Source organism: Leucobacter manosquensis, assembly GCF_018304845.1.
GTDB lineage: Bacteria > Actinomycetota > Actinomycetes > Actinomycetales > Microbacteriaceae > Leucobacter > Leucobacter alluvii.
The window spans coordinates 1,426,115-1,481,515 of record NZ_JAFEVO010000001.1 but is presented as its reverse complement, the minus strand read 5'-3'; the positions used below and the strand labels follow the sequence as shown (position 1 = coordinate 1,481,515).

The 55,401-nt window shown below is 69.0% G+C and carries 56 protein-coding genes (2 of these 56 only partly in view); 38 read left to right on the top strand and 18 right to left on the bottom strand.

Annotation, left to right across the window (positions count from 1 at the left end):
- Window positions 1–638 carry the 5' portion of a hypothetical protein gene (locus tag JSQ98_RS06850; RefSeq protein WP_211648937.1) on the bottom strand. Its footprint begins 184 nt before the window's first position, so 638 of the gene's 822 nt are visible here — the first part of the coding sequence; it begins with the start codon at window positions 636–638; its stop codon lies off the left edge, out of view.
- 185 nt (window positions 639–823) lie between these two features.
- On the opposite strand from JSQ98_RS06850, the gene JSQ98_RS06845 reads away from it, so the two are divergent.
- The 9 genes from JSQ98_RS06845 (at window position 824) to JSQ98_RS06805 (ending at window position 6,103) form a co-directional block, all read left to right on the top strand.
- Entirely contained in the window at window positions 824–1,504 is a 681-nt protein-coding gene (locus JSQ98_RS06845) for a hypothetical protein (protein ID WP_346728732.1), read from the top strand.
- Window positions 1,501–2,088 carry a hypothetical protein gene (locus tag JSQ98_RS06840; protein ID WP_211648935.1) on the top strand — a complete coding sequence of 196 codons (588 nt, stop codon included), beginning with the start codon at window positions 1,501–1,503 and terminating at the stop codon, window positions 2,086–2,088. The genes JSQ98_RS06845 and JSQ98_RS06840 overlap by 4 nt, the downstream gene beginning before the upstream one ends.
- Before the next feature lie 115 nt (window positions 2,089–2,203).
- Complete coding sequence (locus JSQ98_RS06835; RefSeq protein WP_211648933.1) at window positions 2,204–2,719, top strand: Asp23/Gls24 family envelope stress response protein; 516 nt, start codon at window positions 2,204–2,206, stop codon at window positions 2,717–2,719.
- Window positions 2,720–2,828: 109 nt separating this feature from the next.
- Window positions 2,829–3,215 (top strand): NTP pyrophosphohydrolase, encoded by a 387-nt coding sequence (locus JSQ98_RS06830; RefSeq protein ID WP_090151187.1) that lies wholly within the window; start codon window positions 2,829–2,831, stop codon window positions 3,213–3,215.
- Entirely contained in the window at window positions 3,216–3,803 is a 588-nt protein-coding gene (locus JSQ98_RS06825) for an Asp23/Gls24 family envelope stress response protein (protein ID WP_211648931.1), read from the top strand.
- Window positions 3,800–4,417 (top strand): hypothetical protein, encoded by a 618-nt coding sequence (locus JSQ98_RS06820; RefSeq protein WP_211648929.1) that lies wholly within the window; start codon window positions 3,800–3,802, stop codon window positions 4,415–4,417. Before JSQ98_RS06825 ends, JSQ98_RS06820 begins: the two co-directional genes overlap by 4 nt.
- A 146-nt stretch (window positions 4,418–4,563) precedes the next feature.
- Window positions 4,564–5,130 carry an RNA polymerase sigma factor gene (locus JSQ98_RS06815; RefSeq protein WP_346728731.1) on the top strand — a complete coding sequence of 189 codons (567 nt, stop codon included), beginning with the start codon at window positions 4,564–4,566 and terminating at the stop codon, window positions 5,128–5,130.
- A complete protein-coding gene (locus JSQ98_RS06810) occupies window positions 5,127–5,744 on the top strand; it encodes a hypothetical protein (RefSeq protein ID WP_211648928.1) in 618 nt (205 codons plus the stop codon). The genes JSQ98_RS06815 and JSQ98_RS06810 overlap by 4 nt, the downstream gene beginning before the upstream one ends.
- Window positions 5,744–6,103: a hypothetical protein gene (locus JSQ98_RS06805; protein WP_211648927.1), complete on the top strand. Its 360-nt coding sequence runs from the start codon at window positions 5,744–5,746 to the stop codon at window positions 6,101–6,103. The genes JSQ98_RS06810 and JSQ98_RS06805 overlap by 1 nt, the downstream gene beginning before the upstream one ends.
- 10 nt (window positions 6,104–6,113) lie before the next feature.
- Here the strand turns inward: JSQ98_RS06805 and JSQ98_RS06800 are convergent, their stop codons facing one another.
- Window positions 6,114–6,476: an iron chaperone gene (locus JSQ98_RS06800; protein WP_211648926.1), complete on the bottom strand. Its 363-nt coding sequence runs from the start codon at window positions 6,474–6,476 to the stop codon at window positions 6,114–6,116.
- A gap of 192 nt (window positions 6,477–6,668) precedes the next feature.
- On the opposite strand from JSQ98_RS06800, the gene JSQ98_RS06795 reads away from it, so the two are divergent.
- Window positions 6,669–9,668 (top strand): hypothetical protein, encoded by a 3,000-nt coding sequence (locus JSQ98_RS06795; protein ID WP_211648925.1) that lies wholly within the window; start codon window positions 6,669–6,671, stop codon window positions 9,666–9,668.
- Here JSQ98_RS06795 and JSQ98_RS06790 read toward each other — a convergent pair.
- Entirely contained in the window at window positions 9,665–10,828 is a 1,164-nt protein-coding gene (locus tag JSQ98_RS06790) for a heparan-alpha-glucosaminide N-acetyltransferase domain-containing protein (protein WP_211648924.1), read from the bottom strand. The genes JSQ98_RS06795 and JSQ98_RS06790 overlap by 4 nt on opposite strands.
- A 93-nt stretch (window positions 10,829–10,921) precedes the next feature.
- Here JSQ98_RS06790 and JSQ98_RS06785 point away from each other — a divergent pair, with 93 nt between their 5' ends.
- The 6 genes from JSQ98_RS06785 to JSQ98_RS15235 are packed head-to-tail and all read left to right on the top strand — an operon-like array spanning window position 10,922 to window position 14,937.
- A complete protein-coding gene (locus JSQ98_RS06785; protein ID WP_336662427.1) occupies window positions 10,922–12,538 on the top strand; it encodes a sodium-dependent transporter in 1,617 nt (538 codons plus the stop codon).
- The gene (locus JSQ98_RS06780) at window positions 12,535–12,657 is read left to right on the top strand and encodes a methionine/alanine import family NSS transporter small subunit (protein ID WP_090151163.1); all 123 of its coding nucleotides are present in this window, start codon (window positions 12,535–12,537) and stop codon (window positions 12,655–12,657) included. The genes JSQ98_RS06785 and JSQ98_RS06780 overlap by 4 nt, the downstream gene beginning before the upstream one ends.
- Before the next feature lie 45 nt (window positions 12,658–12,702).
- Complete coding sequence (locus tag JSQ98_RS06775) at window positions 12,703–13,071, top strand: hypothetical protein (RefSeq protein WP_090151161.1); 369 nt, start codon at window positions 12,703–12,705, stop codon at window positions 13,069–13,071.
- On the top strand, window positions 13,068–13,349 hold the full coding sequence (locus tag JSQ98_RS06770) for a hypothetical protein (RefSeq protein ID WP_090151158.1): 282 nt from the start codon (window positions 13,068–13,070) through the stop codon (window positions 13,347–13,349). The genes JSQ98_RS06775 and JSQ98_RS06770 overlap by 4 nt, the downstream gene beginning before the upstream one ends.
- Window positions 13,346–13,714 carry a hypothetical protein gene (locus tag JSQ98_RS06765; protein WP_211648923.1) on the top strand — a complete coding sequence of 123 codons (369 nt, stop codon included), beginning with the start codon at window positions 13,346–13,348 and terminating at the stop codon, window positions 13,712–13,714. The genes JSQ98_RS06770 and JSQ98_RS06765 overlap by 4 nt, the downstream gene beginning before the upstream one ends.
- On the top strand, window positions 13,708–14,937 hold the full coding sequence (locus JSQ98_RS15235; RefSeq protein ID WP_211648921.1) for a C2 family cysteine protease: 1,230 nt from the start codon (window positions 13,708–13,710) through the stop codon (window positions 14,935–14,937). Before JSQ98_RS06765 ends, JSQ98_RS15235 begins: the two co-directional genes overlap by 7 nt.
- 95 nt (window positions 14,938–15,032) lie before the next feature.
- On the opposite strand, the gene JSQ98_RS06755 is transcribed toward JSQ98_RS15235, so the two are convergent.
- Together JSQ98_RS06755 and JSQ98_RS06750 are read right to left on the bottom strand one after the other, a co-directional pair.
- Entirely contained in the window at window positions 15,033–18,422 is a 3,390-nt protein-coding gene (locus JSQ98_RS06755; protein ID WP_211648919.1) for a beta strand repeat-containing protein, read from the bottom strand.
- A gap of 196 nt (window positions 18,423–18,618) precedes the next feature.
- Window positions 18,619–19,077: a DUF1801 domain-containing protein gene (locus JSQ98_RS06750; protein ID WP_211648917.1), complete on the bottom strand. Its 459-nt coding sequence runs from the start codon at window positions 19,075–19,077 to the stop codon at window positions 18,619–18,621.
- Between the two features lie 161 nt (window positions 19,078–19,238).
- On the opposite strand from JSQ98_RS06750, the gene JSQ98_RS06745 reads away from it, so the two are divergent.
- The gene (locus JSQ98_RS06745) at window positions 19,239–20,456 is read left to right on the top strand and encodes an AI-2E family transporter (RefSeq protein ID WP_211648916.1); all 1,218 of its coding nucleotides are present in this window, start codon (window positions 19,239–19,241) and stop codon (window positions 20,454–20,456) included.
- 18 nt (window positions 20,457–20,474) lie between these two features.
- On the opposite strand, the gene JSQ98_RS06740 is transcribed toward JSQ98_RS06745, so the two are convergent.
- Window positions 20,475–21,950, bottom strand: coding sequence for a dihydrolipoyl dehydrogenase family protein (locus JSQ98_RS06740; RefSeq protein WP_211648915.1), 1,476 nt, complete (start codon window positions 21,948–21,950; stop codon window positions 20,475–20,477).
- A 289-nt stretch (window positions 21,951–22,239) separates the two neighbouring features.
- Here JSQ98_RS06740 and JSQ98_RS06735 point away from each other — a divergent pair, with 289 nt between their 5' ends.
- Genes JSQ98_RS06735 through JSQ98_RS06725 form a run of 3 tightly spaced genes read left to right on the top strand, consistent with a single transcriptional unit; the run spans window position 22,240 to window position 24,306 of the window.
- Window positions 22,240–22,734 carry an FBP domain-containing protein gene (locus JSQ98_RS06735; protein ID WP_200331277.1) on the top strand — a complete coding sequence of 165 codons (495 nt, stop codon included), beginning with the start codon at window positions 22,240–22,242 and terminating at the stop codon, window positions 22,732–22,734.
- Between the two features lie 32 nt (window positions 22,735–22,766).
- Window positions 22,767–23,741: a zinc-binding dehydrogenase gene (locus JSQ98_RS06730; RefSeq protein WP_200331279.1), complete on the top strand. Its 975-nt coding sequence runs from the start codon at window positions 22,767–22,769 to the stop codon at window positions 23,739–23,741.
- Window positions 23,728–24,306 (top strand): YdeI/OmpD-associated family protein, encoded by a 579-nt coding sequence (locus JSQ98_RS06725; protein ID WP_211648914.1) that lies wholly within the window; start codon window positions 23,728–23,730, stop codon window positions 24,304–24,306. The genes JSQ98_RS06730 and JSQ98_RS06725 overlap by 14 nt, the downstream gene beginning before the upstream one ends.
- 12 nt (window positions 24,307–24,318) lie before the next feature.
- Here the strand turns inward: JSQ98_RS06725 and JSQ98_RS06720 are convergent, their stop codons facing one another.
- Complete coding sequence (locus JSQ98_RS06720; RefSeq protein ID WP_211648913.1) at window positions 24,319–25,320, bottom strand: SDR family NAD(P)-dependent oxidoreductase; 1,002 nt, start codon at window positions 25,318–25,320, stop codon at window positions 24,319–24,321.
- Between the two features lie 104 nt (window positions 25,321–25,424).
- On the opposite strand from JSQ98_RS06720, the gene JSQ98_RS06715 reads away from it, so the two are divergent.
- From JSQ98_RS06715 to JSQ98_RS06660, 12 genes are all read left to right on the top strand, one after another.
- Window positions 25,425–26,021, top strand: coding sequence for a TetR/AcrR family transcriptional regulator (locus JSQ98_RS06715; RefSeq protein ID WP_346728730.1), 597 nt, complete (start codon window positions 25,425–25,427; stop codon window positions 26,019–26,021).
- An 80-nt stretch (window positions 26,022–26,101) separates the two neighbouring features.
- Window positions 26,102–26,335, top strand: coding sequence for a hypothetical protein (locus JSQ98_RS06710; RefSeq protein ID WP_211648912.1), 234 nt, complete (start codon window positions 26,102–26,104; stop codon window positions 26,333–26,335).
- Window positions 26,332–26,421 carry a potassium-transporting ATPase subunit F gene (locus JSQ98_RS06705; protein WP_090151121.1) on the top strand — a complete coding sequence of 30 codons (90 nt, stop codon included), beginning with the start codon at window positions 26,332–26,334 and terminating at the stop codon, window positions 26,419–26,421. Before JSQ98_RS06710 ends, JSQ98_RS06705 begins: the two co-directional genes overlap by 4 nt.
- Window positions 26,421–28,106, top strand: a complete 1,686-nt coding sequence (gene kdpA, locus JSQ98_RS06700) for a potassium-transporting ATPase subunit KdpA (RefSeq protein ID WP_211648911.1) — start codon at window positions 26,421–26,423, stop codon at window positions 28,104–28,106. Before JSQ98_RS06705 ends, kdpA begins: the two co-directional genes overlap by 1 nt.
- Complete coding sequence (gene kdpB, locus JSQ98_RS06695) at window positions 28,103–30,220, top strand: potassium-transporting ATPase subunit KdpB (RefSeq protein ID WP_211648910.1); 2,118 nt, start codon at window positions 28,103–28,105, stop codon at window positions 30,218–30,220. The genes kdpA and kdpB overlap by 4 nt, the downstream gene beginning before the upstream one ends.
- A 57-nt stretch (window positions 30,221–30,277) precedes the next feature.
- Complete coding sequence (kdpC, locus tag JSQ98_RS06690) at window positions 30,278–30,979, top strand: potassium-transporting ATPase subunit KdpC (RefSeq protein ID WP_211648909.1); 702 nt, start codon at window positions 30,278–30,280, stop codon at window positions 30,977–30,979.
- Window positions 30,980–30,981: 2 nt separating this feature from the next.
- Complete coding sequence (locus tag JSQ98_RS06685; RefSeq protein ID WP_211648908.1) at window positions 30,982–33,507, top strand: DUF4118 domain-containing protein; 2,526 nt, start codon at window positions 30,982–30,984, stop codon at window positions 33,505–33,507.
- Window positions 33,507–34,199 carry a response regulator gene (locus tag JSQ98_RS06680; RefSeq protein ID WP_090151107.1) on the top strand — a complete coding sequence of 231 codons (693 nt, stop codon included), beginning with the start codon at window positions 33,507–33,509 and terminating at the stop codon, window positions 34,197–34,199. The genes JSQ98_RS06685 and JSQ98_RS06680 overlap by 1 nt, the downstream gene beginning before the upstream one ends.
- A gap of 202 nt (window positions 34,200–34,401) precedes the next feature.
- The gene (locus tag JSQ98_RS06675) at window positions 34,402–34,815 is read left to right on the top strand and encodes a PadR family transcriptional regulator (RefSeq protein ID WP_249290767.1); all 414 of its coding nucleotides are present in this window, start codon (window positions 34,402–34,404) and stop codon (window positions 34,813–34,815) included.
- Entirely contained in the window at window positions 34,812–35,183 is a 372-nt protein-coding gene (locus JSQ98_RS06670) for a DUF1048 domain-containing protein (protein ID WP_211648907.1), read from the top strand. The genes JSQ98_RS06675 and JSQ98_RS06670 overlap by 4 nt, the downstream gene beginning before the upstream one ends.
- Window positions 35,184–35,188: 5 nt before the next feature.
- Window positions 35,189–35,989: an ABC transporter ATP-binding protein gene (locus JSQ98_RS06665; protein WP_211648906.1), complete on the top strand. Its 801-nt coding sequence runs from the start codon at window positions 35,189–35,191 to the stop codon at window positions 35,987–35,989.
- Window positions 35,986–36,747: an ABC transporter permease gene (locus JSQ98_RS06660; protein ID WP_200331297.1), complete on the top strand. Its 762-nt coding sequence runs from the start codon at window positions 35,986–35,988 to the stop codon at window positions 36,745–36,747. The genes JSQ98_RS06665 and JSQ98_RS06660 overlap by 4 nt, the downstream gene beginning before the upstream one ends.
- Before the next feature lie 40 nt (window positions 36,748–36,787).
- Here the strand turns inward: JSQ98_RS06660 and JSQ98_RS06655 are convergent, their stop codons facing one another.
- Window positions 36,788–38,185 carry an MFS transporter gene (locus JSQ98_RS06655; RefSeq protein WP_211648905.1) on the bottom strand — a complete coding sequence of 466 codons (1,398 nt, stop codon included), beginning with the start codon at window positions 38,183–38,185 and terminating at the stop codon, window positions 36,788–36,790.
- A gap of 206 nt (window positions 38,186–38,391) precedes the next feature.
- Between JSQ98_RS06655 and JSQ98_RS06650 the strand changes: the two genes are divergently transcribed.
- Complete coding sequence (locus tag JSQ98_RS06650; RefSeq protein ID WP_211648904.1) at window positions 38,392–39,858, top strand: amino acid permease; 1,467 nt, start codon at window positions 38,392–38,394, stop codon at window positions 39,856–39,858.
- Between the two features lie 48 nt (window positions 39,859–39,906).
- Window positions 39,907–40,938, top strand: coding sequence for an NYN domain-containing protein (locus JSQ98_RS06645; protein WP_211648902.1), 1,032 nt, complete (start codon window positions 39,907–39,909; stop codon window positions 40,936–40,938).
- A 33-nt stretch (window positions 40,939–40,971) separates the two neighbouring features.
- Here JSQ98_RS06645 and JSQ98_RS06640 read toward each other — a convergent pair whose 3' ends face one another.
- On the bottom strand, window positions 40,972–42,051 hold the full coding sequence (locus JSQ98_RS06640) for a flavin-containing monooxygenase (RefSeq protein ID WP_211648900.1): 1,080 nt from the start codon (window positions 42,049–42,051) through the stop codon (window positions 40,972–40,974).
- A gap of 43 nt (window positions 42,052–42,094) precedes the next feature.
- Window positions 42,095–42,751: an FMN-dependent NADH-azoreductase gene (locus JSQ98_RS06635; RefSeq protein ID WP_211648898.1), complete on the bottom strand. Its 657-nt coding sequence runs from the start codon at window positions 42,749–42,751 to the stop codon at window positions 42,095–42,097.
- A 79-nt stretch (window positions 42,752–42,830) separates the two neighbouring features.
- Here JSQ98_RS06635 and JSQ98_RS06630 point away from each other — a divergent pair, with 79 nt between their 5' ends.
- Window positions 42,831–43,175, top strand: coding sequence for a winged helix-turn-helix transcriptional regulator (locus tag JSQ98_RS06630; protein WP_090151080.1), 345 nt, complete (start codon window positions 42,831–42,833; stop codon window positions 43,173–43,175).
- A gap of 18 nt (window positions 43,176–43,193) precedes the next feature.
- On the opposite strand, the gene JSQ98_RS06625 is transcribed toward JSQ98_RS06630, so the two are convergent.
- From JSQ98_RS06625 to JSQ98_RS15500, 3 genes are all read right to left on the bottom strand, one after another.
- On the bottom strand, window positions 43,194–44,633 hold the full coding sequence (locus JSQ98_RS06625; RefSeq protein ID WP_090151448.1) for an MFS transporter: 1,440 nt from the start codon (window positions 44,631–44,633) through the stop codon (window positions 43,194–43,196).
- A gap of 199 nt (window positions 44,634–44,832) precedes the next feature.
- Complete coding sequence (locus tag JSQ98_RS06620) at window positions 44,833–46,272, bottom strand: type II toxin-antitoxin system HipA family toxin (RefSeq protein ID WP_211648896.1); 1,440 nt, start codon at window positions 46,270–46,272, stop codon at window positions 44,833–44,835.
- Window positions 46,269–46,646 carry a helix-turn-helix domain-containing protein gene (locus tag JSQ98_RS15500; protein WP_430413601.1) on the bottom strand — a complete coding sequence of 126 codons (378 nt, stop codon included), beginning with the start codon at window positions 46,644–46,646 and terminating at the stop codon, window positions 46,269–46,271. Before JSQ98_RS15500 ends, JSQ98_RS06620 begins: the two co-directional genes overlap by 4 nt.
- 37 nt (window positions 46,647–46,683) lie before the next feature.
- Between JSQ98_RS15500 and JSQ98_RS15010 the strand changes: the two genes are divergently transcribed.
- Window positions 46,684–46,824 carry a hypothetical protein gene (locus JSQ98_RS15010; RefSeq protein WP_249290766.1) on the top strand — a complete coding sequence of 47 codons (141 nt, stop codon included), beginning with the start codon at window positions 46,684–46,686 and terminating at the stop codon, window positions 46,822–46,824.
- A gap of 128 nt (window positions 46,825–46,952) precedes the next feature.
- Here JSQ98_RS15010 and JSQ98_RS06610 read toward each other — a convergent pair whose 3' ends face one another.
- A complete protein-coding gene (locus JSQ98_RS06610; protein ID WP_211648892.1) occupies window positions 46,953–48,089 on the bottom strand; it encodes a 3-isopropylmalate dehydrogenase in 1,137 nt (378 codons plus the stop codon).
- 147 nt (window positions 48,090–48,236) lie between these two features.
- Here JSQ98_RS06610 and JSQ98_RS06605 point away from each other — a divergent pair, with 147 nt between their 5' ends.
- Window positions 48,237–49,709: an aldehyde dehydrogenase family protein gene (locus JSQ98_RS06605; RefSeq protein WP_211648891.1), complete on the top strand. Its 1,473-nt coding sequence runs from the start codon at window positions 48,237–48,239 to the stop codon at window positions 49,707–49,709.
- A gap of 63 nt (window positions 49,710–49,772) precedes the next feature.
- Window positions 49,773–50,570 (top strand): SDR family NAD(P)-dependent oxidoreductase, encoded by a 798-nt coding sequence (locus JSQ98_RS06600; RefSeq protein ID WP_211648890.1) that lies wholly within the window; start codon window positions 49,773–49,775, stop codon window positions 50,568–50,570.
- Window positions 50,571–50,630: 60 nt separating this feature from the next.
- Here the strand turns inward: JSQ98_RS06600 and JSQ98_RS06595 are convergent, their stop codons facing one another.
- The 4 genes in view from JSQ98_RS06595 to JSQ98_RS06580 are tightly spaced (at most 45 nt apart) and all read right to left on the bottom strand, a layout consistent with a single transcriptional unit that may run on beyond the window.
- Window positions 50,631–52,031 carry an amidase gene (locus tag JSQ98_RS06595; RefSeq protein ID WP_211648889.1) on the bottom strand — a complete coding sequence of 467 codons (1,401 nt, stop codon included), beginning with the start codon at window positions 52,029–52,031 and terminating at the stop codon, window positions 50,631–50,633.
- A 45-nt stretch (window positions 52,032–52,076) separates the two neighbouring features.
- The gene (locus tag JSQ98_RS06590; RefSeq protein ID WP_211648888.1) at window positions 52,077–53,858 is read right to left on the bottom strand and encodes a dipeptide ABC transporter ATP-binding protein; all 1,782 of its coding nucleotides are present in this window, start codon (window positions 53,856–53,858) and stop codon (window positions 52,077–52,079) included.
- Complete coding sequence (locus tag JSQ98_RS06585) at window positions 53,858–54,781, bottom strand: ABC transporter permease (RefSeq protein WP_090151064.1); 924 nt, start codon at window positions 54,779–54,781, stop codon at window positions 53,858–53,860. Before JSQ98_RS06585 ends, JSQ98_RS06590 begins: the two co-directional genes overlap by 1 nt.
- A gap of 2 nt (window positions 54,782–54,783) precedes the next feature.
- Window positions 54,784–55,401 carry the 3' portion of an ABC transporter permease gene (locus tag JSQ98_RS06580; protein WP_090151061.1) on the bottom strand. It continues 330 nt past the right edge of the window, so the window shows 618 of its 948 coding nt (coding positions 331–948); its start codon lies off the right edge, out of view; it ends in the stop codon at window positions 54,784–54,786.

The following is a 55,401-nucleotide window of genomic DNA, read 5'->3' as shown; positions in this document are numbered from 1 at the left end:
GCCAGCTCCGAGATATCCCCGAGCGAGGTGAGATTCTTCAGCCGCAACGACTCCAATTGGGGGAGCACGCTGATCCCGGTGAGGCTCGGCAGCGTGCGTCCACCGATCAATCCGAGCCGGCGCAGCCCGACCGGTTCTACGAGGCGGAAGATCCCCTCGTCAGTGGGCACGTTCAAAAGGTTCAATTCCTCCAACGGAAGCTCGAGCGCCTGCCGCACGTTGTTCAGAGATCTCTGCGGGTAGAGGGAGAGAGCCTGGAGTTCGGGGAAGTGCTCGGTCGTGAAGCGGAAGGGTTCGCCGACGTAGAGGGTTTTCAAGTTCGGCAGCACGACGTCCGGACACACCAGGGTCCGCTCACTGATGTGTATGGAGAGCTCCTCGAGACCCTCGGGGAGGTCGCCTTGCCGCAGTTGGGTGACGACGGTGCGGAGGACGCGACCGGGCCCGATGCTGAGGGATTTCAGTCCGGTCATCGCTGTGATGATCTCGGGGAGGCGGTCGATGGGTCCCTCGAGTGGAGACCACAGGTGAACATCGGTGATGCGCGACAGCTGCTCGGTGTCGTAGGGCTGGTCGTAGAAGACGAAATCTCTGTCCGGCGCATCGAACCGATCCTGATGCGCGCTGTGCAACACCATGGTCCGTCTGCCTGCTGACACCTGCATCCGCCGCCCCCGACTCCGTCGACTGTCGTCCACACCAGAACCCAGAGTACTGGTGCGCGCTGTCGTCGTCCCTGCCCTGCGGGCCCGCCGTGCCCGCCCCGCCGCGCCCGCGCATGCTTCGCGTGCGTCGTCGTCATCGCGATAATGGAGGAGTGGTGGTGAATCGGGAGGTCGTGACCTACGACGGGCTGCCCGCCTCGGCGGGCGGTGCGCACTCGCTTCGCACCAAGAATCCTCGCAAGGCGTACGAGAGTGTGCAGTCGTTCCTCGATGCCGCCGTGCTGCCGCTCGGAGCGCCGGAGATGTCCTTCCGGCTCTGGGCCGGAGGCCCGCCTGACATCGCAGACCGGTTCAAAGCGTGCGCGACGGCGCAACTGGGCGGGCCGCACAGCGTACAGCGCACGTCCACTGAGTGGCGGGTTCGCTCGGAGAACATCGATGCCGCGCTCGACGCCCTGAGGAGCGCCGACTCGGGAGCGGTCACCGCGCACGGGCACCCACTGGCCGCACTGATCTGGAGCGCGCAGGCGGCTCTGACCGATCCCGTGACAGGAAGGCCGTACACCGGGATCGACGCCGACGCGTTCGGCCGGTTCGCGGTTGACGGGTACGGCCGCCTCCTCGGTGCATCCGGGGTGCGCGCTGCATTCGGTACGACCGCGTCCTCACTCTCGCTCTGGCTCGGGTTCCCCGCCGACGACCGACTGCACGATGCTGCCGCTCACGTGCAGAAGCACCTGCCCGTCCGCCTGTCAGCGAAGCACTGGCGCCGCTGGAGTGTCACGAACGATGGGCACTCCTACCGGGCGACCAAGATCACGTCACCGCTGGTGTCATGAGCGCACCGTCGAAGCTCCACCGGTTGTGCGTCTTCCTGACGGTGGAGGATGAGGAACAGCTCAGCGCTGCAATTCGGTCTGCGCTGCCGGCAGTGAGATTCGTCGACGCTGCTCAACAACCCGAGACGCCCGCCCCGACGTTTCGCTCGTCGCTGAGCGAGTGCGCAGGCCCGCACGTCACCCTCGTCGACACGAGCATCGTCTCCGAGAGCACGTTCCATCGCGATGACGTGGTGCAGCACCCGTCCGGTCGCGGGTGGGTCTATGCGATCGTGGGAACCGGCCTTGCGAGCCTGGTGCGATCACGGTCTGCAGATGACGGCTTGCACAACGGGGAACTCCGCGCATCCGTGCCGCTCGGGGATGCACGCACCGCCGAGTACATTCGCGGGCTGATGCTACTGGTGCGCAACGGGGGGACGAGCGTGTTCGCCGTCGATCCGTCGACGACCGCCATTGCGCGGCGCGCGGAGAGAAACTTCATCGCGTGGCCGGACGCCGCTGTGCGTTTCGGGACGCGGGAGGCACCGCTGCTCACCAACGGTCCAACGGCGTGGTTCACCGCCGAGCGCAAAAAAGTTTGACATTTTTTGTGACAGATCGTGCCCGGGTCGCGTCCAATGGGTAGAGCGATCAACTTCGCTCGCCAGAGACGGAGCGGCACATCTGCCGCCCGACGATTCCCAGGAGGCAATGCAGATGGCTACGAACGAGACGAACACGTCGGCGACGCTCGAGAATGCAGCAACCGCGCCCGTCGGTAAGAACCGTGGCCCGGCGGCACGCGTCGATCGAGTGTCGACGGCGACCGGCGCCGGATCGGTCGCCGAGACTTCGGCGGGCCGCACCACGATCGCGGAGGGCGTCGTCGCCAAGATCGCGGGCATCGCGGCACGAGAGGTCTCCGGCGTGCACGCCCTCGGCGGCGGCGGTGCTCGAGCACTCGGCGCTCTCCGCGACGCGGTGAACGCCACTGACCTCACGCAGGGCGTGAAAGTGGAGGTCGGCGAGACGCAGGTCGCCGCCGATCTCACGATCGTCGTCGACTACCCGATGCCGATCCAGGAGGTCGCCGAGAACGTTCGAAGCGCCGTCGGCGCGGCGATCACGCGCCTCGTCGGGCTGCAGGTCGTCGAAGTGAACGTCGCCGTGAACGACGTGCACCTGCCCGGTGACGATGCAGAAGACACCGATGTCGAGGCTCGCGTTTCATGAACGCGACACTGACCGGAGTGGCGATCGGCGCTCTCATCGGGGCCCTCGTGTCGGGTCGCATCGACACTCGCGCCCTCGTCGGGGCGTTCACCGGGCGGCGTACGTCGTCATGAGCGCAGCAACTGCCGCCGATCCGGATCCCACGACGCCGAAGACTGATGTACCCCTGCCCGGCGGGGTGCGCGTGCACGAGCGCGTGCTCGGCAAGATCGCGCGCCAGGCGTCGGCCGCAGCCGTCGGCGTGACCCGCGACGACGTGCACGCCGAGGTGGTCGAGTGGGGCGGGGGATTGGCGGTGCGGCTGTCGACCAAGCTGCCGATCCCCGACCTCGCCGATGCCGAGGCGATCCGATCGGGCCCCCCGATCATCGAGCGGGTGCGCGCGGTGCAAGTCGCCCTCGCCGATGATCTGGAGCGGATCACCGGTCGGAAGATTCGCCGAGTCTCCGTCACGGTCAACGGTGCCATTGTCGCCGAACGAAAGCGGGTGAGGTAGATGTCGAACACCGTGCTGCAGCGGGTAGTGCGTCGTGAGACGCACTCGCCGCGCACCGTCGCAGCGGTGCTCGTGCTCGTGACCGTCAGCGCTGCTGCGGTGCTGGCGGGCATCGAGATCGTCCGCGACGTCGCCGGCCGTGATCCGATGCTGCTCTCCCCGGGAGCTGGCCTGCAGTGGCTGGCGGATCTGCCCCAGGCGCAACCGGCCGGTGCCGTGATCGCGGGTGGAGTCATCGCGGTGGCCGTGGGCCTCATCTTGATCTGGCTCGCCCTCGCCCCCGGTCGTCGACCGAAGCAGGCGATGGCCGGCTGCTCGACTGCGGTCGTCTGCGACAACGGCGTGATCGCATCGTCGATCGCCGAACAGGTGCGGCGCACGTTCGATCTCGCGAGAGGCGCGGTCGTGGTCGGAGTGGGATCCCGCAGCATCGACGTCACGGCACGACCCGAGCCGGGCCAGAGCATCGAGAAAGCGCGGCTTCGCCGCACTGCCGAGGAGGAGCTCGCTCGCTACGACCTGTCGCGGACCCTCACGGTGCACGTCCGCATCGCGAAGCCCATCGACGAGGAAGGAGATGTTCGATGAATGCCACCAATCGGGGTCTGAACCGCAGCATTCTCTTCGGAGCCGGCATCGTACTCGTCGCCGTCGGCGCGGCCGCGGTCGCCCCGGCACTGTGGAGTCGCTTCGCAGACGCCTGGCTGCAGGGCGCCGACGCTGCGACCGCATGGATGCACGAGGCGGACGAAACGACCCGACTGAATGAATCGACGCCGGTGAGCTGGTTCGCGCTCGCGGTGCTCGCCGTGCTGCTCGCCGTCGTGGTGGTCGCTTGCGTGATCGTCGCCCGACTCGGCGGGGGCAAGAGCAGAACGGTGATTCGCCAAGAAGCCGGCGACGGAGCTCAGGGCGCCGTCACCGTCGGTCACGGGTTCGCCGTGGACGCCTTCACACACGCCCTGGCCGGGCGCCCCGAGATCCTCTCGTTCCGGGTCGCCGCACGAAAGGTGCGAGGCGCCGATGTGCTCCACGTGAGCGTCACGCCGCGCCAGCAGGCGTCGCCGCGCGAGGTCGCGGAGACGATCGGCCAGCTGACTGAGAACCTCTCGATGCTGCTGGGGCGCGAGACGCCGACGCTCGTGACGATCCGATCCGGAATGCGGTCGCGGCTCTCGGCAGACGGGGCGCGCGTGCAGTGAGCGATGCGGTGACGGCAGCGGGTGGACGATGGCAGCATCGAACTCCCTCGGGCCAGATCCTGGAACACGATAAGGTCAGCGCATGACAGCGTCTGCGCGCACGGGTCCTCCCGAGCGAGGGCCTGCGAAGGATGGGGCGATACAGGGTGAGTGGTGAAGATCGCGCGCTCGGCATAGCGGCAGCCGACGACCGGATCGTCGCAGGTCGAGCAGCAGACGGCGACCCGGAGGCCTTCGCGGTGCTGGTGCGCAGGTATACGCCGATGATGCGCGCCTACGCTCGTCGGCTGCTCAACGGAACAGCGGATGTCGACGACGTCGTGCAAGACGCATTCGTGACGGCCTGGGAACAGCTTCCCGGCCTCGAAGACCCGGGAAAGGTGAAGAGTTGGCTGATGCGCATCACCAGTCGCAAAGCAATCGACCGGCTCCGAGCCGCCAGACCGCACTCGGACGTGGACGCCGTCGAACTGCCGGCGTCACCGCGCTCAACTCCGTCACGGCAAGTCGAGGCTCGTGCCGGTATCGCGGCGCTGCACGCGGCGCTGAACGAGCTTCCGGAATCGCAACGAGAGTGCTGGGTCATGCGTGAGATCGGCGGCAGCTCCTACGACGAGATCGCCGAAGAGCTGCAGATCCCGCGTTCGACCGTGCGAGGGTTGCTTGCCCGCGCACGAAAAGACATCATCGTTCGGATGGAGCAGTGGCGATGAACGACATCAACATGCCGGATCCGAGCGGCCCAGGGATGGAACCGGACGATCTCGACGGTCACACGATCGAAGAGCTCTCCGACTACCTCGACGCCGGCCGCACGCCGGTGAACGCAGCCATCGAGGGCTCCGCGGGGTGCCGAATCGCGCTCGACGCGCTCCAACGGCTGAGACGACTCACGCCCGAGCTGCTCGCCGCGGATACGGCAGCCGAACCAGAGGCCGACGAGGGCTGGGTGCAGAAAGTGCTCAGCGGAATCACCCTCGACGCCAGAGCCGGGCGGCGAGTGCCCATACCGAGCCCGGATGCCGGCGCCGATCTCGGCATCACCGAGGGCGCGATTCGAGGTATCGTGCGCGCCGCGGAGCATGACGTTCCCGGTGTGCTCATCGGACGGGTGCGGCTCGACGGAGACGTGACCGAACCCGGTCTGCCGGTCACGGTGTGCGCAGAGGTGAGCATCGCGCACGGCCGATCGATCCCGGCCGAGGTGGAACGGCTGCGCGCCGCCATCGCCGATCGTCTCGCGAGTCACGCGGTCATGAATGTCGCAGCGATCGACATCGTCGTGCACGATCTGCACGGCGTGACGCAGCAAGGGGGAGCGCAGTGATGAGTGCGATGTCGAACGAGCTGCTCGCCTCGCGGATCGAGGCCGCGGCGCTCGCCGTACCCGGGATGGCTTCGATCCTCCGACGGGGCGCCGCTGTGCGGAGCGTCATCGACTCGGGCACCAGACTCCTCGGAATCGGTGACGGCCCGGCTTCCGCGGTACGGGTTGAGCAGAGGGACGCAGAGGTCGAGGTGGAGTGCACCGTCGGAGTCGTGCGATCCCGCGGCGCCGCCGAAACCGTGCGCGACCTCCACCGAGAGATCGCCGACGTGGTGCTGCAGCTCACGGGCCTGCCGGCGGAGATCCGCATCACCGTCGGGCACGTCGATGAGGTGGCGCCGCTCGATTCGATGGCCTAGTGCGCCGCCCCTACTGCCGCTTCGCCTCGATCTCGCGCACGTGCACGCGCACGAGATCCGCGATGAGCTCATCAGGGAGCGGCGCCTGCAGCGTGAACTGCACGGCATGCGCGGTGGTCTTGTACGGCGTGAGCTGATCCTGCAGCTCTTCGATCGCCCATGACGACGGGTAGAAGCTCAGGTGCTTCTTCGACGCCGTGAAGTAGACGAGCGCCCGCCCCTGATAGGAGAGGGTCGGCATCCCGTAGCTCATCGACTCGACAGCGTCGGGCACGAGCGATGTCACGAGCGCGCGAATCCGTTCGAGCTCGGCGCGAGGCTCGGGATCGAGCGCGGCCAGATACTCGTCGACCGTTGCCGCCTTCGAGACCATGAGGTGAGTGTAACCCGCCATGGTCGGCGCCGAGCGTCAGAGATTCGGCGTCGGTGAGGCGATCGCCGGGGGATGCGTCTCACCGACGCCGGATCTCTCATCGACGCCGACGCACGCGGCCCTGCCGCAATCGGCGCCCCTTTGCTAGCGTAAGCCGCGTACGGGGCCCGATTCGAGAACGGCGAGTGAGCGATGACCGAAGACACCGGAACCAACGGCGGCACGGGCGACACGAGCGCCGACGACGATGACGATGACGGACTGCCCATCTTCGAGCCGCCGTTCGGCCTCGACGACGTGCCCGGCTTCTGCGAACGGCTCGTCGACCACTTGATCTCGACCGAGACCGGTGAGGAGTTCACGTTCGAGGGCGTCGAGGGCGAGCAGGCGCAGGGCGTCTGGATCCTGCCGCTCGGCGGCTACGACCCGAAAGAGGACCGGACGCTCACCGAGGGCGCCCCAGCAGACCGCGAGCTGCCGCCGGGCGGCTACGCCGAGGTCGCCGACACGTGGGCGCAGGGTGTGCGCCGGGTGCTGCGCGAGTCGTGGGGCACGCCGCTCGTGCGCACCCCCAAGCTCGTGGGGGTCTCGATGGAGCCTGAGGGCATTCTCGACTACCTCATGGTCGCGGTGCGGATCGAAGAGGCCGAGATGTGGGATCGCGGTGCGCTCTGCTGCGTGCTCCTCACCAGCTGGGACGGCGAGCCGATGACGAGCATGCTGCGCCAGATCCTCGTCGTCATGCCCCGCGAGTACGCCTTCGGCGGCATGGCGGTGCTCGCCGACGATGAGATCACGGTGCACGACCTCCTGATGCACGGCGAGCACCTCGCCGAGCTGCGCCGTCGCGCCTGGCTCATGAGCGCACTCGCCGGCCAGGGAGAGGTGCGCGTGCGCGACACCGCGCTCGAGGCGTCCCGCTTCAGCCTGCGGGCGAGGAACGGCACGACAACGGTGTGGACGTTCACCGATGACGGCCGCGCGCTGGTGCTCATGCAGGATCCCCAGTCCGATTTCGTCTCCAGCGCCGCCGAGCAGCTCATCGCCGATCAGCTCGCGGAGGCGGAGCACGCGGACGAGCCCTCCGAGGAGCAGCTGGAGGAGGCGCAGCTGATCCTCATCGCCCGCATGCTCGACGGCGTGCCCGAGGAGCTGCGCGAGCTGATCGCCGCCCGCACCGAGAACGGCCGCGGCGAGCCGGCCGAGCACGAGCTCGAGTTCCGCATGCTGGGCGACCAGCCGCTGCCGCTCATCTCGGGCGCCGTGTGGTTCGACGGGGAGCATTGGCGGGTGACGCGCAGTCTGCTCGAGATCGGCAGCCTCAACGACTTCGGCATGGACGACTTCGGATTCGCCGAGGCCGTGCGCAAGCCCTACCGCCTCGGCGGATCGTTCACCCTCGAGGACTTCTCGGGGCGCACCAGTGAGGATCGCCGCGCGCAGATCGAGCAGGTCTTCGCGGCGTGCCCGTACCCCGAGCAGCCGCGCCCGTCCGACGCTGAGCGCCTCGGCTACGGGCTGCCGCGCGACACGACCCACGCCGAGATGGTGCTGGAGATCGAGCGGGCGACCGAGAAGTGGTGGGATTTCGACCCGGAGCAGGTCGATGTGCAGGATCGCACGTTCCGCGTCGGCGGCCGCGAGCTGCGCGCCATGGGCGGCCGCGTGCTGCGCTCGGTGATCGCCCTCGCCGAGCCCTGGTCGGTCGACGTGCTGCAGGCCTGGGTCACGGAGCTGAGCGACGCGATGGAGGATCGGTGGGGGCCCGCCTTCGAGATGCAGGCGCGCGAACCGAAGACCGGCATGGAGCGCAAGACGCCGGTGGCGCGGGTGATGCGCGCGGTCGGGCTGATGAACGCGCCGATGTGGTGGGTGAACGGCCACGCGGTGCTGCTGATCGCGGGTGCTCCCGACCCGAGTTACGCCGAGGAGCCGCAGGCGATCATCGTGATCGGCCGAGCCGACGCGGTCATCGACCTGATGCGCGGCACCCGCACGTGGGAGCTGCGCCAGCGCACGCGGGTCGTCGGCGCGCTCGCCGCACAGGTGGCAGGCGAAGCCGCACCGCACGAGATCTCGTGGCGCGGGCCGAGCCTCGCGGGATCCGATCTGCGACCGAACGCGGTGCGCGGGCGCATCCGGGCCGACGATCACTACTGGGTGTGGCACTTCGCTCACGACGGGCGCGGACTGCTGATGTCCTATCCGGTCGATGACACCGCCGCGGCCGTCGCGCGGTCGTCGTTTGAGGATCAGGCCGAGCTCTTCCGCGGCGTTCCGGTCGACTTGCTGTCACTCGTGACGGACCGCGACCCCGCCGGCCTGTATCCGGTGGTGACGCGGCCGGGCAGTGCCGATCCGGATCGCCCGCCGATTCCCGGTCTGCTGCGCACCGCGACCTCGCTCCCTGCCGTGCAAGCCGTGTTCTGGCGCGACGAGAGTGATTGGCGCGCGTCGACGGGCATGCTGCAGCAGGTGCGGACGGGCACGGGCAACCCGTTCGCCACGCTCTACTCCGACGCGACCGGCGTACCGCAGCTGCAGTGGGCGGTCGGAGCGGGTGAGAGTCTCACCCCCGACATCCTCGCCGACGACCGCTACTCGAGCGTGGTATTCGGCAACCGGGTGACGCTCGACGAAGCCGAGGCGGCGTATGCGCAGCTCGGCGACGTGCACCAGGTCGCGCTCACGGGCACGCTGAACCAGTTTCTCGACACGGTACTCGGCATGCCGGCGCGCCGGTACGTGCTCGACGCCGCGCTCGCGAACCCCGACCCGCGCAACCGCCGCGAGCTCGCGATGCTGCTCCTCGAAGACGTCGACGACATCGACGCCTCGATCCAGCTCTCGCACCTGACGCCGATCAACGTGCTGTTCGAGAACCCGACGCTGGAGGCCGACGATCTGCTCCTGCTCATCCGACTGCTCGAAGCCGGCGCGCAGGCGGGCCCCGGGCTCGGCGGCCCGAGCGTCGCACGGCACCCGCTCGTGCAGCTGGCCGACCGCGACGCGGAGGAAGCCGAGTTCGAGCCGCTCGTGCACACGCTGCTCATGCGGGGCGAGCTCGACCTGCACGCCTCCGCGCTGCCCGACGGGCGCAGCGTGCTCGACTACGTGGAGGCCAGCGTGTTTCCGCACCGGTATTCGCGGGCGGGCCTCCTCGCCCAGCTGCGCGAGGCGGCAGCGGCTTAGCGCCGTCTCCACCGCGGCGCCTTGGTGAGCTTGCCGAGCACCCACTCCAGCGGGCCCTGACCCACGAGCAGCGCCCACGCCGTGCATCCCACCAGCACGCCCACCGTCATCGGCCAGAACGGGTCCAGCGCGCGGAATCCCTGCGACGGGTCGACGCCGGGGTCGCGCGCGGTCTCGGCCGCGATCCAGATCGCCCAGATGCCGATGTGCACGACGTAGGCGGTGAGCGGCATCGAACCGACCGCCCGCAGGGGCAACGCGATCCAGCGCAGGGGAGTCATGCACACGAGCACGGCGGCGCAGGTGATCGCGAGGGCGAATCCGCCAGAGCCGAGGGCCTCGCCGACCCCTGACGAGTGCGGTGCGTCGCTCAACGCGGCGACCCACCACTCCGTCGGGCCGACGACGACCGCGGCGAGACCGGCGGGGCCGACCACGCCGTATCCGACGACGGCGAGAACGATGCCCGCCGCGAGCAGCGGCCACGCGAACTTCCACGAGCGCATCAGCAGCGCCCCGGTCGCCATGCCGCAGAGCATGAACGCCAGCCACAGCGGAAGCGGGTAGTTCCAGGCGATGAGGCGGAGCGACTCCTCGACTGACACCGGATCGTCGCTGCGGGCGACCATCGAGTTGATCCACCACACGACGAACGGAGCACCGACGGCGAGCACCGCCGCGAGGGCGAGCAGATGCCGTGCGGCGAGCGAGGTGAAGGGGATCGCCAGCACGAAGAGCGCGCCGTACGCGGGAAGGATGACGTACACGGGCACATCGAGATCGTCGAGCCAGACCCCGAGCAGCCAGAGCAGGATGCCGCGCAGCAGCAACTGCGTGCGGAGCCCCCAGAGCGGCCCCGACCGATCGACCGACTCGGCCGCGCCCACTCGACGACGCCGAGACGCCGCCGAGATGATGCCGAGCGACACCCCAGCGAGCATCGCGAAGAGCACCGCGGACCGGCCCTCGACGAGCCCCGACCACGTGCCGGGATCTCCCCACTCCAACGGTGTGATCACGGCGAGGTGCGCGGCGAAGACCCCGACCACGGCCAACCCGCGCGCGAGATCCACTCCGGCGAGGCGGTGCGGGGGCTCCAGCCGGGAGATCTGCGCGCGAAAGCGCGAAGCGAGAATAGTGATGCCGTTATTCTCGCTCACGGCCAGAAGCGAGAACAAGCGGCGCGATATTCTCGCTTCCCACCCAGCGGGGCGCTGATCGCGAGGGGCCGTCCGGCCTGCTACCGTATCTGCGTGACTGAATCGGTGAAGACCAGTGCGCCCGAACGCGAGACGTGGGGGCGGCGCAGCGCCTTCATCATCGCGGCCATCAGCTCGGCCGTCGGGCTCGGCAACATCTGGCGATTCCCCGGTGTCGCCTACGAGAACGGCGGCGGGGCGTTCCTGATCCCGTATCTCGTCGCCTTCTTGACCGCCGGTCTGCCGATCCTCTTCCTCGACTACGCGATCGGCCACAAGTACCGCGCGGCGCCGCCGCTCGCCTTCAAGCGGCTCAATCGCAAGGCAGAGCCGCTCGGCTGGTGGCAGGTGGGCGTGTCCTTCCTGATCCTCACCTACTACGCGGTGATCATCGCCTGGGCGCTCGGCTTCGTCTGGTTCAGCTTCGGCCGCCAGTGGGGCGACGACGCGGTCGGCTTCTTCACCGGCGAGTACCTGCAGCTCGCAGAGGCGCCCGGCGTGACCTTCGACTTCGTGCCCGCCGTGCTCATCACACTGCTCATCGTGTGGATCGCCGCGATCATCGTGATGTCGCTGGGGCTCCGCCGCGGTCTCGATCGCGCGAACCGCATCACGCTGCCGCTGCTCGTCATCGTCTTCGTGATCATCGTCGTCTACGCGATGACGCTGCCCGGCGCCTGGGACGGCATCAATCAGTTCTTCGAACCCGACTTCGCCGCCCTCGCGAATCCCGCGGTGTGGCTCGCCGCTTACGGCCACATCTTCTTCTCCTTCTCGATCGCCTTCGGCATCATGCTCACGTACTCCTCGTACATGAAGCGGCGCAGCGACCTCGCCGGCTCCGGCCTCGTCGTCGCCTTCGCGAACTGCGCGTTCGAGATCCTCGCGGGCATCGGCGTGTTCGCGGCACTCGGGTTCCTGGCCTACTCGCAGAACGTGCAGATCGACGACCTCGAAGGGTTGAGCGGTGTCGCGCTCGCCTTCATGACGTTCCCCACACTCCTCAGCGAGATGCCGGCGGGCGCCTTCATGGGGGTGCTGTTCTTCGGATCGCTCGTGCTCGCCGGGTTCTCGTCGCTGCTGTCGATCTACCAGGTGGTCACCGGGTCGCTGCAGGACAAGACCGGCTGGTCGACCCGCCGCGTCGCGGTCACCGTCGGTCTCGCGGCAGGCATCCCCTCCGTGCTGCTGTTCGGCACGTCGTCCGGGCTCAACGTCCTCGATGTGCTCGACGCGTTCGTCAACAACATCGGCGTCACCGGCTCGGCCGTCGCGACGCTCGTGCTCGTCGCGTGGGTGTTCCGCGCCGTACCGAGCCTGCGCTCGCACCTCAACGCCCTGTCGTCGCTGAAGCTCGGCCGGGTGTGGACGATCGCCGTGACGGCGGTGACCCCCGTGATTCTCGCGGTCATCCTGGTGCGCGGCGTCGCCGAGTACCTCACAGAGGGCTACGGCGGGTTCCCGACCTGGTTCATCACGACGATCGGGTGGGGCGCCATCGCCCTGCTCGCGATCTTCTCGTTCGCGATGAGCTACCGCAGGTACCGCCGCTCCGATGCCGATACGTTCGTTCCCGATGAACCCGAGCAACTGCACACGGAGATGAACGATCTCATCACGGTCGCCAAGGAAGCCTCAGCCACTCGCCGAAACTCAGGGGGAACACGATGACCACCAGCGCACTCGTCATGATGGCGCTCTCCATCGGCATTCTGTGGGGCGGGCTCGCCTGGGCGATCCTGCGCCTGCGCAAGCACCCCGACGTGAGCGGGGTCGACGACGAGGCGTGACGGTCGCCGTATGATGTCACGCAGGGAACTCGGGGGAGGGCAAGCGTGACGATCGCGATCGATGCCGACGACGTGGCGACCATTCGCAAGCATCTGCGAACCGCTGCAGAAGACGTCGGTGAGGCTGTTCCGCAGCTGCCGGGCGCGGCGGCGTTCGGGCCGCAGGTGCTCGGCAGCGCCGTCGCATCGTTCGAAGCGGCGATGCGCCGCGAGGCCGACCGACTCGCTGAGCGGTGGGCGGCGCTCGACACGGGGGTGCGCGACACCCTCGACGATATGAGCGCGGTCGAAGACGAGCTCGTCGCCGGAATCGGGCGATACGGTGCGGTCTTCGGTGCGGCCGCGGGTGCTGCAGGGAGCGACATGGTCGGTGGCGGCGCCGACGCGCCCCGCACTGATGGGCCGCTCCGGTGACCGGGGCTCCCGAGCTGCTGCGGCAGGGCGCGCAACGGCGCGGTACGAGCTGCTCGATCGGCTTCATCGCGACGAAGCTGCGGCCGTCCGACGCTGGCGGGGGAATCGCGGCACGCCTCGGCATCTCGAGCCGGGAGGGCCGCACCACGGTCGAGCTCGGCCCCGGCGAGTCAGCGGCCCTGCCGGGCGGTGGGTCGGTGCACGTCGTCGACATCTTCGTCAGCCCGGATGGCACGCAGACCGCCGCAGCGATCGAGGTCGCGGAGCCGGACGCATGAGCCGCGGGCGCAGGATCGCCGTGATCGTCGGCGGGGCCGCCGTCGCAGGGGCGGTCGTGGCCGTCGGGTGGCTCGGCTTCGCCGGGATCGAGCGCACGGTGGTCGCGGGCACGCAGTCTCGGATCTGCGGGACGATGGTCGGCGTCTCATCCGTCGAGCCCGGTCACTCGGTGCGCGTGCTCGGCCCCTCGGACGCGACGCTGGCCGTCGGGGATCGGGCGCGCGTGCATGCGCTCTGCGTCGTCGAGGTCGTCGGAATCGAGGGCCAGCATGCCGAGGGTGCGGATGTCGACCGTGCGGATGCCGAGGGTGCGGATGCCGAGGGTGCAGCAGAGCGCGTGCGACTGAGGTGGCGGCTGTGGTGAGCTCGTTCGGCGATCCGGCGGCCGTCGAGGCCGCCGCTGCTGCGCTGCACACCGGGGCGCAGGCCGCAGAGCGCGCCCGGAACGAGGCCGCGCGTGCGCGGCCGGACACCTGGACCGGTGCCGCTGCAGACGCATACGCCGCTGCTGCCTCGGAGACGCTGCCCGAAAGCCTGCGCATCGCGGACGCGCTCGAAAGGGCGGCCGGCACGCTGCGCCGGTACGCGGCCGTCCAGCGGGAGGCGCAGTCGCAGTACGACGAGGCCCAGGGCGATGTGGATCGCGCGGCCCGGGCGCTGCGGAGCAACCCGCTCGACATTCCGGCAGCGCTCTCCGTTGCGCGCGCGGAGCTCGCCGCGTTCGGCGCGCTCGGGCAGGTGCAGCAGGCGGCGTCGACGGCGGCCGATGAACTGCGTGCCGCGATCGGCGAGGAGGGCGACGGCCGACCCTGGTGGGATCCGTTCGGGTGGTTCAACGATCCAGAGGATCCCGACGAGCGCGTCTCGGACAACATCCTCGACGACGACGCATTCGACCCCGATGACGTCGCGCAGGGCAGCATCGGCGACTGCTTCATGCTCAGCTCGATCGTGTCGCTGCTGGACAGCGACGAGGGCGACGAGTTCATTCGCGACAACGTGCGCTGGGACCCCGAGAAGGAGGGGTACTGGGTGACGCTCTACTCGAACGGGGAGCCGCAGGAGGTCTTCGTCGAGCACGTCTTCGACAACGGGGCGAAGCAGAGCGACTGGGACTGGTGGATCTTCGGCGGCGACAAGCCCTCGATCGCGGCGCTGTACGAGGCGGCGATCCGTCAGGAGTACGGGTACGACTTCATCGACGGCGGAGTGCCGGCCGAGGCCATGGAGATCATCACCGGTCACCCCGTCGACGTGATCGAGAACAGCAACTACGCCGGGCTCGACCCCGAACAGGTCGACGACCTCAGAGAGGTGCTCGACGACGGCGGGCAGGTCGTGATCTCGTCGCCGAGAAGCGGCGATCACCAGATCACGGTCACCGACGCCGACGGCAACTCGCGTGACGTCGACGTCGTGACCTCGCACTCCTACGTCATCACCCGCATCGACCCCGACGGAAGCGTATGGATGCGCAACCCGTGGGGGCCGGGCAACAGCGCCGACGGCGGCGGCGAGTTCCGCGTCAGCCCGGAAGACGTCGAAGATCTCTTCTGGCGGGCGACGATGACGAACGTCACCGAGTAATCACGAGACGTCGCCGAGAGACGGCAGTGCCCCCGGAACCAGAACGGTTCCGGGGGCACTGCCGTCGGAGCGGCCCTCCGGGGAGGGGCGCGCCGCTAGCCGATGGTGCGTCGGCGCCGCAGCGTCAGCGTCAGTCCGCCCACGAGGCCGGCGGCCAGCAGCAGCATCGCGCCGAGGGCGGCAATGGGAGCCGTGTCGGTTCCGGTTGCGGCCAGGCCGGCGTCGCCCGATCCGGCACTGCCCGATCCTGCGCCGTCAGCGGCTCCCGATCCACCGGGTGCTGCTGCCCCGGCAGCCGGAGCCTCCACGTATCCTTCGAACGCGAAGGTGAGCGGTTCGCCCGTTCCGTTGTCGACCGTGATGATGAAGGAGTAGGGCCCCTCATGCAGCGGCGTACCGCTCAGGACTCCCGTGATGGGATCGAGTGAGACGCCCTCGGGCAGCAGGCCGCTCGAGACGCGGTACGTCGGCGCGGGATCCGAATCGACGCCCTCGCTGAGATCGATCTCGAAGTGCTTGCCCTGCTGCAGCTGCGGCAGCTTGACCGCGCTCCCCGCGGCGTGCGCGGGTGACTTCACGACGGTGCCCGTGAACTCGTGCGAGATCGCTGCGCCAACGCCATTCGACGCGGAGACCGTGAAGGCGAACGCGCCGGACGCCGTCGGCGTACCCGTGATCGCACCGGTGAGGGCGTTCAGGGCGAGCCCGGATGGGAGGGAGCCGGCGGTGACGGAGTACGTCGCTGCAGGAGTGCCCTCGGCGAAGACGCCGTCGGCGAACGCCGTGCCCACACGCAGGCCACCGAGGGTCGTGTCGACCCAGACGGGGGCTGCGGTGACGATGCCGGTGAGTTCGAGCGGCACGGGATCGCCGATGCCGTTCGACGCACCGAGCGTCACCGTGTAGGAGCCGGGTGTCGTCGGCGTGCCCGTGATCTCGCCCGTCGACTCGTTCAGCACGAGCCCCTCCGGCAGCGCGCCCGACAGGATCGAGTACGTGGGAGTCGGGGTTCCAGTCGCGGTGAAGATCGTAGAGACTACGACTCCGGTCTGGAGCGCGAGACCCTCGTGAGCGTCCCACACCGGTGCCTGATCCACGACGCCGGAGAACTCCCGGGTAGTGGTGCTGCCGATGCCGTTCGACGCCGTGACCGTGAAGGAGTACTCACCTGCAGCAACGGGCGAACCGCTGAACTCGCCCGTGATGGGGTTGAGCGAGACGCCCTGGGGCAGCTTGCCGGCAGTCACCAGGTAGACGGGAGCGGGGGTGCCGCTGGCCTGCAGGGTGCCGATCGCGTCGGCGCCCACGACCCAGTGCCCGGGTTCACCGGTGATCGCGCCCGGAGCCGCGGTGACCGTGCCGGAGACGCTGAGTCCCTGCGTACCCTGCGTGTTCGACGCGAGAATGATGAAGGAGTACGCGCCCGGGGTGGTGGGCGTGCCGGTGACGCGACCCGTGGCCGCGTCGAGCGTGAGCCCGTCGGGCAGCTCGCCCGAGCTGATCGAGTAGGTCGGCGTCGGAGTGCCGGCAGCGGTGAAGGTCACGTCGAGCGCTTCGCCGACCTGTGGGCTCCAGCCGACGGTCACGTTCCAGTTCGGAGCCTGCTCGACGGTCCCGGTGAACTCGCGCGTCGTCGCCGTCCCGATGCCGTTCGAAGCGGTCACGGTGAACGCGTACGCCCCGGACTCCGTCGGGGTGCCCGAGAACGCTCCCGTCTTCGGGTCGAGCGTCACGCCCGCGGGAAGTGCGCCAGCGGTGATGGTGAAGCTCGGCGCGGGGGCGCCGGTCGCCGCGACGGCGCCCGCTGCGGCGGTGCCGACGACGAACTGCCCGGGTGCACCGGTGATCGCGCCGGGCGCCTGATTCACGGTTCCGGTGACCATGAGGTCGTCGGTGCCGGTCGGGTTCGTGGCGCGCAGCGTGAAGGTGTAGTCGCCGGCCGTGGTCGGGGTGCCCGATACGACGCCTGTCGTCGCGTTCAGGGTGAGGCCGTCTGGCAGTCCGCCGTCGACGACCGAGTACGTCGGCTTGGTCGCCCCGCTCGCGGTGAACGCCACCGAGACGGGGGTTCCGACGACGGGGTTGCCGAGCGACTGCTGGTTCCAGACCGGGGCCGCGGGAGCGCCGCAGGTGAAGCCGTTGAGCGGTGCCGAGACCTGCGTGGTCTGGCCGATGGCATTCACCTTCGTGACGCTGACGCGCAGCTGGCTGCCGGACGACTCGACGAGGTAGCAGCTCGCGCCGGTCGCGCCTGCGATCGGGGTGGCCGCCGCGCCGTTCGCCGACTGCGTCCACTGCACGCGCGTCTCCGTGATCGGCGAGCCGCCGTCGAGCCAGGTGCCCTCGTCGAAGGAGATGGTGCTGCCCTCCGTCAGGGATCCGGTGAAGTACGGCAGACCGGCGTTGACGGGCGCGGTGCGGGCGGCGAGCACGCGGAATGAGCGGGCGGTGCTCTCCGCGGGCACGTATTCGGCGTTGCCGGCCTGGTTCGCGACGATCGTGCAGGTGCCGACGTTGCCGGTGAAGGTCACCGTGCTGCCGTTGACCGCGCAGATCGACGTGGTGCTCGTGCTGAATGTGACGGCGCCGCCCGGGGCGGTCGCGCTCACGGTTCGTGCGCCATCCGTGACCACGTGGTCGGAGAGCTGATCGAAGTCGATCGGGTTCGCGAGCCCGAGCTTGAGCACACTATCGACGTACATGTAGGAGCCCAGAGCGAGACCGCCGGTGCGGTCGTAGCTGCCGTTCACGAAGCGGAAGCGGTAGGTGCCGTCCGCGGGAATCACCTTGCTGGTCGTCGTCCAGTTCTGGGTGCCACCGCGTCCGTAAGCGATCAAGGTGTGGTCGGCTTCAGTGCCGTATCCCGTACCGTCCACCTTGACCAGGAATGCGTAGATTTCGTAGTCGTCTGACTGCTTCTCCGCGGCCCAGTCGAACGAGACCGCTTGCCCCAGCTTCGCATCGAACGGCTTCGAGTACACGTCGGGGCCGAACGACGAGCAGTACGCCGGTATGCCGTCCCAATCGTTGCCGAACGTGCAGCCCAGGCTCGACTGCATCTGCATCACACCCGAGCGGCCGCCGAAGGCGATGCTCGGGTTCGAGGAGTAGCCCTGACTCGTTAGAGTGCGCTCTTGCCCCTCGTGCTGCCACGCGGGGTAACTTGAGTCGCCGTAGTTCACGTCGGTCACGAACTCGTAGGGCTCCTTCGACTTCGCGTCGGTGCCGCGCACGGTGTACGGGCCGATGCCGCTGATCGACACCGCGCCGCGCTGCGAGCGGCTGGCGAGATCGCCGAGCACGACGCGGTTGTTGTTCGGCGCCTCGAACTGGATGCTCTCGACCGCGGCCTGAGCGGGCTGCGCGGTGCCGAGCGCGAGCCCGGAGAATGCGATCGCAGCCGTAGCGGCGATGGCGATGACGCGGCTGGCGCGCGATCGCAGACGGTGCGTGCGTGTGTGCGGCACGCCGATGGTTGACAACATGTGCTCCCAGATACCCGTGCGACATGTCGAGCGATCGTCATGTCTGAATCATCAATGATCAAGTCGTGATCGCTCACTCCCCGCGTGAAACTTAGCGGAAGCTGAAACATGCGCGTTCATGTTCTGGGAGAAATCACCCCCGCTTTCACCCGGTCTCCCTGGTTCGGGGGAGCGCGGAGCACCGGGGGAGCAGCGGCTATGAGTCCGAAGACACCCGGCGCACCACCTCGGTGAGCGTTTTCCAGGCGGCGTCAGTCGGTTCGATGAGCGCCCACGAGGTCGGCCGGAATCCGCTCGCCTCGTCGAGTTCGGCGTGCGGGCTCACCCCGAACGTCGAGTAGCGCAGCTTGTCCATCTGGCCGCTGCGGAAGAACACGATCACCTTGCCGTCGCGCGCGTAGCCGGGCTGACCGTAGTAGAGCTTCGGAGCCAGGCCGGGGGCTTCCTCGGCCACGATCCGGTGCACGCGCTCGGCCATCCGCCGGTCCTCATCGGGCATCGACTCGATCTTGGCTGCGACCTCCGCCGCCTCCGCTGCCGCCTTCTCCGCGTTCTTGGCGCGTTTCGCCTCCGCCTGCAGCTCCGCGGCTCGTGCGCGCATCGAGGCGCGCTCTTCGCGGGAGAATCCATCGCCGTCGTTCTGCTGCTGCGCCATCGTCGCTCCTCCGAACCACCGCACCCGTGCGCGCGTCGTTGCGGCCAACGGTAGCGCGACACGCGGCGACCCACAACGGGATGAGCTTGACCCGGACCCTGCCGAGTGATCCACTGGCAGCAGGCGGCGCTGAGCTCTGAGCCGCGACGAGGGGGAACGACATGCTGCGGTGGTGGACTGCGAAAGACGGCGCAGACAAGGTCGGCGCAGATGAGCTGCCGACTACGGCGGCCTCCAGCCCGGGGTACATCCCGTGGGGCAACGGCGCGCGTATCAATCCGTTCACCTTCGGTCTGCTCGGAGCGCTGGGGGTGCTCGTCGCGCTGCTCATCGGCGCGATCATCGGGCAACTCGGCACAGTGCTCGTCTACGTCGGCGTCGCCCTCTTCCTCTCGCTCGGTCTCGACCCCATCGTGTCGCGCATCGAGCGTCGGCTGCCGAGAGGCGCGGCGGTCGCGGTCGTCGTCGGCGGAGTGCTCCTGGCCTGCGCTGGCATACTGCTCGCGATCGTGCCGGTGCTCGTGAAGCAGATCGGCAACCTGGTCGAGAACGCCCCGCAGATGGTCGGCGACGTCATCCACTCCGACTGGTACGCGTGGCTCACCGATCAGCTCGGCACGAATTTCGACAATGCCATCTCGGGCGCGCTCGACTTCCTGCAGGATCCCACGAACCTCGGCGAGATCGGCGGCGGCATCGTTGCGGTCGGAGCCGGCATCGCGGGCGGCGTGACCGGGGTCATCATCGTGCTGATCCTGACCCTCTACTTCATGGCATCGATGCGGGCGATGAAGCGGCTCGTCGTGCGATTCGTGCCCGCCTACCACCGACCCCGCTTCCGGGAGCTGCTCGAAGACGTCTCGGGTGCGGTCGGACGCTATGTGATCGGGCAGGTGAGCCTCGCGCTCTGCAACGGTGTGCTCAGCCTCATCTTCCTGAGCATCGTCGATGCACCGCTCCCGGCGCTGCTGGCGCTGATCGCGTTCGTCGGATCGCTGATCCCGCTGGTGGGCACGCTCTCCGCATCGATCATCATCACCGCGGTCTGCTTGGTGAACTCGCCGACGACCGCCCTCATCGCGGGTATCTACTATCTCGTCTACATGCAGATCGAGGCATACGTGCTGAGCCCGCGCATCATGAGCCGAGCGGTCGCCGTACCCGGATCCCTCGTCGTGATCGCAGCCGTCGGCGGCGGTGCACTCGGCGGCATTCTCGGCGCGCTCGTCGCGATCCCCGTCGCGGCGAGCGTCATCATCATCGTGCAGAAGGTCGTCTTCCCCGCGCAAGACATGAAGCGACTCCCGCCGGGGGAGCGAGCGGTGAGCGAGCCCGAGGCCGAAGCGCAGGCCGAGGCGCTACCGACCACCGGCGCGTGACCCTGGCGCAGGATCGCCCTACTGCTCGACCTGCTCGTTCGAACGCCCGTACGTCTCGAGCAGCCGCAGCCAGATCTCGCTGATCGTCGGATACGACGGCACCGCGTGCCAGAGCCGTTCGAGCGGAACCTCGCCGACGATGGCCACCGTGGCCGAGTGGAGGAGCTCGTGCACGTCGGAGCCGACGAAGGTCGCGCCGACGAGCACCCCGCGATCCTCGTCGACGACCATGCGCGCCGTGCCGCGGTACCCGTCGGCGTGCAGGCTCGCACCGGCGACGCTGCCGATCTCGAAGTCGACGACCCGCGTCAAGACGCCCTGCTTCTCCGCTTCGGCCGCGGTCAATCCGACCGAGGCGACGGGCGGATCGGTGAATGTGACCTGGGGCACCGCGGCGTGGTCGGCGGTCGCGACGTGGCGCCCCCAGCGCTCATCGTGCAGCGCAGTGCCGTTCGCGCGGGCGGCGATCGCGTCGCCGGCCGCACGCGCCTGGTACTTGCCCTGGTGCGTGAGGAGCGCGCGGTGATTGACATCGCCCACGGCGTAGAGCCAGTCGCCGGCGAGGGGTGTGCCGTCGGCGCCGAGCACGAGCAAGGTGTCGTCGGTTTCGAGCCAGCGACCGGGCTCGAGTCCGATCCGCTCCACGCCGAGGTCGGAGGTGCGGGGCACCCGGCCGGTTGCGACGAGGATCTCGTCGGCTTCGACCACATCGCCGTCGTCGGTCGTGACGCGCACCACGCCGTCGTCGCCGCGCTCGACCGACGCGGGCGAGGTGCGGAGACGGAGGTCGACGCCGAGCTCGCGCAGCGCCGCACCGACCAGTTCGCCGGCGAACGGCTCCTGGCCCGAGAGCAGCTCGCTCCGCACGAGAGCGGTCACGTGCGAACCGAGCGACGCGAAGGCGGTGGCGAGCTCGGCCGCGATCACGCCCCCGCCGATGATGGCGAGTCGCGAGGGGATCTGCTCTGCGCTGGTCGCTTCGCGGTTCGTCCAGGGGCTCGATTCGGCGAGTCCCGGAATGTCGGGAAGGAGCGCCGCCGAGCCGGTCGCGACGACGACGGCATGCCGGGCGCTGAGCACGCGCTCGCTCGCCGCCTCGGTCGCCGCGCTCTCCGCAGACCGCACGGTGACCTCTCGCTCGCCCGAGATCACTCCGTGACCGCGCACGAGGTCGATGCCGGCACTCGCCACCCACTCGACCTGGCCCGAATCGTCCCACCCGTTCGTGAAGGCATCGCGACGGCGCAGCACCGCAGCTGCGTCGACCGGGCCAGTGACGGCCTGCTTCGCGCCCTCCAGTCGGCCGGCGGCGCGCACGGCTTCACTCGAACGCAGCAGGGCCTTCGACGGCATGCACGCCCAGTAGGAGCACTCGCCGCCGACGAGCTCGGCCTCGATCAGCGCGACCGTGAGACCGCCCTGGACGGCCCGGTCTGCCACGTTCTCGCCGACGGGGCCGGCACCGATCACAATGACGTCGTATTCACTGGGCATGGTACTCCTTCTCGATCGCGGCGGTGCTGACCGCATGCTACCGTGGTCGGGTGAACGGTACGAAGCAGACGGCCTTCGGGCGTCAGGAGGTCGGCGGCGGAGCATCCGCCCTCGACAGCTGATCGATCGCTCGGCGATGCGAGCCGCAGGTGCGGCCCCGCCGAGACGCGCTTCCGCGCCCGATCCGGGCGCGCTCCCCATCACACACCGGCCTCTTCCGACGCCGTCGCTCGCCGCGCACCTCTGCCGCGGCCGCACCTCGGAACGCCCCGTACGAACAGGTTCTCCCATGCTCCCGCTCACCGCGGCATCCATCCGCTCCAGCTTCGTCAACGCCTCACGGAAAGAGGTCTCCGTCGCCGGGCTCCCCGAAGACCTCGAGGCCCGCGACTGGGATGCGCTCGACTACTTCGGCTGGCATGATCCGAAATTCGCCAAGCGCGCCTATGTCGTGCTGCCCGCGCCCGACGGCACCCCGACCGGCATCCTGCTGCGGCAGGCCGACGCATCGCCGCAGCGACGGCAGATCTGCGAGTGGTGCCGCGACGCGCGGCTGATCAACGAGGTCGTGTTCTTCTCCGCGCGCCGCGTCGGCGAATCGGGCCGCCGGGGCAACACCGTCGGCACTCTCGTCTGCCGGAACTTCCAGTGCTCCTGGGTCGTGCGCACCGACCCGCCCGTGCCGTACGACGGATTCGACATGGCGGCCGATCGGGAGCGGCGCATCGAGCGCCTGCAGCAGCGGGTCGCCGGGTTCGCCGACATGCTGGTCACCGGGCGCTAGCGGTGGCGGGCGGCCGGGTCTAGCGTTGAGGCATGCGCGCCATCGTCATCACAGCAGATCACCGGCTCGAACTCGCCGACGTGCCCGAACCGGCAGCAGGCGACGGCGAGATCCTCATCGACGTCGTCGCTGCGGGGGTGAATCGCGCCGACGTCGCCCAGGCGGCCGGCCAGTACCCGCCCCCGCCCGGAGCCTCCGAACTGCCGGGGCTCGAAGTGTCCGGGCGCCGCCGCGACACCGGCGAGGCCGTCGTCGCGCTGCTCGCGGGCGGGGGATACGCGGAGGTCGTCGCCGTGCCAGAAGCGCAAGTGCTGCCGGCGCCGCCGGCGCTCTCGCTCGCGGAGGCCGGCGGCATCATCGAGGTGGCGGCGACCGTGGTGTCGAACCTCGTGATCGAGGGCGGATTGCGGGCGGAGCCCGCTGGCGGCGACGGGGGAGCGGCCCCCGAGCCCCAGACCGTGCTGATCCACGGCGGCACGGGCGGCATCGGCACCTTCGCGATCCAGTTCGCCAGCGCCCTCGGAGCGCGTGTGCTGACGACGGTCGGATCGGACGCGGCCGTCGACGAGGTGCGACGACTCGGAGCGAGCGAAGCATGGAACCGGCACACGACCGACGTGGTGGCGGCGGTTCGCGAGGCGGGCGGAGCGGACATCATCCTCGACGTGATCGGCGGCCCCGCCTTGAACGACAACGTCGCCATGCTGCGCGAGTTCGGGCGGCTCGTCATCATCGGCACGATGGGAGGCGCGACCGGCGAGCTGAACGTCGGAGCCCTGATGGGCAAGCGCGCCCGGGTCATCGGCACCACCGTCCGCTCGCGCGAGCCGCACGACAAGCAGCGGATCCTCGAGCGGACGGCAGAGCTCGTCTGGCCGCTGCTCGAGAACGGCGAAGTCACGCTGCCCGTGCACGCCCGCGTGCCGCTCGCGGACGCCGCACGGGCGCACGAGGTGCTCCGCGCGGGCGGACATCTCGGCAAGGTGATTCTCGATGTCGGAGAGTGAAGCTGCTGCCGAGCCGCTCATCTTCGCGGACGCGGCGGCGTGGCGCGCCTGGCTCGAAGTCCACGAAGACGCGCACGACGGCGGATGGGTGGTGCTCGCCAAGAAAGGCACCACCGCGCCGACGTCGCTGAGCTACCAGGAGGCGCTCGAAGTGGCGCTCTGCAGCGGGTGGATCGACGGCCAGAAGCAGTCGCGCGACGCCGCGACGTTTCAGCAGCGCTTCACTCCGCGGCGAGCCCGCTCGATGTGGTCGAAGCGGAACGTCGACATCATCGCCCGGCTCGACAGCGAGGGGCTGCTGCGCCCGCGCGGGCGGGCGGAAGTGGCGCGGGCACAGGCCGACGGGCGCTGGGAGCGCGCCTACGCCGGGTCCGCGAGCATGGTCGAACCCGAGGAGCTCACGAGCGCGCTCGCCGCCGAGCCGGCCGCGCGGGCCGCCTTCGACGCGCTGAGCCGGAGCGCGCGCTACAGCGCCCTCCACCCGATCGTCACCGCCGTGCGGGCGGAGACGCGGGTGAAACGCGTCGCCGCGCTCGTCGAGCAGCTGCGGCAGGCTTCTGGCTGATCCGGCTCGTGCCTACTGCACCGACCAGCCCCCATCCGATGCGAGGATCGCGCCGTTGATGTTCACCGCGTCGTCGGAGAGCAGGAACGTGATCGATGCGGCGAGGTGCTCGGCCGTGGCGATGGTGGGAATGGTCTGCTGGAACGGGGCCAGTCGAGCGGAGCCCTCCTCCGACATGTTCGGCGGCATCGGGATGCCCGTGGCGACACCGCCGGGGGCGACTGCGTTCACGCGGATGCCCTTCGGCCCGTACATGAACGCCGCCGATTTCGTGACGCCCACGATGCCGTGCTTGCTCGCCGTGTAGGCGTTGCCCGAAGCGTTTCCACGCAGCGCGGCCTCGCTCGCCACGTTCAGGATCGCGCCGTGCCCGGCAGCCTCCATCGCCGGCAGTACCGCGCGAATCAGCTTGAACGGCGCCGTGAGATTGATCGCGATCACCCGATCCCAGACCGCGTCGGGCGTCTCGCCCGCCGGCGAGAAGTCGTCGTTGATGCCGGCGACATTCGCGAGCCCGTCGATCCGTTGGCCTGCCGCTGCGATCACGCGGTCGATCGCGTCCTGCTGCGTGAGGTCGCCAGCGACAGCGACGATGTCGGCTGCGGGCAGTTCCGCGACGAGTGCGTCGAGCTTCTCGGCCGCGATGTCGCAGGCGATGATGCGGCCGCCCTCCCGTGCGATGCGCGAAGCCGTCGCCTTGCCGATGCCCGACGCTGCGCCGGTCACGATGACCGTCTTGCCGTCGAATCTGCCGGGGGTGACGCGCTCGCTCCACCCGGTCGCCGCGGGCGCATCGGGCATCTCCCCGCCGTTCGCCGCGCGCACCAGGTCGTCGACGACCGACTGCGGCATCGCGCCCTGGCTGAGGACGACGAGCTGCTGGAGGGGGAGCCCGAGCACGGGGGCCAGCGAGTCGGGGTCTGCCCCGGACTGCGCGAGGAGCCCGCGCACGAGCTCGCCTCCCGCCGGATCTGCGAGCCAATCGCCGATGCTGGACTGAGCGGTGAGTGCCATGATGTCTCCTTCGGTGGGAGCGGGCGCGAGGGGAGGCGCGCGAAGCATGTTTCGCAACGGTGCGTCCACTAATGAAACACGTTACACCCGGGTAGCCTGATTGCGTGCCGAGACCTCGTAGTGAATCCGCCCGCCAGGCGGTGCTCGCCGCGATGCGACGCGCGGTCGCCGGAGCGGGGTACGAGGCGCTCACCATCGAGCAGCTCGCAGCCGACGCGGAGGTCTCGAAGCAGACGATCTATCGCTGGTGGCCGACGAAGGCGGCCATTCTGGGTGAGGCGCTCGTAGCAGGGGTACTGCCGGCATCCCTCCCGCGACCGACTGCAGCAGGCGACGACGCCCCCGACCTCGCGAACGATCTGCTCGCCTGGCTCACGGCCTCCTCGCGACAGCTCCAGCAAACTGAGGGTCTCGGAGTGGCTCGCGCGCTGATCGCCGTCACCGCCTCAGACCCGGCCGTCGGGGCGGCGCTCAATGAGCGCCTCGTGGCTCCGATCCGCGACTGGGTGCAGCAGCTCATCGAGCGCGCCGCCGCGCACGGCGCGCTGCGAGAGGGCGTCGACGCGATCCTGCTCGCCGATCACCTCATCGCGATCACCGCGTATGCGGCGCTCACCGGCACGGTGCACAGCGAACAGCGCCTGCGCGGCATCGTCGACCAAGTCATGCACGGAATCGTCGCGCCGCCGCCCGTCCGCTAAGCCGGCGCCGACTTCGGGGCTCCCGCTGATCGCGCACCGCCCCGAGATCGGGCCCGATCCCGAATGTGCTCGCACCGCCCGTGAGCGTTGCGTCAGCATCCGCGCGAACGCCGTATGGATTCCGTGAGGATCGCCCGGCGCCCCGCGCCGCGGGTGTTCGATCAGGAGATGAGCCCGATGGACGGGCCCCCGGCCGGAGCATCGGTCGGCGCTTCTCGATTGGAGATCCCGTGTTGGATCTGGTCACCGTACTGGGCATGATCGCGGTCTTCGCGCTCATCGGCGTGCTGGGCAAGGCGGTGGAACGACTGTGATCGTCTTCGAACTGCTTGCCGCCGTGCTGGCCCTCGGCGCACTCGCGTACCTCATCGTCGCGCTCGTGAAACCCGAGCGATTCTGATGGCCACCACCACCGCGCTCCTGGCGCTCGCATCGATCGCGACCGTCGCACTCGTGCTCGTCGCCCTCTACCGGCCGTTCGGCGACTACCTCGCCTGGACCTACACGTCTCGGAAGCACTGGCGCGTCGAACGGATCATCTACCGCATCATCGGGGTCGACGGACAGACCGAGCAGACCTGGCGCGCCTACCTGCGCGGCGTGCTCGTCATCTCCGCCGTCGGCGTGCTCATCGTGTACGCGCTGCAGCGGCTGCAGCCGTGGCTGCCCTACGCCCTCGGTCTCCCCGCGCCGTCGGAGCACCTCTCGTTCAACACGGCGGCGTCGTTCGTCACCAACACGAACTGGCAGTCGTATTCGCCCGAGCAGACGCTGGGATACGCCGTGCAGATCGCGGGCCTCGCCGTGCAGAACTTCGTCTCGGCCGCCGTCGGCATGGCGGTCGCGATCGCGCTCGTGCGCGGTTTCGCCGCGCGCCGCTCCGGCACGATCGGGAACTTCTGGGTCGACCTCACCCGCGGCACGGTCCGCGTGCTGCTGCCCCTGGCGACGCTCGCCGCCGTCGTGCTCGCGCTGGGCGGCGTCGTGCAGAACTTCGCCGGATTCACCGATGTGACAACGCTCACCGGGGCGACGCAGAGCATTCCCGGCGGCCCCGTCGCCTCCCAGGAGGCGATCAAGCTCCTCGGAACGAACGGCGGCGGATTCTTCAACGCCAACTCGGCCCATCCGTTCGAGAACCCGACGCCGTGGACAAGTCTGGTGCAGATCGTGCTCATGCTGCTGATCCCGTTCAGCATGCCGCGTGCATTCGGGCGCATGGTCGGCGATCCTCGCCAGGGCGTCGCGATCGTGAGCGTAATGGGGGTGCTGTACCTCGCATCCTTCACCCTCCTCACACTGCTCGAGAGCGCGGGTCGCGGAACGGCGCCCGAGCTCGCCGGGGGCGCCCTCGAGGGCAAGGAGTGGCGCTTCGGCATCGTGGGGTCGACGCTGTTCGCGACGACCAGCACGGGAACGTCGACGGGGGCCGTGAACTCGATGCACGACTCGTACACCGCGCTCGGCGGGATGCTGCCGATGCTGAACATGATGCTCGGCGAGGTGTCGCCAGGCGGCGTCGGATCGGGGCTCTACGCCATTCTCGTGCTCGCCATCATCACCGTCTTCATCGCCGGCCTGCTCATCGGCCGCACGCCGGAGTACCTCGGCAAGAAGATCGGCACTCGCGAGATCAAGCTCGGGGCCATGTACATCCTCGTCACGCCGACACTGGTGCTCGCAGGCACAGCGCTGAGCTTCGCGCTGCCGGGGGTGCGCGACGACGTCGTCTCGACGTCGATCTGGAACCCCGGGACGCACGGCCTCTCCGAAGTGCTCTACGCATTCACCTCCGCGGCGAACAACAACGGCTCGGCCTTCGCCGGACTCACTGCGAACACACCCTGGATGAACAGCGCCCTCGGCGTCGCGATGCTGCTCGGCCGCTTCGTGCCGATCGTGCTCGTGCTCGCGCTCGCCGGTTCGCTGGCGGCGCAGGATCGTGTGCCGACCACTGCCGGCACACTGCCCACCCACCGGCCGCTGTTCATCGGCATGCTCACCGCGGTGACCGTGCTCGTCACCGCACTCACCTTCTTTCCCGTTCTCGCGCTGGGTCCCCTGGCTGAAGGGCTGATGTCATGATCGCCATGCTCCGCGCCGCACTTCCCGGCGCTCTCCGAAAACTCGACCCCCGCCAGCAGTGGCGCAACCCGGTGATGTTCATCGTGTGGGTCGGGGCGGCGCTCACCACGGTGCTCGCCGTGGCGGAGCCGCTCCTCGGCGGACCGCAGGACTCGGGCGGTTCCCCGGTGCCGGGCGCCTTCACCTGGGCGATCGCCCTCTGGCTGTGGGTGACGGTGCTGTTCGCCAATCTCGCCGAATCCGTCGCCGAGGGGCGCGGGAAGGCGCAGGCAGATTCGCTGCGTCAGACCCGGTCGACCACCACTGCCCAGCGCATCGCGCACTACGACGCCACCGGCGACGCGGCGGCGCAGCGCGCCGAGCTGGAGCCGGTCGCCTCTTCGGATCTGCGTCTCGGCGACCACGTCGTCGTGCAGGCCGGCGAGCTGATCCCGGGTGACGGCGACATCGTCTGGGGGATCGCCTCGGTCGACGAATCGGCGATCACGGGCGAATCGGCCCCCGTGGTGCGCGAGTCCGGCGGCGACCGATCGGCGGTCACCGGCGGCACGCGAGTGCTCTCCGATCGCGTCGTCGTGCGCATCACGTCGATGCCGGGCGAGACCTTCGTCGACCGCATGATCGCGCTGGTCGAGGGCGCAGCCCGCCAGAAGACGCCGAACGAGGTCGCCCTGAACATCCTCCTCGCGAGTCTCTCGATCATCTTCGTGGTCGTGGCGCTCACCCTGAACCCGATCGCGAGCTACGCGGCGGCGCCGGTCAGCGTGACCGTGCTCGTCGCACTGCTGGTGTGCCTGATTCCGACGACGATCGGCGCCCTGCTGAGCGCCATCGGGATCGCGGGGATGGATCGCCTCGTGCAGCGCAACGTGCTCGCCATGTCGGGGCGCGCGGTCGAGGCGGCGGGCGACGTGACGACGCTGCTGCTCGACAAGACGGGGACGATCACCTACGGCAACCGCCGAGCGAGCGCGTTCCTGCGACTCGACGGAGTGCGAGAGCACGAGCTCATCGACGCGGCCGCACTGTCGTCGCTCGCTGATCCCACACCCGAGGGGGTCTCGATCGTGGAACTCGCCGACGCGGAAGGCGGACGCTTCGACCGGTCACCGTCGGGCGAGATCGTGCCCTTCACCGCACAGACCCGCATGTCGGGGCTGGACCTCCCCGACGGCACGCGGATCCGCAAGGGTGCCGGGTCGGCGATCCTCGCCTGGGTCGAGGCGGCCGAGGAATCGGGGGAGTCGAACGGGGCGGGGGCCCCGAACGGCGTTCCCGAGCCGGTGCGCGTCGAACTGGAGCAGCGCGTCGCCGAGGTCTCTCAGAGCGGCGGCACGCCCCTGGTCGTCGCCGAGCAGCGCCCCGGCGGCCCGGCGCGGATCCTGGGCGTCGTCCACCTGAAGGACGTCGTCAAGGAGGGCCTCCCCGCGAAGTTCGAGGAACTCAGGGCGATGGGGATCCGGACCGTCATGATCACCGGTGACAATCCGCTCACCGCAGCCGCCATCGCCCGCGAGGCCGGCGTCGACGACTTCCTCGCGGAGGCGACCCCCGAAGACAAACTCGCCTACATCCGCAAGGAGCAGGAGGGCGGCAACCTGGTCGCGATGACCGGAGACGGCACGAACGACGCGCCGGCGCTCGCTCAAGCCGATGTCGGGGTCGCGATGAACACGGGCACCTCAGCGGCGAAAGAGGCCGGCAACATGGTCGACCTCGACTCCGACCCGTCGAAACTCATCGACATCGTGCGCATCGGCAAGCAACTCCTCATCACTCGCGGCGCGCTCACGACATTCTCGATCGCGAACGACGTCGCCAAGTACTTCGCCATCATCCCGGCGATGTTCATGGGCGTCTTCCCGCAACTCGCAGTGCTCAACATCATGGGGCTGCACTCGCCGGCCTCGGCGGTGCTCTCGGCGATCATCTTCAACGCCATCGTGATCGTGTTCCTCATCCCGCTCGCACTGCGCGGAGTCCGCTTCCGCGCCGGAAACGCCTCGCAGATCCTCGGACGAAACCTCGCGATCTACGGCCTCGGCGGGCTCATCACCCCGTTCGCGGGCATCTGGCTCATCGATCAGGTCGTCCGCCTGATCCCCGGGTTCTGACATGCGACGACCCCGCTCCCATCCCACCGCTCCGCACCTCACAGAAAGGCGACTCACATGCACGCACGCACTCGTCTCCCCGGTCGTCCGCTGATCCGCACGCTCGGCGTCGCGCTCCGCGCAATGGCCCTCTGCACACTCGCCCTCGGCATCGCGTACCCGCTGCTCATCACGGGCGTCGCGCACCTGGTCGCACCCGCGCAAGCCGCAGGATCGCTCGTCACCGGACCGAGCGGCGACGTCGTCGGATCATCGCTCCTCGGACAGCCGTTCGCCGACGACGACGGCGCGCCGTCGGCCGAGTACTTCCAGCCCCGACCTTCGGCAGCGGGCGACGGATACGACGGCGCCGCGTCCTCCGGGTCGAACCTCGGCCCGGAACACGCCGACCTCATCGCCGCGATCGAAGAGCGACGCACCGAGATCGCCGACTTCAACGGCGTCTCCGAAGCTGCGGTTCCCGCCGACGCCGTCACCGCGTCGGCCTCCGGCCTCGACCCGCACATCAGCCCCGCGTACGCGGAGATCCAGGTAGACCGGGTCGCCGCAGCACGAGGCCTCGATGCGGCCGACGTGCGATCGATCGTCGCGGAGCACACGAGTTCGGCGGATCTCGGATTCCTCGGACAGCCACGAGTCAATATCCTGGAGCTCAACGTGGCGCTCGACGCCGCGCACCCCGCACCGGCAACCGAATCGCAGCTCGATGAGCAGCAGGACGCGAAGCCCAGCGGGTCGTCCGGCGAATCCGAGGAGTGACGATGACGAAACGGGGGCGTCTCCGCGTGCTGCTCGGCGCCGCCCCCGGTGTCGGCAAGACGTTCGCCATGCTCGAGGAGGCCAGGCGAATCCGGGCCGACGGCGTCGACGTGGCGATCGCTTTCGTCGAGACGCACGGACGCGCGGCGACCGCAGCCATGGCCGACGGACTTCCAGAGGTGGCGCGCACGACCGTGACGCACCGCGGGGTCACCCTGGAGGAGATGGATCTCGATGCCGTGCTCGAACGGCATCCGACCGTCGCCCTGGTCGATGAGCTCGCGCACACGAACGCGCCCGGCGGCGCGCACGAGAAGCGCTGGCAGGACGTCGACGTGCTGCTCGCAGCCGGGATCGACGTCATCTCGACACTCAACATCCAACACATCGAATCGTTGAACGACGTGGTGGAGCAGATCACCGGCGCCCCGCAGCGCGAGACCGTGCCCGACCGCTTTCTCCGCGGCGCGGACCAGATCGAGGTCGTCGATCTCGCCCCGCAGGCCCTGCGCGACCGGCTCGCGAGCGGCACCGTCTACCCGGCCGAACGCATCGACGCGGCGCTCTCCAACTACTTCCGCATCGGCAACCTCACCGCACTGCGCGAGCTCGCGCTGCTGTGGCTGGCCGATGAAGTCGACCAGGCGCTCAAGGGATACCGTGCCGAGCACGGCATCAGCAGCACCTGGGAGGCGCGCGAGCGGGTCGTCGTCGCGCTCACGGGAGGGCCCGAGGGGGAGACCCTGCTCCGACGCGGGGCCAGGATCGCCGCGCGCTCGGCCGGCGGCGAGCTGCTCGCGGTGCACGTCTCGAGCCAGGACGGGCTGCGCACGGAGCACCCCGCCGCGCTCACCCAGCAGCGGGCCCTCGTCGAGAAACTCGGCGGCACCTACCACCAGGTGATCGGCGAGGATGTGCCGACAGCGCTCGTCGAGTTCGCGCGCTCCGTGAACGCGACCCAACTCGTGCTCGGCGCGAGCCGGCGGGGTCGTGCCGCTGCGGCGCTGACGGGGCCGGGGATCGGTGCCACCGTGGTGCGAGAATCGGGCGACATCGACGTGCACATGGTGAACCACGCCGAAGGCGTGCGCCGCCTCGCCCTGCCGCGCCGCACCGGAGCGCTCACTGCGCGGCGCAGACTGCTCGGCTTCGCACTCGCGATCGTCGGCGGCCCGCTGCTCACGTGGCTGCTCGCCTCGGTGCGCAGCGACGACTCGATCACGAGCGACGTGCTCAGCTATCAGCTGCTCGTCGTGCTCGTGGCGCTCGTCGGAGGCATCTGGCCGGCGCTCTTCGCGGCGGTGCTCTCCGGCCTCACGCTCGACTTCTTCTTCATCGAGCCCCTGTACGCCGTGCACATCCACGAGCCGCTCCACCTGCTCGCGGTCGCGCTGTATGTGGTCATCGCGGTGCTCGTGAGCGTGATCGTCGACCGCGCGGCGAGGTACACGCGTGCGGCGCGCAGGTCGGCCGCCGAAGCGGAGCTCATCCAGACCATCGCCGGCAGCGTGCTGCGCGGCGACGACGCGCTGCAGGCCCTGGTCGATCGCACGCGGGAGGCGTTCGGGCTCCGCGGCGCACGTCTCGTCGATGCAACGGGCGCCGAGCTCGCCGCATCCGGACAGCCGACGACGCCCTCCCGCGACGGCATCGAGATCCCCGTCGGAGCCGACGCGACGCTCGAGCTCAGCGGCGCCGAGTTGGCCGCCTCCGAGCGCCGCCTGCTCACCGTCGTCGCATCGCAGCTCTCGGCGGCGCTCGAACATCGCCGGCTCGAGCGCACGGCGCGCGAGATCGAGCCGATCGCGGCGTCCGACCGCGTGCGCGGCGCCCTGCTCTCAGCGCTCAGCCATGACCTGCGCCGCCCGCTCGCCGCCGCGACCGCCGCCATCGGAGGGCTCCGAGCGGCCGGCATCTCCCTGAGCGCCGACGACCGCCGCGAACTCCTCGACACCGCGGCCGAGAGCCTGGACGGGCTCGGCGCCCTCGTCACCGACCTGCTCGACGTCACGCGCATCCAAGCCGGGGCGCTGTCGATCCGCGTCGCCTCGACCGACCCGGAATCCGTGATCGCCCCCGCGCTCGACGAACTCGGGATGGGGCCGAACGAGGTGTCGCTCGCGCTGCAGCACGGGGACGCCTCGGTGCAGGCCGATCCCGTGCTGCTGCAGCGCGTTCTGGTGAATCTGCTCGCGAACGCGTCGCGCTACAGCCCCGCGGGAGAGCGCGTGCTCGTCACCACGAGCACCTTCGCCGATCGCCTCGAGATCCGCATCATCGACCACGGGCCGGGCATCGCGGCGGAGAAGTACGACGACATCTTCGTACCGTTCCAACGCCTCGGCGATACCGACAACTCGACTGGGCTGGGACTCGGGCTCGCCCTGTCGCGCGGGTTCGTCGACTCGATGCACGGCACGCTGCTGCCCGAAGACACGCCGGGCGGGGGCCTCACCATGGTGGTCTCGCTCCCAGTGACGCCCGCCGTGCCAGTGTCCGATTTCGCACCGTCTGGAGACCTCAGCTGATGAAGATCCTCATCGCCGACGACGATCCGCAGATCTTGCGCGCGCTGCGCATCACGCTCACCGCGAAGGGATACGACGTGTTCGTCGCCGCAGACGGCGCCCAGGCGATCGCGGCGGCGATCGACCATCGCCCAGACCTCTTCCTGCTCGACCTCGGCATGCCCATGCTCAACGGCATCGAAGTGATCGAGGCGATCAGGGGATGGTCGCAGGCGCCGATTCTCGTGGTGTCCGGTCGGGCGGGCGCCGCCGACAAGGTCGACGCGCTCGATGCCGGCGCCGACGACTACGTGACGAAGCCGTTCGCCATCGAGGAACTGCTGGCTCGCATCCGGGCGCTCTCGCGACGCGTGGTGCGCGATGCAGCGGTGCCCGTGGTGCGGCTCGGCGACGTCACGGTCGACCTCGCGGCGAGAAGCGTCACCCGCTCTTCGCCGGAGGGGGAGCAGCAGATCAGACTCACCCCGACCGAGTGGCAGGTTCTGGAGCTGCTGATCCGCAACCCGGGCCGTCTCGTGACGCGGCAGACGTTGCTCACCTCCATCTGGGGTTCCGAGCACATCGAAGACACGGGGTATCTCAGGCTCTACCTGTCGCAGCTGCGGAAGAAGATCGAGGCGGATCCCGCCAATCCCGTCCACCTCATCACGGAGGCCGGGATGGGCTACCGCTTGGAGCACGTCACCTCCTGAGCCTTAAGCGCCCACTCGCGCCTGTGTCGCGCCCGTGTCGCGCCTGTGCCGCGGCCGTGGCACGCCGCGCCATGAGCTCGGGCGAGATCTGCAACGGTCCCGTCCCCGTCCGAAAAGAAGCGGTAGTAAGTGTTGCAGAGTAGCGGTACCTAGTGTTACTCTCTAGCTGTAGTCAGTAACACCGAGTAGCTAGGGGCGGCGCATGGCCACGCAGATGACCGAGATGCTGAAGGGCACCCTCGAGGGGATCGTGCTCGCGATACTCGCGGAGCGCTCCGCGTACGGATACGAGATCACCGCGTCCCTGCGAGAACGCGGCTTCGAAGACATCGCCGAGGGCACGATCTACGCCCTGCTCGTGCGCATCGAGCAGAAGGGGCTCGTCTCGGTCGAGAAGGTGCCCTCGGAGAAAGGCCCGCCGCGCAAGGTGTACTCGCTCGGCGATGCGGGGCGGGCACGGCTCGCGGAGTTCTGGGAGTCCTGGGACTTTCTCGCCGCGCACATCGACGGACTGCGCGCTCCGGTGAACCCAGGAACCCAACCCACCCCTGCGCCCGGCGCGAATTCGGCGCCCGGCACGAACCCTGATTTCCGCACGAATGGAGCACACGCATGACCGCGAAATGGATCGAGACGCTCACGGGCTCTCTCGAAGAGAAGAAGCAGTACAAGGCCGCGACAGCACGCATCGAGGCGCTGCCCGCGCCGTACTCGGACGTCGCCCGAGCGCTGCAGCGCTACTTCCTGTACTACGGCATGATCAGCGACGGATCGGTGCTCACCGCAATGGTCGCGGACCACGCGGACCTGTGGGAACGCGCAGCGCTCGACGGCGCCTCGGTGCACGACATCATCGGTGACGATCCGGTGGAGTTCGCCGAGACGTTCGCCGCCGCGTACTCCGACAAGCAGTGGATCGACAAGGAGCGGGCGCGCCTGCGCACTGCGGTCGCCGCAGCCGAGTCCACGGGCGATCGTCGGTAGCGATCATGAACACGACTCTGCAGCGATCCGCGGCGTTGAGCGTGCGCGGGATCGCGAAGTCCTTCGGCACCACTCCCGTGCTGCGCGGCGTCGACTTCGATGTCGAAGCCGGCACGGTCTTCGCCCTGCTCGGATCGAACGGGGCGGGGAAGACCACGCTGATCCGCATTCTCGCCACCCTGCTGCAGCCGGACTCCGGCACCGCGACCGTGCTCGAGCGCGATGTGGCGGGTGAGCCGGAGTCCGTGCGACGGGCGATCAGCCTCACGGGTCAGTTCGCCGCGGTCGATGAGGTGCTGACCGGTCGCGAGAATCTGCATCTCGTCGCTCGGCTCCGCCACGTGGACCGGCCGGCGCAGGTCGCCGACGAGATGTTGCGCAGGTTCTCGCTCGACGAGGCCGGGGATCGGCGGGCGGGGGAGTACTCGGGCGGGATGCGACGGCGACTCGACATCGCCATGAGCCTGGTCGGCGATCCTCCGATCCTCTTCCTCGACGAGCCGACCACGGGCCTCGACCCGCAGTCGCGCATCGAGGTGTGGAACCTCGTCCGTGAGCTTGTGGCGGCGGGCACCACGGTGCTGCTGACGACGCAGTACCTCGACGAGGCGGAGCATCTCGCCGATCGCATCGCGATCCTGCACGAGGGGCGCATCGCGCGTCAGGGCACCCTGGCCGAGCTCAGAGCGCTCCTGCCGAGACGGCACCCCGTGCTCATCGAGCCGGAGCCGACGCTCGAAGACATCTTCCTCGCACTCGTCTCGAACGCGTCCGAGCCGATTGCCGGAGCGGGGGTGGACTCATGACCGCGCACGCGCTCGCCGATGCCGGCGCGCTCACCGGGCGTTCGCTGCGGCACGTTCTGCGCAGCCCGGACACGATCATCACGACGGTCGTGACGCCCGTCGCCCTCATGCTGCTGTTCGTCTACGTGCTCGGCGGAGCGATCCGCATCGACGGCGCAGGGGCGTACATCGACTACATGCTGCCGGGGATCCTGCTCATCACGGTCGCCTCCGGGGTCGCGTACACCGCATACCGGCTCTTCCTCGATCGGCAGAGCGGCATCTTCGAGCGTTTCAGGTCGATGCCGATCGCCCGTTCGAGCGCGCTCTGGGCGCACGTGCTGACCTCGATGCTCGCGAATCTCGTATCGGTCGCCGTGGTGGTGGGCGTCGCACTGCTCATGGGGTTTCGCACGAGCGCCTCATTCGGTGCGTGGCTCGGCGCCGTCGGCATCATCGCGCTCTTCACGCTCGCACTCACCTGGATCGCCGTCGTCGCAGGGCTCACCGCGCGATCGGTCGACGGCGCGAGCGCGTTCAGCTACCCGCTGATCTTTCTGCCGTTCGTCAGTTCGGCGTTCGTGCCGACTGATTCGATGCCGGGGCCGGTGGCCTGGTTCGCGCAGCATCAGCCCGTGACGGCGATCGTCGATACACTGCGAGCGCTGTTCGCGGGGGAGCCGATCGGAGCCGAGATCTGGGTCGCTCTCGCGTGGCTGCTCGCGATCCTCGTGCTCGCAGCCGGAGCGGCGACGCTCCTCAGTCGTCGCCGCTCCTAGGCGCGGGCGGCACGTACGTTCGCCGGCGCACGGGGCGCTCCTACTGTTTCGGCGCGCTCGCCGGCTCCCAGATGTAGATGCCCTCGCGCTGCTCCTCCTCGTCGCCTGGCCGGAGCGAGATGCCCTTGCGGTCGCGCAGCAGCAGCGTGGCGACGAGGCCGATCACGGTCATGCCGACCAGGTAGAGCGTGACCGAGGTCGACGTTCCCGTGGTCTGCTGCAGCCAGGCGGCGATGGTCGGAGCGAACGCGCCGCCGAGAATCGCGCCGATCGCGTACGAGATCGAGACGCCCGAGAACCGCACTGAGGCGGGGAACATCTCGGAGTACCAGGCCGACTGGGGGCCGTAGGTGAAGCCGAGTCCGACCGTCAGCAGCATGAGCCCCGACGCGAGCAGTACCGGGTTCGCGGTGTTCACGAGCGGGAACAGCGCGAAAAGCGCGGCGCCCTGCAGGATCCAGCCGAAGATGTACGTGGTGCGACGGCCGATGCGGTCGCAGATCCACCCCGCGATGAATGTCGATATGAGCCACGTGACCGATGAGGCGGTCACGGCCCAGAGCACGTCGCCGCGGTCGAGGCCGACGGGGCCCTCGGGGTTCGTCGCGTAGTTCTGCACGTATCCGCCGGTCGTCATGTACCCCACCGCGTTGTTGCCGGCGAAGACGAGTGCGGCGAGGATCACGAGCGGCGTGAAGCGCGCGAACAGTTTGACGATGGGGGCGCCGGTCTGCTCCTTTCGTTCGGCGATCTCGGTGAACACGGGGCTCTCCTCGACCCGGCGTCGCACCCAGTAGCCGACGAGGATCAGGACGATGGAGAACAGGAAGGGGATGCGCCAGCCCCAGTCGAGGAAGGCGTCCCCGGGGAAGATGATGTTCATGATCGCGAGCATCGCGCTCGCGAGAAGCAGGCCGATCGGCACGCCGATCTGCGGCATGGCGCCGTAGAGCCCGCGACGGTCGCGCGGAGCGTGCTCGACGGCCATGAGCACGGCACCGCCCCACTCGCCGCCGGCGGAGACGCCCTGCAGGATCCGGAGCAGGATGAGGAGGATCGGCGCCGCGATACCGATCTGACTGTAGGTCGGGAGGAGGCCGATGAGCACGGTGGCGGCGCCCATGAGGATCAGTGTGACGACGAGCACGATGCGGCGGCCGAAGCGGTCGCCGAAGTGGCCGGCGAGGAACGCGCCGAGGGGGCGGAACAGGAAACTGATGCCGACAGTGAGGAAGGCGAGGATCGTGCCGACGCCCGGGCCGGCCGGTTCGAAGAAGAGCTGGCTGAAGACGAGACCTGCCGCTGAGGCGTAGATGAAGTAGTCGTACCACTCCACGGTGGTGCCGACGACGGTGGCGAAGGCGACCCGACGCCGATCGCTGGATGTGGCGATCGTACCGGTCGGGGTCAGCGATCCTGATGCGGATGCTGGTGACATGCGGACACTCCTTTGTGACGGGATTCGGCGAGGTGACACACCCAAGCACCAATAATATACGATTTCAAATACGCTTCCGCAAACCGGCCGGTCGCCGGAGCGCGTCGATCGATTTCCCATTGCGCCCACTTTGTCTTAGCATTCTCAGGTTGTTTCCAGTCCGGTCCGCGGGCGGAACCCGAATCAGTGAGGCACTCCACCACGCAATGAACTCCGAATCACATCACGCAGCGTCCCGGCCCTCACGGCCGATCTCACCCGAGACAGCTGCCGGCTCGGTGCCGCTCGCGCACAAGAAGCTCCGACCGCGCCACGTCACCATGATCACGCTGGGCGGCATCATCGGCGCGAGCCTCTTCGTCGGTTCGGGAAACGTGATCCGCACCGTCGGCCCGGCCGCAGTGCTCTCGTACCTCATCGGCGGCCTCCTCGTGTTCCTCGCGATGCGCATGCTCGGCGAGATGGCGGCGGCCCGGCCGGCGATCGGCTCGTTCATGGAGTACGCGCGCGTCGGTCTGGGCGACTGGGCCGCCTACCTCGTCGGCTGGCTGTACTGGTACTTCTGGGTGGGCGTGCTCGCCTACGAGGCCGTGCTCGGCGGCGAGACCCTGCACGGGTGGTTCCCGGCACTGCCGTCGTGGGTCGGGTCGCTGCTCCTGCTCGCGATCTTCGTCGGCACCAACCTGATCTCCGTGCGCACCTTCGGCGAGGTCGAGTTCTGGCTCGCGAGCGTCAAGGTGCTCGCGATCGTCGTCTTCCTCGGCGCCGGTGTGCTCTTCGCCTTCGGACTCTGGCCCAACGCGACCTACTCGATTCCGAACCTCTGGGAGCACGGCGGCTTCGCCCCCAACGGCTTCGGCGTCGCCTTCACCGGCGTCGCGCTCGTCATCTTCTCGTACTTCGGCACCGAGATCGCGGTCATGGCCTCTGCGGAGTCAGAGGATCCGGCCAAGGGCATCCGTCAGGCGACCAGCACCGTGATCTGGCGCATCCTGCTCTTCTTCGTGGGTGCGGTGCTCGTCATCACCACGATCGTTCCCTGGGACGAGCTGCCGGAGCCGGTCGACGTGGCCTCGGCGCCCTTCACGTATGTCTTCGAGCTCTTCGGGCTTCCGGGGGCGGCGATCGTGATGCAGCTGGTCATCTTCACCGCGGTGATCTCCGTGCTGAACTCGGGGCTCTACTCGGCCTCGCGCATGTTCTCCTCCCTTGCGGAGCAGGGCTTCGCGCCCCGATTCGTCGCGAAGAAGGCGAAGAACGGCGTGCCGGTCGCCGCGCTGCTCGCCTCGACCATCGGCGGAGTCGTCGCGACGATCGTGAACTTCGCGGCTCCCGATTCCGGCGTCTTCGCGTTCATCATGAACTCGGCCGGACTCGTCGCCCTCTTCGTCTACGTCTTCATCGCACTCACGCAGATGCGCATGCGCCAGAAGATGACCCCGGAGGAAGTCGCGGGGCTCAAGCTCAAGATGTGGCTGCACCCGTGGCTCAATCTGCTGCTCATCGCGGCCATCGTCGCCGTGCTGATCATCATGCTCACGACGGAGGAGGGGCGCACGCAGGTGTGGACGAGTCTCATCGCGACCGGCGTGCTGGTCGTGTGCTGGCCCTTCGTGCGGCGGGTGCGGGCGAAGCGCGCGCGTGCGCAGGCATCGGCGGCGCTCGAGGCCTAACCGTCTCTCGCCGTTGGCGTGTTCAGCGAACAGTGCCACACTGGGGGCGTGGCGGATACTCAGAATGGCCGGGTCGCGGTCTACCTCGACTTCGATAACATCGTGCTCTCGTGGTACGACCGAGTGCACGGGCGCAATTCGTTCGCGAGGGATCGCCAGCGCATCGCAGAGAACCCGTCCGAGCCCGAGATCGCCGAGCGCCTGCGCGCCGCTGTGGTCGATGTGGGCGCGATCATCGACTACGCGTCGTCGTTCGGCACGCTCGTGCTCACGCGGGCGTACGCCGACTGGTCGGCGCCGATGAACGCGGAGTACCGCACGCAGCTCGTCTCGCGCGCGGTCGATCTGGTGCAGCTCTTCCCGGCCGCCGCGTATGCGAAGAACGGCGCCGATATCCGACTGGCGGTCGACACCGTGGAAGACATGTTCCGGCTCGACGACCTCACCCACGTGATCATCGTCGCGGGCGACTCCGATTACGTGCCGCTCGCCCAGCGCTGCAAGCGGCTCGGCCGGTACGTCGTCGGCATCGGCGTCGCAGGGTCCACCGCGAAGGCGCTGACCGCCGCGTGCGACGAGTTCGCCTCGTACGACGCCCTCCCCGGCATCGAGACCGTGCCGCACGCGCCCGCAGCTCAGCGCGCGCAGCGCGATGACCAGCCCAAGCGGTCGCGCGGCCGCGGCGGCCGGGGTGCCGCGGCGAGCGAGCCAGCAGCCGAGGCCGAGACCGGGGGCACCGTGGAGCAGGACCTCGCGGCTGCGCTCGAGGCCGCTGCGGAGGCAGCCACCGAAGTCGAACCGGGAGACACGATCGACACGATCGAGTCGGGGGAGGACGCGGAGATCGCGGTCACCGGCCTGCTGATTCGCGCGCTCTGGCTGAGCCAGGATAAGGACGACTCCGGCTGGCTGTACAGTTCGGCGGTCAAGCAGCAGATGCGCCGCATGGATCCGTCGTTCAACGAGAAGGCGCTCGGGTTCCGATCTTTCTCCGACTTCTTGAAGTCGCGCTCCGATGTCGCTGAGCTCGAGGAGACCGGGCACGAGCGACTCGTGCGCCTGCGAGACCAGAGCGCGTAGCGCGACGGGATCCAGCGGGCTCCGCGCCTCGGGTCAAGCCGCTCGGGCGCTGCCCAGCAGATATCGCCGCACACCGGCGGCCGCCGACCGGCCAGCCCGATTCGCTCCGATCGTGCTCGCGGACGGGCCGTATCCGACGAGCTGCACGCGGGCGTCGGCGACCGCAGTCGTGCCGCGCCCGCCGCGATCGAGCTGGATGCCGCCGGCCGCGCTCCGCAGATGCAGCGGGGCGAGGTGCGCGATGGCCGGGCGGAACCCGGTCGCCCATAGAATGATGTCAACGCGTTCGAACGTGCCGTCGGCCCACCGCACCCCGTCGCGCTCGACGCTCGCGAACATCGGCCGCCGCCCACGATACGCCCCGAGGCGCTCGGCCTCGCGTTCCTGCTCACGCAGCATGAGGCCGGTGACACTCACGACGCTCTGCGGAGGCAGGCCGGCTGCGACGCGCTGCTCGACGAGCGCCACGGAGGCGGCTCCGGCCTCCGGGGTGAAGTCGTCGGTGCGCCACACGGGCTCGCTCCTGGTCGCCCAGATCGTGTCGGTGAGCGGAGCGATCGCTCCCAGGAACTGCACCGCCGAAGCGCCGCCGCCGACCACGAGCGTCCGCTTGCCGATGAAGTGCTGGGGCCCTGGATATCCGACCGTGTGGAACTGCTCGCCGGCGAACGCCTCCATGCCCGGGTAGCGCGGCACGAACGGCTGCGACCACGTGCCCGTGGCGTTGACGAGGGTGCGCGAGCGCAGGCTCCGGTCGCCGGTGGTGACGACGAGCGTCTCGGGATCCTGCGCGTCGTTCTGCACGCGGTCGACATGCGCGGGCCGGATCACCGGCAGTTCGTGCTCCCGCTCGTACTCGGTGAAGTACGCGGGAATGGCGGCGTTCGCCCGGTCCTCGGTGCGCGGGGGCGGAAGCGAACCGGGAAGCTCGGCGACGCCGTGCACGTCTCGCATCGTGAGCGCATCCCAGCGATGCTGCCACGCACCACCCGGCTCGCGGTCGGCGTCGAGCACCAGGTGCCGGATGCCGAGCCGCTGCAGGTGGAACGATGCCGACAGTCCGGCCTGCCCGGCACCGATGACGATGTTGTCGAGGAGGCCGGTGTCGTTCACAGCAGGTGCAACCGGCGTTGAGCGGAACCCATTCCCGGCGGGGTCAGGCGGAGCGCTGCGACCGCAGTTCCGCGAGCTCGCGGCCTGAACGAGTCGCGTCTGCTTCGGCTTGCTCCTTGAGCGACGCCGCCAGATCGGCGAAGGCGTCGAGTGCGGGGTTCACGCCGACGAGGGTGAACGGCCGCTCGACGATGCGCAGATCGAGGCCCCACACGTCCTCGAGCACTCGGCGCAGCCACGGGGTGGAGTGATCCCAGCCCTCCTTCGGGGTGCCGGGCCCGTAATTGCCGCCGAGCACGGTGACGAGTGTCGCCGGCTTGCCCTGCAGGGCGGTGCCTTCGGGGTTGATGCGCGGGTCGGTGTACGCGACGTCGAACCAGGTCTTGAAGTGCTGCGAGACGCCGAAGTTGTAGAGCGGCACCGTGAAGAGGAGCGCGTCGGCCGTGATGAGTTCATCTGCGAGCGTCGTGGCGAATGCCATCGCGTCGCGCTGCGCTGGGCTTCGTTCGCTCTCGGGAACGAACCCGCCCGTGACGGCGGCCTGCCACACCTCGGCGGAGACCGGCTCGGCGGCGAGGTCGCGGCGCACCACGTCCGTCTCGGGATGAGCGGCGACCCACTCCTGCTCGACGCGGTCGCCGAGCGCGCGGCTCGCGGAGGTTGCGGGGAGGATGCTCGCATCCAGGCGGAAGAATGTCATGCGGACTCCGATTCTGTGTTTATGAGTCGCTCATATTTTCAGAGTGACTTCGGCGAGTGTAGCACCGTAGAATGTGGGTATGGAAGCCCCGCAGCACGATCGGCACGAGTGCGACGCCGCCGTCAGCCTCGCGTTCTCGATCCTCGGGAAGCGTTGGAACGGCATGATCATCGACGCCCTCGGCGACGGTCCACTCGCCTTCGCGGAGGTGCGCCGGGCGGTCCCCGGTATCAGCGACGCGGTGCTCTCCGACCGCCTCGCGGAACTCGCCGAGGCGAAGCTCGTCTCCCGGACCGTCGCTCCCGGCCCGCCCGTTTCGGTGTCGTATGCGCTCACCGTCGGCGGCGAGCAGCTCGTGCCGGTGCTCGCCGACCTGGGCAAGTGGGCGTCCGCGAACCTGACCCCAGCCCCTCGCCGGGACTGACAGGGGCGTCGCGACGCGTCAGTTCGGGAAGGCTGGGCGCTGCTCGCCCGCCGACCGCGGGATCAGCAGCGACAGCACCAGCGCGATCACGCCGGCGGCGATCGCCAGCCAGAAGCAGACGTCGAATGCGGCGCGGCTCGGGATCGACTGCCCGTTGAACTCGATCGTCATCGAGGCGAGCACCCCGCCCATGACCGCGGACGCGCTCGATGTGCCGACCGACCGGAACAGCGCGTTGAGCCCGTTCGACGCTCCCGTCTCATGCGCGGGCACCGACCGCATGATGATCATCGGCATCGCCGCGAAGCTGAACCCGATGCCCACGCCGATGAAGAGGTTGGCCGCGAAGATGTGCCACACCTCGCTCGACCAGAGCAGCACGAACACGTACGCGAGCACGATCGCGGCCGTGCCGGCGGTGAACAGCGGCCTGGGTCCGACGGTGCGCTCGAGCCAGCCGGAGAGGGGGGACAGGATCATCATCACGATCCCGGCCGGCATCACGATGAGCGCGGCCTGCATCATGTCGAGACCGAAGCCGGATCCCGACGCGACGGGCAGCTCGAGCAGCTGCGGGAACGCGACGTTGGAGGAGAACAGGGCGAACCCCATGCCGATCGCCGCGACATTCGTGAAGAGCACGGCGGGGCGAGCGGCGACGCGAAGATCGAGCAGCGGATCCTTCGCTCGCAACTGGTACCAGCCCCAGAGCAGCAGCACGACGACGCCGCCGATGATGGTCGTGAGCGTCAGGGGAGAGGTCCAGCCCCACTGCGCCCCGCGCGAAACGAAGAGCAGAATCCCCGAGAGGCCGACTGCGAGGCCGAAGGCTCCGAGGATGTCGAGACGACCGCCGGAACGCAGCACGTCGCCCGGAACGCACCAGGCGATCATCGGGACCCCGAGCACTCCGAGCCCGGCCGCGAGCCAGAAGAGCGCGTGCCAGTCGGCGTTGATCGCGAGGTAGGCGGCGAGCGGCATGCCGACGGCGCCGCCGACTCCCATGGTCGCGCTCATCAGCGCCACTGCGGTGCTCAGTCGCTCGGGCGGCAGCACGTCGCGCATGATCGCGATGCCGAGCGGAATCACTCCCGTCACCGCGCCCTGCAATGCGCGACCGATGATCACGCCGACGATCGAGCCGGCGACCGCGGCGATCACCGATCCGACCACGAGCAGGGCGAGCAGCACGAGGACGACCCGCTTCTTGCCGAAGAGGTCGCCGAGCCGGCCCGAGATCGGCGTCGCGATGGCGGCGACGAGCAGCGTGATGGTGACCACCCATGACGTGTCTTCGCGGGAGGCGTCCAGCAGCCTCGGGAGTTCGGCTTGGAGCGGAACGACGAGGGTGAACATGAACGAGGAGCAGAGCCCCGCATACGCGAGCGCTGCGACCGTGGCCCAGCGCGGCGGGGTGCGGGAGAGGCGGCTTCTGCCTCCCCGATCCGCATTCCTCACGCACACACCCTATCGGTGCGGGCGGTCGGGGAGGGGGCTCGGCGGGCGAGCGGATGCCGGCCCCGGAGTCGACGCACGTGCCTGCACCGCCCTCGCCCGGGTGTTGTTCCTCACCGGGCTCGGCGCTCTGGTAGTGATCTGCCGGTGAGTTGTCATGGGTGCCCATCCGATAATCGGCGTGAGCGCGCTGACGGAACACCTATTCGCGGCGTGGTGTGTGGCGCCAGAACCCCGCGACAGGTTTCCCGTTTCGGACATGGGGGCTCACCCAAGTAGCGCCAGAGCTCCCCTCTGATTCCTTGCTCCGTTGGAAATCGCCTGGGCTGTCAGTGCCGAGGTCGATGATGGATCGACCGCCGAGGTTTCTGATCGCCCGCTCGACGTGAGCTTGTTGGTCCTCGGAGAACGCGACTTTCATCACTTCGATCTCGCCTGCACTGATCCCGATATCTCGTGCAATGGTCGCCCACTCTCTTACTGCTGTGAGCACTTCACCAAGGGACTGAGCTGCTTCTTCTCCTGACAGAGAGTACGCGTCAGCTGTACTGACGAGATTTCTGATGTCGCGATCGCTGGGGTCGTCGCTGCTCGACACTGGCCTGGAGAGTACGACGCCCCGGGTCGGCGATGGGTTGATGTCGTAGGCGGGGCTCAGCGCCCACCCTTCTCCCTGGCGGATGAACGCGTGATTTTTCCAGTGATCGTCGACGTTGTTGATGAGGAGCGTGAGCGCGACTCGCTTGAAGAGATCACGCAACTGCTTGCGGTCTCCCGCGGTGAGTGAATCCGTAGCGTCTGCGAGATCAAGGTAGGTGATTGTGCCGTGCTCTTGATCGCCGATTTCCATAGCTGTCCGAGCGGACATGAACCCCAGTCGCGATCCGTCAGGGGTGCGGTCGAACCGGTCGAGCGCGAGGCTCGTCTTACCGCCCGAAACGCGCAGCCGCTCCGCGGATTGGACGCTGATGTTCGCGTTCTTTGCCAGGGTGATTGCGAGGTATTCCCAAGCTTCACCGTCGCGGCCGCTGTCCCGATCCGAAGGCAGTTTGAGAAGCTTGAGGTTTCCACCGAGCCGCACAGTAACTTTGGGTCGAGCCCCGCCTGCCGATGATCCCGGGGCATTGAGCAATTCAATGTCTTCTGCAGTGGCTTCGTGCGCCTCGAGTCTCGATGCTGCACTCGAGTATGCATCGAGCTTCTTCTGGCTCAGGTTCGGCACGCTCGCGGGTCCGAGCCACTGCCCACCTCCGCTGGGTTGGAAGCGGATCGCGCCAAGTCGTGCTTCGTCGCTTGCGATCGTCAGGTAGTCAAACTTCCCAATGCTCCGCGGTGCGTCCACCCCTGTCGACCTCAGGCGTTGCAGGTTCGCATTGATGACTCGTTCTCCCCAGTCGTCCGGGGTGAGATCTTGGAAGGCGCCGAAAAGTTGCTGGTCCTCGCCGGAATAGCTGCGGGACCGACCAAGGGGCAGGGAAGGGTCCAGAGGGTATGCCCCTGGTGCTTGGTCATATCCGGCGTCGTATTCGAACCACGAGCCGCCGAGAGCACGTATGCCGTTGAAAGATGCGCCGAGGGTTCCTGCACGCACGCTCTCCCCGTTGATCTCGACGTACACGTCAAGCGTGTCGTGCAGGTTCATGACTTCACGCGAGCTCGGTCGAGTGCGAGCGAGCGGCCGGCGTCTGTGGTGAATGGGTCGGCTGATGCGATGAAGTGGTCTGCGAATCCGAGCACAGTGATGACAGCGATGAGTGAGTCAATTCGAGGAGATCCCGTGCCGTTCTCGATCTTGCGGAGAGTGTCGCGGGTGATGTGTGCGCGCCGAGACATCTCGGATGCGGACATGCCTTGAAGTTGTCGCCACTTCCGAATGTTCTCGCCGAGACGAGCGAGCCTTCTTTCGCGCGCGGGGGATGATCTCTGAACCACTCGACACCCTTCATTGATATGTGTAGATGCCAGTTTAGCAGCGAACTGACATGTATGGGTATCAGTTCGATGCGGTTCAACCATCTGCACGTCAATGCAGCTGCGAAGTACGCGCCGCAGCATGAGCAGGCCGTCGACGGAGGGAAAAACACCCCGCAGTGCAGGATGCGGCCGTGAAAGCGCAGGCGGCGACCGGCAGCTGGGTGACGCCCAGACCGTGCTCGACATCATGCGTCGTCGATCGTCGATCGTCGATCAGTGATGGCCGATCCGGCGTGCGGCCGAACGCTTCCGTGGATCACCAGTCGTCACGCCATCGCCGATCTTCGAGCCGGCAGGATCGGAGGGCTTTCCCCGTCAGAACGCGCACAACCTCACGAGGCGCTGTGCCTAGCCCGGGATGCGCGACGGCGCCATGCCCGCGAGCACCCCGAGGAGGGAGTCGGGCACGAGTGCCGTGTCGGCGCGCCCCTCGCGCACGATCGCCGCGATGCGCGACCCGAGTTCCGAGGTCGAGGCTCCCATGTCGGCACCGGCCAGGCTCGGCAGCGACCCGAGCACCTCGACGGTCGCAGCCTCGACCGCACGTGCCGCTTCGCCCTCGCCGAGATGGCCGAGCATGAGTGCGAGCGAGAGGATCGCGCCGGCCGGGTTCGCCCACCCCTTGCCCGCGATGTCGGGCGCCGATCCGTGGATGGCCTCGAACATGCTCGGGGCGCTGCCGTCGAGGTTGAGGTTCGCGCTGGTGGCGACCCCGAGCCCGCCCTGGATCACGGCGCCCAGGTCGGTGATGATGTCCCCGAAGAGGTTGTCGGTGACGACCACGTCGAAGCGTTCCGGGGTGAGCGGCAGGTGGAAGCACATCGCGTCGACGTGCACGTAGTCGACCTCCACCTCGGGGTAGCGGGCGCCCACCTCGGCGACCACCTGCTGCCAGAGCTGCCCGGCAGCCACGAGGATGTTGGTCTTGTGGCAGAGCGTCAGCTTCTTGCGGCGCCCGAGTGCGAGGCGGAATGCGAAGTCGACGACGCGTTCGATGCCGGCGTGGGTGTTGAGCGACTCCTGCATGGCGACCGCGTTGGGCGTGCCGGCGTGCACGGTCGAACCGCGGCCGACGTAGGCGCCCTCGGTGTTCTCGCGCACGATCACCATCTCGCAGCGCTCCGGGGTGAGCTCGGCGATCGGGGTCGGAACGCCCGGGTACAGCCGCACCGGGCGCACGTTCGCCGCCTGCTGGAAGCGCTGGCGCATCTCGAGGATGAAGCCGCGCTCGAGGATGCCGGGGGTGACTCTCGGGTCTCCCATGGAGCCGAAGAGGATCGCCTGCTTGTCGCGGAGCTGCGCCTCGACGGCGTCGAACAGCTCCCCGGTCTCGAGGTAGTGGTTCGCTCCAGCCGCGAAGGTGCTGCGGTCGGTCGAGAAGCCGAATCGTTCCTCCGCGGCGTCGAGCACCTCGAGCGCGCACCCGACGACCTCCGGACCGATTCCGTCTCCGGGGAGTACCGCGATGGCGTAGCTGTTCGTCATGTCGATCCTTTCGAGAACGTGCGGCCGCTCGCGCCTTGGAGATGGGCCTCTGGTGAACTATATTAAATGGTAAGACCACTCGGCGCGAAGGGTTCGCGTGCACGGCCGCACGTGAACGGATCCGCCGCCCGCTGCAGAGGAACCACCATGCCCGAGGCACTCGAACTCATCGCACCCGCAGGAGCACTGCCCATCGGCGGCGAATGGCGCGCGATCGCCGAGCGCTCCGACATCGTCTTCCCGTTCGACGGCAGCGTCGTGGGTCAGGCGCCGGTCAGCGGCGAACAGGATTCGCGCGACGCGCTCGACGCTGCTGAGGCGGCGCGAGCGGCCGTCGCAGCGCTGACCACGGCGCAGCGGAAGGCGATCCTCACCGACCTCACGAGCCGCGTGCGCGCGAGCGCCCAGCACCTCGAAGACCTGCTCGTGCTCGAGACCGGCAAGCCCCGCGTCGACTGCCGCACGGAGGTGAACCGCACCATCGTCACCCTCGAGGCGACCGCCGAAGAGGTATCGCACATCCACGGCGAGACCGTGCCGCTCGACCTGCAGGAGCTCGGCCGCGGCATGATCGGCTACTACACCCGCAAACCCGCCGGCATCGTCATCGGCATCGCCGGCTTCAACTACCCGCTGCTGCTCGCCACCCACAAGCTCGCGCCGGCCATCGCGGCCGGCTGCCCCGTCATCATCAAACCGGCCCCGAACACGCCGCTCGCGACGATCGAACTGCTCGCCATCACGCGCGAGATCCTCGACGCGCACGGCGTGACGCCGGCGGCGGTGCAGCTCGTGAACGGCGACCCGATCGTCGGTGAGACGCTCGTGCGCGACCCCCGCGCCTCCGTCGTCTCGTTTACCGGCTCGGCGAAGATCGGCCACCTCATCGCGCAGCAGGCCGCACCCCGCAAGGCCGTGCTCGAACTCGGATCCAACACCGGATTCATCGTCGCAGCCGACGCCGACCTCGAAGCCGCCGTCGACGCCGTGCTGCGCGGCGGCTTCTACGCCAACGGGCAGGCCTGCATCTCGGTGCAGCGCGTCGTGCTCGAGCGCGGGATCGCCGAGCGCTTCTCCGCTCGTCTCGTCGAACGCATGGGCGAGCTCGTCGTGGGCGACCCCCGCGACCTCGCGACGAACGTCGCACCCGTCATCAACGCCGCCTCGGGTGAGCGCATCCGCGCCATGATCGACCGGGCCCTCGCCGCGGGAGCAGAACTGCTCACCGACGGCCCTGGCGACGGCGAAGCCGCCCACGTGCGACCCGTCGTGCTCGGCAACGTACCGTCCGACGTCGACGTGTGGTGCGAAGAGATCTTCGGCCCGGTCGTCTGCCTCACCGTCGTCGACTCGATCGACGCCGCGATCGACCTCGTCAACGACTCCCGCTACGGGTTGCAGGCCGCCATCTACACCGCCTCGCTCGCGAGCGCCTTCGACGCCATCGAGCGGCTCGAGGTCGGCGGGGTCGTCGTCAACGAGATCCCCGGCTTCCGCTCCGACATCATGCCGTACGGCGGCGTGAAGGACTCCGGCATCGGCCGAGAGGGCCCCCGCTTCGCGATCGAAGAGTTCACCGTGACCCGCATGGCGATGATCCGCCCGCAGGCGCGCAGCTGAGACCCCATCACGATCCTGCCGCATCCCGAACCACAATCCCGCACTGACCCTGGAGACACCAGCATGAGCCACACGCAGATCGACTACTCGCAGCTCTTCCGCCTCGACGGACGCACCGTGGTCGTGATCGGCGCGGGCAGCGGCATCGGCCGCGAATCGGCGCAGGCGCTCGCCGCGCAGGGCGCGCACGTCGTCGTCGCCGACTACTCGCTGGAGGGAGCCGAGGCGACCGCCGCGCTCATCACGCAGCGCGGCGGCATCGCCGAGGCGTACGAGGTCAACGTGCTGGACGACGACGCCGTCGTCGCCGCGGCCGAGCGCTTCGGCGACGCGGCGGCGCTCGTCTTCACCGCCGCCACCAACGTGCGCAAGCGCATGGAGGACTACACGCTCGACGAGTTCGACCGCGTCGTCAACCTGAACCTGCGCGCCTCATTCCAGCTGATCCGCCACTTCGGCACACGGTTCGCCGCCAACGGCGGAGGGTCGATCATCGGCTTCGCGTCGATCCGCGCTCAGGTCGTCGAACCCGGCCAGGGCGTGTACGCCGCGACGAAGGCCGGTCTCGTGCAGCTCGCGAAGACCGCGGCCGCCGAGTACGGCGCTCAGGGCGTGCGCGTGAACGTGGTGGCTCCCGGGGTCGTTGAGACCCCGCTCACCGCGCAGATCAAGGCGAACGACGAGTGGTATGGGGCGTACGCGCAGAAGAGCGCGCTCGGCCGCTGGTCGCGACCGGAGGAGCTCGCCGGCGCCGTCGTGTACCTGGCCTCAGACGCGTCCTCGTTCGTCACCGGATCCACCCTCTTCGTCGACGGCGGCTGGACCGCGATCGACGGCCGCTTCACACCGCCGGCTTCGTAGGGCGCTCCCGGCTCGGCTCGTGTTCAGCGGGTGCAGCCGGGCAGCGGGTGCGCCCGGTGATCAGGCGACCTGCGACCAGTCGACCTCTGCGTCGCTGCCGCGCACGCCTTCGAACCAGAGCGCGACTCTCATGAGGCGATCGTCGGTGCCGATCTTCGACGCGATCTGGAGGCCGACGGTGCGCCCGTCCGGCTGCACGCCAGCGCCGATCGATACCGCAGGCTGACCCGACATGTTGTAGGGCACGGTGAACGAGATGTGTCCCATCGTTTCGAGCGGGTCGAGGATCGGCATCGGGTCCTCCGCGGCGAACGCCGCGACCGGGGTCACGGGCGAGAGCACGAGGTCGAACGGCTGCGTCGCGGCTCTCGTGAGGCGGGCCATCTCGTCGATCATGTTGCGGTTGCGCACCGTTTGAGCGGCGGAGAACGTTGCTCCAGCGGCGCACCACTCGGCGATGAAGGGGAGGACCACGGCCCGCTCGGCCTCGGTGAGGGCCTCGAAATCGGCGTATGAACGGCTGCGCCAGAAGTCGGCGATGCCGTCGAGCACCGCTGCGGGGATGAACGGCTCGAGCGGTACGACGGTCGCGCCCGCCTCCTCGAATCGGGCCGCGGCGCGCTCGATGATCGCACGCGTCTCAGGCTCGACCGGCAGGCCCGAGCCGGCGTCGAGCTGCAGGGCGACGCGGAGGCCGGCGGGGGAGAGCGGCTCGGTCGACCAGTCCATCTCGGCGTACGCGCGCGTCAGATAGTCACGGGGATCGGGCTGCGCGACGATCGACATGAGCCGGATCGCGTCGGCAGCCGTGCGGGTCAGCGGGCCGGCGGCGCGTCCGGCGTAGGGCACGTCGAGCGGGATGAGCCCCTCGCTCGGCTTGAGCGCGGTGAGCCCCTGCCAGGAGCCGGGCAGGCGGATGGATCCGCCGATGTCGGTGCCGATGTGGAACGGGCCGTATCCCGCCGCGGCCGCCGTGCCGGCTCCTGCGCTCGACCCGCCGGAGGTGTGCGCCGGGTTCAGCGCTCCGCGGGTGATCCCGTGCAGGCTCGAAACGCCGGACGAGAGCATGCCCCAGTCGGGCATGGTCGTCGAACCCACGATGACGGCGCCTGCTTCGAGCAGTCGATCCGTGGTCGGAGCGTTGTGAGCTGCGATCGGCGGGTTCGGGATCGCCGTCCCGGCGGGTTTCGGCTGCCCGGCGCGCGCGATGTTCTCCTTGACCGTCGCCGGCACCCCGTCGAACGGGCCGAGCTGCGTCCCGGTGCACCAGCGCTCGGTTGAAGCGGCGGCGTCGGCGCGCACTTGCGCGGCGTCGAACAGGTAGAGCGCGTTGAGCTCCGGCTCGCGCGCTTCGACGCGGGCGATGACGTCTTCGGCGACCTCGCTGGGGGTGAGCGATCCGTCGGCGTAGCGCTCGCTGAGAGCGGCGGCGTCGAGGGCGGCGGGGCGGTGCGAGGTCATCCTGGGCCTTTCGTCGAGATGGTGCGGGTCGAAGCAGCGCCGGCGCTAGGCGCTCTGGGCGAGCTCCTGACGCAGCGTGAGGGAGGAATCGATGAGGCGCTTCGTGTAGGGGTGCTGCGGGGTGCGATACACCGTCTCCGTGTCACCGGCTTCGACGATCTCGCCCGACTGCATCACGATCACCGAGTCGCACAGGTACCGCACGACGTTGAGGTCGTGCGACACGAACACGAGGGTGAGGCCGTACTCGTCGACGAGGTCGGCGAGCAGGTTGAGCACCTGGGCGCGCACCGAGACGTCGAGCGCGCTCACCGGCTCATCGGCGACGACCACCTGGGGGCGGCAGATCAGCGCGCGGGCGATCGAGATGCGCTGACGCTGGCCGCCCGAGAACTGGTGGGGGAAGCGCTCCGCGGAAGACGCGGGCAGACCGACTGCTTCGAGCATCTCCGCGACCATGCGCTTGCGGTCGGCGGCGGTCTCACCGCGCCCGGGCACGAGCAGCGGCTCGGAGATGATCTGCTCGACGGTCATGCGCGGATCGAGCGAACCCATCGGGTCCTGGAACACGATCTGCAGGTTCTGCCGCAGCGCGCGGAGCTGCGGCTCCTTCGCGCCCTTCACCTCATTACCAGCGACGACGGCGCTGCCGGAGGTCGGCTGGTCGAGCCCGGCGAGAATGCGCAGCAGTGTCGACTTGCCGGATCCCGACTCGCCGACGACCCCGAGACGGCCGCCCTGCGGCACCTCGAAGGAGATGCCCTTGAGCGCGTGCACCTCGGGGGCTGGCTTGAGGATGCTCGTGCGTCCGCGCGTGTAGGTGCGCACCAGATCGGTGACGCGCATCACCGGTTCGGCGTGGGCGGGCGCGGTGCCGGCAGTAGCAGTGCCAGCCGCAGCAGGGCCGGCGACCGCCGCGGATGCCTCCGGGCGCGCGACGATCTGCTCGTCGGCGGTCGGCGGCACGTACTCCTGCGCGGTCGCGACGGTGAAGAGGCGACCCCTCGCATCGACGGCGTCGAGGTCGGACGCCGCGAGCAGCCCCCGCGTGTACGGGTGGGTCGGGCGGGTGAAGACGTCTTCGGTCGTGCCCTCCTCGACGACGGCGCCGTTGTTCATGACGAGCACGCGCGTGCACATGTTCGCGACCACGGCGAGGTCGTGCGTGATGAAGAGCAGGCCAGTGCCGCGTTCGCGCACGAGTTCGAGAATGAGGTCGAGCACCTGCCGCTGCACCGTGACGTCGAGCGCCGTCGTCGGCTCATCGCAGAGCAGCAGCGACGGATCGTTCGCGAGCGCCATGGCCAGCATCACGCGCTGGCGCTGCCCGCCGGAGAGCTGATGCGGGTAGGCCCGCGCGGCCTGAGCGGGATCGGGGAGGTGCACGGCGTCGAGCATCTCGACCGCACGGCGGTTCGCCTCGGCCTTGTTCGGCGCGAGCTTGTGCTGCAGGATGATCTCCGCGACCTGGGCTCCCGTGCGCATCAGCGGATTCAGCGCCGTGAGGGGCTCCTGGAACACCATCGCCATGTTGTTGCCGCGCAGCTTCATGAGATCGGATTCCGGGGCCTGGAGCAGGTTGCCGGAGTATCCGTCGATCTCGACGGACCCGTCGGCGGTGACGCCGTTCGGGAGCAGGCCGAGCAGCGCGGTCGTGGTCATCGATTTGCCCGATCCGGATTCCCCGATGAGGCCGATGCGCTCGCCGTGAGCCATGTGCAGGGAGAAATCGGAGACGAGCGTGCGATAGGGGGTGCGCACGTTGAGGTCGTCGACGCGCAGCAGCAGGTCTGCGCCGGTGCGCGGGACGGTGGATTCGGTGCGCATCAGCCGCGGCTCCCGTTCAGTTTCGGATCGAAGCGGTCGCGCAGGCCGTCACCCAGCAGGTTGAAGCCCATGACCGCGATGGCGATGGCGATGCCGGGCCAGACGGCGAGCATCGGTTCGGTGCCGAGGAACTGCTGCGACTCCTGCAGCATGCGTCCCCACGACGGGGTGGGCGGTGGCGTTCCGAGCCCCAGGAAGCTGAGGCCCGCCTCCGCGAGCACCGCCAGCGCGAACGACACGGAGGACTGCACGACCACCATGCCGATGATGTTGGGCAGCACGTGGCGCAGGGCGATCCTGAATCGCGACTGACTGGCGGCTCGTGCAGCGAGCACGTACTCCGTGGTCATCACCTGCAGGGTGCCGGAGCGCGCGACGCGGGCGAATCCGGGAATGGTCGCGATGCCGATCGCCACCATGGCGGTGAGCGTCGATGCGCCGAAGACGGCGCTGAACATGATCGCGAGCAGCAGCGCCGGGAACGCGAGGGCGATGTCGGAGGCGCGCATGATGACCTCTTCGATCCATCCGCCCCTGATGCCGGCGAGAATGCCGAGCGGCGTGCCGATCACGATCGCGATGCCGACCGAGATGACGCCGACGAACAGCGTGATGCGCGCGCCGTAGAGCATGGCGGAGAAGACGTCGCGACCGTACTTGTCGGTGCCCATCAGGTGCGCGAGGCTCGAGCCCTGCAATCGGTCGGCGGGCATCGCCTGGGTCGGATCGTACGGTGTCCAGAAGAAGGACACGATCGCCGCGAGGGCGACGAGCCCGATCAGGATCAGCCCGATCAGCAGCGTCGCCGACAGCTTGCGCTTGCCCGACCTCGAGACGACGCTCGTGCTGGCATTGCCGGGGGCGCTGATCGCGGTGGTGCGCGGCGCCTGAGAGGGTGGGGTGGGAACCTGTTGCGTGCTCATGGCTAGGCGCTCCTTCGCAGACGCGGATCGATGAGCGTGTAGAGCACATCGACGACGAGGTTGAGAATCAGGGTGATGGCGACGAGCACCATGACGACGGACTGCACGGTGAGCATGTCGCGGTTGCCGACGGCGTCGAGCAGCATCGAGCCGAGCCCGGGGATGACGAACACGCGCTCGATGACCACGGCGCCGATGATGAGGGCCGCGATCTGCACGCCGGTGACCGTGATGACGGGGATCGCCGCGTTGCGCAGGCCGTGCTTGAGCAGCGCGCCGTTCTTGCTGAGCCCCTTGGCGCGAGCGGTGCGGAGGTAGTCCTCGCTCATCACCTCGAGCACGGCGGAGCGCACGTATCGCGTGAGGATCGCGCCCTGCACCGAGGCGAGTGCGACGACGGGCAGGATCAGCCGGCGGATGAAGTCGCCGAAGTCGACGGCCGGCGCCGTCCACCCGTTCGCGGGAAGCCAGCCGAGGCCGACAGCGAAGACGATGACCAGCAGGATGCCGGCGAGGAAGCCGGGAACCGCGACGCCGATCTGCGAGCCGAGGCCGATCGCGACGCCCGAGAAGTTGCGATGCTTGACGGCCGCCCAGGTGCCGAGCGGGATCGCGACGAG

Bases quoted from the DNA above. Each gene is read 5' to 3' on its own strand.
- JSQ98_RS06840 (WP_211648935.1), top strand. From the start codon at position 1,501: ATGAGCGCACCGTCGAAGCTCCACCGGTTGTGCGTCTTCCTGACGGTG.
- JSQ98_RS06835 (WP_211648933.1), top strand. From the start codon at position 2,204: ATGGCTACGAACGAGACGAACACGTCGGCGACGCTCGAGAATGCAGCA.
- JSQ98_RS06830 (WP_090151187.1), top strand. From the start codon at position 2,829: ATGAGCGCAGCAACTGCCGCCGATCCGGATCCCACGACGCCGAAGACT.
- JSQ98_RS06825 (WP_211648931.1), top strand. From the start codon at position 3,216: ATGTCGAACACCGTGCTGCAGCGGGTAGTGCGTCGTGAGACGCACTCG.
- JSQ98_RS06820 (WP_211648929.1), top strand. From the start codon at position 3,800: ATGAATGCCACCAATCGGGGTCTGAACCGCAGCATTCTCTTCGGAGCC.
- JSQ98_RS06810 (WP_211648928.1), top strand. From the start codon at position 5,127: ATGAACGACATCAACATGCCGGATCCGAGCGGCCCAGGGATGGAACCG.
- JSQ98_RS06805 (WP_211648927.1), top strand. From the start codon at position 5,744: ATGAGTGCGATGTCGAACGAGCTGCTCGCCTCGCGGATCGAGGCCGCG.
- JSQ98_RS06800 (WP_211648926.1), bottom strand. From the start codon at position 6,476: ATGGTCTCGAAGGCGGCAACGGTCGACGAGTATCTGGCCGCGCTCGAT.
- JSQ98_RS06795 (WP_211648925.1), top strand. From the start codon at position 6,669: ATGACCGAAGACACCGGAACCAACGGCGGCACGGGCGACACGAGCGCC.
- JSQ98_RS06780 (WP_090151163.1), top strand. From the start codon at position 12,535: ATGACCACCAGCGCACTCGTCATGATGGCGCTCTCCATCGGCATTCTG.
- JSQ98_RS06765 (WP_211648923.1), top strand. From the start codon at position 13,346: ATGAGCCGCGGGCGCAGGATCGCCGTGATCGTCGGCGGGGCCGCCGTC.
- JSQ98_RS06755 (WP_211648919.1), bottom strand. From the start codon at position 18,422: ATGTTGTCAACCATCGGCGTGCCGCACACACGCACGCACCGTCTGCGA.
- JSQ98_RS06750 (WP_211648917.1), bottom strand. From the start codon at position 19,077: ATGGCGCAGCAGCAGAACGACGGCGATGGATTCTCCCGCGAAGAGCGC.
- JSQ98_RS06745 (WP_211648916.1), top strand. From the start codon at position 19,239: ATGCTGCGGTGGTGGACTGCGAAAGACGGCGCAGACAAGGTCGGCGCA.
- JSQ98_RS06740 (WP_211648915.1), bottom strand. From the start codon at position 21,950: ATGCCCAGTGAATACGACGTCATTGTGATCGGTGCCGGCCCCGTCGGC.
- JSQ98_RS06735 (WP_200331277.1), top strand. From the start codon at position 22,240: ATGCTCCCGCTCACCGCGGCATCCATCCGCTCCAGCTTCGTCAACGCC.
- JSQ98_RS06730 (WP_200331279.1), top strand. From the start codon at position 22,767: ATGCGCGCCATCGTCATCACAGCAGATCACCGGCTCGAACTCGCCGAC.
- JSQ98_RS06725 (WP_211648914.1), top strand. From the start codon at position 23,728: ATGTCGGAGAGTGAAGCTGCTGCCGAGCCGCTCATCTTCGCGGACGCG.
- JSQ98_RS06720 (WP_211648913.1), bottom strand. From the start codon at position 25,320: ATGGCACTCACCGCTCAGTCCAGCATCGGCGATTGGCTCGCAGATCCG.
- kdpA (WP_211648911.1), top strand. From the start codon at position 26,421: ATGGCCACCACCACCGCGCTCCTGGCGCTCGCATCGATCGCGACCGTC.
- kdpB (WP_211648910.1), top strand. From the start codon at position 28,103: ATGATCGCCATGCTCCGCGCCGCACTTCCCGGCGCTCTCCGAAAACTC.
- kdpC (WP_211648909.1), top strand. From the start codon at position 30,278: ATGCACGCACGCACTCGTCTCCCCGGTCGTCCGCTGATCCGCACGCTC.
- JSQ98_RS06685 (WP_211648908.1), top strand. From the start codon at position 30,982: ATGACGAAACGGGGGCGTCTCCGCGTGCTGCTCGGCGCCGCCCCCGGT.
- JSQ98_RS06680 (WP_090151107.1), top strand. From the start codon at position 33,507: ATGAAGATCCTCATCGCCGACGACGATCCGCAGATCTTGCGCGCGCTG.
- JSQ98_RS06675 (WP_249290767.1), top strand. From the start codon at position 34,402: ATGGCCACGCAGATGACCGAGATGCTGAAGGGCACCCTCGAGGGGATC.
- JSQ98_RS06670 (WP_211648907.1), top strand. From the start codon at position 34,812: ATGACCGCGAAATGGATCGAGACGCTCACGGGCTCTCTCGAAGAGAAG.
- JSQ98_RS06665 (WP_211648906.1), top strand. From the start codon at position 35,189: ATGAACACGACTCTGCAGCGATCCGCGGCGTTGAGCGTGCGCGGGATC.
- JSQ98_RS06660 (WP_200331297.1), top strand. From the start codon at position 35,986: ATGACCGCGCACGCGCTCGCCGATGCCGGCGCGCTCACCGGGCGTTCG.
- JSQ98_RS06655 (WP_211648905.1), bottom strand. From the start codon at position 38,185: ATGTCACCAGCATCCGCATCAGGATCGCTGACCCCGACCGGTACGATC.
- JSQ98_RS06650 (WP_211648904.1), top strand. From the start codon at position 38,392: ATGAACTCCGAATCACATCACGCAGCGTCCCGGCCCTCACGGCCGATC.
- JSQ98_RS06635 (WP_211648898.1), bottom strand. From the start codon at position 42,751: ATGACATTCTTCCGCCTGGATGCGAGCATCCTCCCCGCAACCTCCGCG.
- JSQ98_RS06630 (WP_090151080.1), top strand. From the start codon at position 42,831: ATGGAAGCCCCGCAGCACGATCGGCACGAGTGCGACGCCGCCGTCAGC.
- JSQ98_RS06620 (WP_211648896.1), bottom strand. From the start codon at position 46,272: ATGAACCTGCACGACACGCTTGACGTGTACGTCGAGATCAACGGGGAG.
- JSQ98_RS15500 (WP_430413601.1), bottom strand. From the start codon at position 46,646: ATGGTTGAACCGCATCGAACTGATACCCATACATGTCAGTTCGCTGCT.
- JSQ98_RS15010 (WP_249290766.1), top strand. From the start codon at position 46,684: ATGAGCAGGCCGTCGACGGAGGGAAAAACACCCCGCAGTGCAGGATGC.
- JSQ98_RS06610 (WP_211648892.1), bottom strand. From the start codon at position 48,089: ATGACGAACAGCTACGCCATCGCGGTACTCCCCGGAGACGGAATCGGT.
- JSQ98_RS06605 (WP_211648891.1), top strand. From the start codon at position 48,237: ATGCCCGAGGCACTCGAACTCATCGCACCCGCAGGAGCACTGCCCATC.
- JSQ98_RS06600 (WP_211648890.1), top strand. From the start codon at position 49,773: ATGAGCCACACGCAGATCGACTACTCGCAGCTCTTCCGCCTCGACGGA.
- JSQ98_RS06595 (WP_211648889.1), bottom strand. From the start codon at position 52,031: ATGACCTCGCACCGCCCCGCCGCCCTCGACGCCGCCGCTCTCAGCGAG.
- JSQ98_RS06590 (WP_211648888.1), bottom strand. From the start codon at position 53,858: ATGCGCACCGAATCCACCGTCCCGCGCACCGGCGCAGACCTGCTGCTG.
- JSQ98_RS06585 (WP_090151064.1), bottom strand. From the start codon at position 54,781: ATGAGCACGCAACAGGTTCCCACCCCACCCTCTCAGGCGCCGCGCACC.